At 45.0% G+C, this 57,671-nt stretch carries 46 protein-coding genes, 3 pseudogenes and 2 other annotated features (2 of these 51 only partly in view); of the genes and pseudogenes, 14 read left to right on the top strand and 35 right to left on the bottom strand.

The genetic code is table 11. The features are described from left to right. On the top strand, window positions 1–1,054 hold the 3' portion of the coding sequence (locus MKY66_RS06865) for a hypothetical protein (RefSeq protein WP_076216921.1). Its footprint begins 188 nt before the window's first position; the window shows 1,054 of its 1,242 coding nt (coding positions 189–1,242); its start codon lies beyond the left edge, outside the window; the stop codon is at window positions 1,052–1,054. Window positions 1,055–1,089: 35 nt separating this feature from the next. Here the strand turns inward: MKY66_RS06865 and MKY66_RS06860 are convergent, their stop codons facing one another. The 5 genes from MKY66_RS06860 to MKY66_RS06840 form a co-directional block, all read right to left on the bottom strand. Further along, the gene (locus tag MKY66_RS06860; RefSeq protein WP_083657414.1) at window positions 1,090–1,611 is read right to left on the bottom strand and encodes a GNAT family N-acetyltransferase; all 522 of its coding nucleotides are present in this window, start codon (window positions 1,609–1,611) and stop codon (window positions 1,090–1,092) included. A 234-nt stretch (window positions 1,612–1,845) separates the two neighbouring features. Further along, window positions 1,846–2,133, bottom strand: coding sequence for a hypothetical protein (locus tag MKY66_RS06855; RefSeq protein ID WP_076216922.1), 288 nt, complete (start codon window positions 2,131–2,133; stop codon window positions 1,846–1,848). Between the two features lie 189 nt (window positions 2,134–2,322). Further along, window positions 2,323–2,811, bottom strand: a complete 489-nt coding sequence (locus MKY66_RS06850) for a DinB family protein (protein WP_076216923.1) — start codon at window positions 2,809–2,811, stop codon at window positions 2,323–2,325. 27 nt (window positions 2,812–2,838) lie between these two features. After that, window positions 2,839–3,774 carry a helix-turn-helix domain-containing protein gene (locus tag MKY66_RS06845; protein WP_076216924.1) on the bottom strand — a complete coding sequence of 312 codons (936 nt, stop codon included), beginning with the start codon at window positions 3,772–3,774 and terminating at the stop codon, window positions 2,839–2,841. A gap of 240 nt (window positions 3,775–4,014) precedes the next feature. After that, on the bottom strand, window positions 4,015–4,869 hold the full coding sequence (locus tag MKY66_RS06840) for an AraC family transcriptional regulator (protein ID WP_256704385.1): 855 nt from the start codon (window positions 4,867–4,869) through the stop codon (window positions 4,015–4,017). A gap of 105 nt (window positions 4,870–4,974) precedes the next feature. Here MKY66_RS06840 and MKY66_RS06835 point away from each other — a divergent pair, with 105 nt between their 5' ends. Further along, on the top strand, window positions 4,975–8,094 hold the full coding sequence (locus MKY66_RS06835; RefSeq protein ID WP_076216925.1) for a glycoside hydrolase family 2 TIM barrel-domain containing protein: 3,120 nt from the start codon (window positions 4,975–4,977) through the stop codon (window positions 8,092–8,094). A gap of 95 nt (window positions 8,095–8,189) precedes the next feature. Then, window positions 8,190–8,933, top strand: a complete 744-nt coding sequence (locus MKY66_RS06830) for a hypothetical protein (protein ID WP_076216926.1) — start codon at window positions 8,190–8,192, stop codon at window positions 8,931–8,933. A gap of 133 nt (window positions 8,934–9,066) precedes the next feature. Here MKY66_RS06830 and MKY66_RS06825 read toward each other — a convergent pair. From MKY66_RS06825 to MKY66_RS06810, 4 genes and pseudogenes are all read right to left on the bottom strand, one after another. Next, window positions 9,067–9,927: pseudogene (locus tag MKY66_RS06825) on the bottom strand (IS3 family transposase); the annotation flags it as partial. 14 nt (window positions 9,928–9,941) lie between these two features. After that, entirely contained in the window at window positions 9,942–10,631 is a 690-nt protein-coding gene (locus tag MKY66_RS06820) for a helix-turn-helix domain-containing protein (protein WP_076209648.1), read from the bottom strand. 315 nt (window positions 10,632–10,946) lie between these two features. Then, window positions 10,947–11,294 (bottom strand): hypothetical protein, encoded by a 348-nt coding sequence (locus tag MKY66_RS06815; RefSeq protein WP_076209647.1) that lies wholly within the window; start codon window positions 11,292–11,294, stop codon window positions 10,947–10,949. A 266-nt stretch (window positions 11,295–11,560) separates the two neighbouring features. Continuing rightward, entirely contained in the window at window positions 11,561–12,619 is a 1,059-nt protein-coding gene (locus MKY66_RS06810) for an NAD(P)/FAD-dependent oxidoreductase (RefSeq protein ID WP_076209646.1), read from the bottom strand. A 232-nt stretch (window positions 12,620–12,851) separates the two neighbouring features. Between MKY66_RS06810 and MKY66_RS06805 the strand changes: the two are divergent. Next, window positions 12,852–14,170: pseudogene (locus MKY66_RS06805) on the top strand (IS3 family transposase). Between the two features lie 120 nt (window positions 14,171–14,290). Here the strand turns inward: MKY66_RS06805 and MKY66_RS06800 are convergent. Next, on the bottom strand, window positions 14,291–14,533 hold the full coding sequence (locus MKY66_RS06800) for a hypothetical protein (RefSeq protein ID WP_256704151.1): 243 nt from the start codon (window positions 14,531–14,533) through the stop codon (window positions 14,291–14,293). Between the two features lie 50 nt (window positions 14,534–14,583). Then, window positions 14,584–14,892 (bottom strand): hypothetical protein, encoded by a 309-nt coding sequence (locus MKY66_RS06795; protein WP_076209644.1) that lies wholly within the window; start codon window positions 14,890–14,892, stop codon window positions 14,584–14,586. A 471-nt stretch (window positions 14,893–15,363) separates the two neighbouring features. On the opposite strand from MKY66_RS06795, the gene MKY66_RS06790 reads away from it, so the two are divergent. From MKY66_RS06790 to MKY66_RS06780, 3 genes are read left to right on the top strand one after another with little or no spacing between them, the layout of a single operon-like run. Further along, a complete protein-coding gene (locus tag MKY66_RS06790; RefSeq protein ID WP_076209643.1) occupies window positions 15,364–15,855 on the top strand; it encodes a hypothetical protein in 492 nt (163 codons plus the stop codon). Between the two features lie 47 nt (window positions 15,856–15,902). Then, complete coding sequence (locus tag MKY66_RS06785; protein WP_076209642.1) at window positions 15,903–16,307, top strand: hypothetical protein; 405 nt, start codon at window positions 15,903–15,905, stop codon at window positions 16,305–16,307. Between the two features lie 39 nt (window positions 16,308–16,346). After that, complete coding sequence (locus tag MKY66_RS06780) at window positions 16,347–17,402, top strand: S-layer homology domain-containing protein (RefSeq protein ID WP_143760281.1); 1,056 nt, start codon at window positions 16,347–16,349, stop codon at window positions 17,400–17,402. Between the two features lie 783 nt (window positions 17,403–18,185). On the opposite strand, the gene MKY66_RS06775 is transcribed toward MKY66_RS06780, so the two are convergent. The 4 genes from MKY66_RS06775 to MKY66_RS06760 all read right to left on the bottom strand — a co-directional run bounded on the left by MKY66_RS06775 (window position 18,186) and on the right by MKY66_RS06760 (window position 28,467). Further along, window positions 18,186–22,985: an AAA domain-containing protein gene (locus MKY66_RS06775; protein WP_076209640.1), complete on the bottom strand. Its 4,800-nt coding sequence runs from the start codon at window positions 22,983–22,985 to the stop codon at window positions 18,186–18,188. A 383-nt stretch (window positions 22,986–23,368) separates the two neighbouring features. Continuing rightward, the gene (locus MKY66_RS06770; RefSeq protein ID WP_076209639.1) at window positions 23,369–25,102 is read right to left on the bottom strand and encodes a GTPase; all 1,734 of its coding nucleotides are present in this window, start codon (window positions 25,100–25,102) and stop codon (window positions 23,369–23,371) included. Window positions 25,103–25,163: 61 nt separating this feature from the next. Continuing rightward, window positions 25,164–27,311, bottom strand: coding sequence for a GTPase (locus tag MKY66_RS06765; RefSeq protein ID WP_076209638.1), 2,148 nt, complete (start codon window positions 27,309–27,311; stop codon window positions 25,164–25,166). 472 nt (window positions 27,312–27,783) lie between these two features. Further along, window positions 27,784–28,467, bottom strand: coding sequence for an ImmA/IrrE family metallo-endopeptidase (locus MKY66_RS06760; RefSeq protein WP_076209637.1), 684 nt, complete (start codon window positions 28,465–28,467; stop codon window positions 27,784–27,786). Between the two features lie 297 nt (window positions 28,468–28,764). Here MKY66_RS06760 and MKY66_RS06755 point away from each other — a divergent pair. Next, window positions 28,765–29,711: pseudogene (locus tag MKY66_RS06755) on the top strand (IS30 family transposase). Between the two features lie 198 nt (window positions 29,712–29,909). Here MKY66_RS06755 and groL read toward each other — a convergent pair. From groL to MKY66_RS06720, 7 genes are all read right to left on the bottom strand, one after another. After that, window positions 29,910–31,544, bottom strand: coding sequence for a chaperonin GroEL (gene groL / locus MKY66_RS06750; protein ID WP_036611259.1), 1,635 nt, complete (start codon window positions 31,542–31,544; stop codon window positions 29,910–29,912). 73 nt (window positions 31,545–31,617) lie between these two features. Beyond that, window positions 31,618–31,899: a co-chaperone GroES gene (groES, locus tag MKY66_RS06745; RefSeq protein ID WP_017690077.1), complete on the bottom strand. Its 282-nt coding sequence runs from the start codon at window positions 31,897–31,899 to the stop codon at window positions 31,618–31,620. A 400-nt stretch (window positions 31,900–32,299) separates the two neighbouring features. After that, entirely contained in the window at window positions 32,300–33,082 is a 783-nt protein-coding gene (gene tatC / locus MKY66_RS06740) for a twin-arginine translocase subunit TatC (RefSeq protein WP_076209636.1), read from the bottom strand. Window positions 33,083–33,160: 78 nt separating this feature from the next. Further along, entirely contained in the window at window positions 33,161–33,409 is a 249-nt protein-coding gene (gene tatA, locus MKY66_RS06735) for a twin-arginine translocase TatA/TatE family subunit (protein WP_036668966.1), read from the bottom strand. A gap of 208 nt (window positions 33,410–33,617) precedes the next feature. Beyond that, entirely contained in the window at window positions 33,618–34,103 is a 486-nt protein-coding gene (locus MKY66_RS06730) for a MogA/MoaB family molybdenum cofactor biosynthesis protein (RefSeq protein ID WP_017690080.1), read from the bottom strand. Between the two features lie 37 nt (window positions 34,104–34,140). Next, window positions 34,141–34,632 carry a cyclic pyranopterin monophosphate synthase MoaC gene (moaC, locus tag MKY66_RS06725; RefSeq protein ID WP_306068493.1) on the bottom strand — a complete coding sequence of 164 codons (492 nt, stop codon included), beginning with the start codon at window positions 34,630–34,632 and terminating at the stop codon, window positions 34,141–34,143. A gap of 27 nt (window positions 34,633–34,659) precedes the next feature. Continuing rightward, window positions 34,660–35,298, bottom strand: a complete 639-nt coding sequence (locus MKY66_RS06720; protein WP_076209635.1) for a 5-formyltetrahydrofolate cyclo-ligase — start codon at window positions 35,296–35,298, stop codon at window positions 34,660–34,662. 279 nt (window positions 35,299–35,577) lie between these two features. On the opposite strand from MKY66_RS06720, the gene MKY66_RS06715 reads away from it, so the two are divergent. Next, the gene (locus tag MKY66_RS06715; RefSeq protein ID WP_076209634.1) at window positions 35,578–37,536 is read left to right on the top strand and encodes an ABC-F family ATP-binding cassette domain-containing protein; all 1,959 of its coding nucleotides are present in this window, start codon (window positions 35,578–35,580) and stop codon (window positions 37,534–37,536) included. A 651-nt stretch (window positions 37,537–38,187) separates the two neighbouring features. Here the strand turns inward: MKY66_RS06715 and MKY66_RS06710 are convergent. The 7 genes from MKY66_RS06710 to MKY66_RS06680 form a co-directional block, all read right to left on the bottom strand. Beyond that, complete coding sequence (locus MKY66_RS06710) at window positions 38,188–39,747, bottom strand: 2-isopropylmalate synthase (RefSeq protein ID WP_076209633.1); 1,560 nt, start codon at window positions 39,745–39,747, stop codon at window positions 38,188–38,190. A 335-nt stretch (window positions 39,748–40,082) separates the two neighbouring features. After that, window positions 40,083–40,421: a binding site (T-box leader), on the bottom strand. Between the two features lie 72 nt (window positions 40,422–40,493). After that, window positions 40,494–40,852 (bottom strand) — a binding site (T-box leader). Window positions 40,853–40,943: 91 nt separating this feature from the next. Continuing rightward, window positions 40,944–41,999: a tRNA (adenosine(37)-N6)-threonylcarbamoyltransferase complex transferase subunit TsaD gene (tsaD, locus tag MKY66_RS06705; protein WP_076209632.1), complete on the bottom strand. Its 1,056-nt coding sequence runs from the start codon at window positions 41,997–41,999 to the stop codon at window positions 40,944–40,946. Then, window positions 41,996–42,517, bottom strand: coding sequence for a ribosomal protein S18-alanine N-acetyltransferase (gene rimI, locus MKY66_RS06700; RefSeq protein ID WP_036668955.1), 522 nt, complete (start codon window positions 42,515–42,517; stop codon window positions 41,996–41,998). Before rimI ends, tsaD begins: the two co-directional genes overlap by 4 nt. Window positions 42,518–42,757: 240 nt before the next feature. Next, complete coding sequence (gene tsaB / locus MKY66_RS06695; RefSeq protein WP_076209876.1) at window positions 42,758–43,606, bottom strand: tRNA (adenosine(37)-N6)-threonylcarbamoyltransferase complex dimerization subunit type 1 TsaB; 849 nt, start codon at window positions 43,604–43,606, stop codon at window positions 42,758–42,760. A 2-nt stretch (window positions 43,607–43,608) separates the two neighbouring features. Continuing rightward, window positions 43,609–44,091, bottom strand: coding sequence for a tRNA (adenosine(37)-N6)-threonylcarbamoyltransferase complex ATPase subunit type 1 TsaE (tsaE, locus tag MKY66_RS06690; RefSeq protein WP_076209631.1), 483 nt, complete (start codon window positions 44,089–44,091; stop codon window positions 43,609–43,611). A gap of 266 nt (window positions 44,092–44,357) precedes the next feature. After that, window positions 44,358–44,534 carry an H-type small acid-soluble spore protein gene (locus MKY66_RS06685; protein WP_026081228.1) on the bottom strand — a complete coding sequence of 59 codons (177 nt, stop codon included), beginning with the start codon at window positions 44,532–44,534 and terminating at the stop codon, window positions 44,358–44,360. 4 nt (window positions 44,535–44,538) lie between these two features. Next, the gene (locus MKY66_RS06680) at window positions 44,539–44,835 is read right to left on the bottom strand and encodes a hypothetical protein (protein WP_076209630.1); all 297 of its coding nucleotides are present in this window, start codon (window positions 44,833–44,835) and stop codon (window positions 44,539–44,541) included. A gap of 201 nt (window positions 44,836–45,036) precedes the next feature. Here MKY66_RS06680 and MKY66_RS06675 point away from each other — a divergent pair, with 201 nt between their 5' ends. The 4 genes from MKY66_RS06675 (at window position 45,037) to ligD (ending at window position 49,304) form a co-directional block, all read left to right on the top strand. Further along, the gene (locus MKY66_RS06675) at window positions 45,037–45,951 is read left to right on the top strand and encodes a Ku protein (protein WP_076209629.1); all 915 of its coding nucleotides are present in this window, start codon (window positions 45,037–45,039) and stop codon (window positions 45,949–45,951) included. A gap of 325 nt (window positions 45,952–46,276) precedes the next feature. After that, entirely contained in the window at window positions 46,277–47,146 is an 870-nt protein-coding gene (locus MKY66_RS06670; RefSeq protein WP_076209628.1) for a VOC family protein, read from the top strand. A 245-nt stretch (window positions 47,147–47,391) separates the two neighbouring features. After that, on the top strand, window positions 47,392–48,342 hold the full coding sequence (locus tag MKY66_RS06665) for an RNA ligase family protein (RefSeq protein WP_076209627.1): 951 nt from the start codon (window positions 47,392–47,394) through the stop codon (window positions 48,340–48,342). A 71-nt stretch (window positions 48,343–48,413) separates the two neighbouring features. Further along, the gene (gene ligD, locus MKY66_RS06660) at window positions 48,414–49,304 is read left to right on the top strand and encodes a non-homologous end-joining DNA ligase (protein WP_076209626.1); all 891 of its coding nucleotides are present in this window, start codon (window positions 48,414–48,416) and stop codon (window positions 49,302–49,304) included. A gap of 55 nt (window positions 49,305–49,359) precedes the next feature. On the opposite strand, the gene MKY66_RS06655 is transcribed toward ligD, so the two are convergent. Beyond that, on the bottom strand, window positions 49,360–50,271 hold the full coding sequence (locus MKY66_RS06655) for a YitT family protein (protein ID WP_076209625.1): 912 nt from the start codon (window positions 50,269–50,271) through the stop codon (window positions 49,360–49,362). Window positions 50,272–50,612: 341 nt separating this feature from the next. Beyond that, window positions 50,613–52,052, bottom strand: coding sequence for a cardiolipin synthase (gene cls / locus MKY66_RS06650; RefSeq protein ID WP_076209624.1), 1,440 nt, complete (start codon window positions 52,050–52,052; stop codon window positions 50,613–50,615). Window positions 52,053–52,428: 376 nt separating this feature from the next. Between cls and MKY66_RS06645 the strand changes: the two genes are divergently transcribed. Further along, entirely contained in the window at window positions 52,429–53,787 is a 1,359-nt protein-coding gene (locus tag MKY66_RS06645; RefSeq protein ID WP_076209623.1) for a hemolysin family protein, read from the top strand. Window positions 53,788–53,907: 120 nt separating this feature from the next. On the opposite strand, the gene MKY66_RS06640 is transcribed toward MKY66_RS06645, so the two are convergent. From MKY66_RS06640 to MKY66_RS06625, 4 genes are all read right to left on the bottom strand, one after another. Further along, a complete protein-coding gene (locus tag MKY66_RS06640; protein WP_076209622.1) occupies window positions 53,908–55,497 on the bottom strand; it encodes a stalk domain-containing protein in 1,590 nt (529 codons plus the stop codon). A 54-nt stretch (window positions 55,498–55,551) separates the two neighbouring features. Continuing rightward, the gene (locus MKY66_RS06635) at window positions 55,552–56,334 is read right to left on the bottom strand and encodes a DUF5808 domain-containing protein (protein WP_339807065.1); all 783 of its coding nucleotides are present in this window, start codon (window positions 56,332–56,334) and stop codon (window positions 55,552–55,554) included. Window positions 56,335–56,676: 342 nt separating this feature from the next. Continuing rightward, on the bottom strand, window positions 56,677–57,072 hold the full coding sequence (locus MKY66_RS06630) for a GntR family transcriptional regulator (RefSeq protein WP_076209620.1): 396 nt from the start codon (window positions 57,070–57,072) through the stop codon (window positions 56,677–56,679). Between the two features lie 215 nt (window positions 57,073–57,287). Then, window positions 57,288–57,671, bottom strand: partial view of an AI-2E family transporter gene (locus tag MKY66_RS06625; RefSeq protein ID WP_076209875.1) — the final stretch only. It continues 708 nt past the right edge of the window; 384 of the gene's 1,092 nt are visible here — the last part of the coding sequence; its start codon lies beyond the right edge, outside the window; the stop codon is at window positions 57,288–57,290.

The raw sequence follows: 57,671 nt of genomic DNA, 5'->3' as shown, positions 1-57,671 counted from the left end.
TTTCACCAAAAGTTACTATGCCAACCTGGCTGGCTTCGAATTCATTTTTACTACCAGTGGCCTGGCGGAGAGCTCAACTGAGATTTCGATGTGGGGCAAAAATACAGCAGGACAACTGGTCGCTGCTCATCGCCTGGTATCAGCGGAATTGCTAGGAGCTGGAGGAGGAACTGCGAATTTCGAGTGGGGGCAGACGATCTACTGGGCTGATTCCAGCGCACCTGGTCCAGGTACCGGATCGCCGTTTGATCCATTCAACTCTCTTCAGGCTGCCATTGATGCAGCTACAAGCAGCCCGCTTGCAATGACCTTTGGCATGAGAGCCCGTTTGATTATTCTGATTGCCTGCAATTCTTCGTTCGATGAAGATATTGTCATTCCACCCGCAAGACATGTGCAAATTCTGGGACTTGGCCCCTGGCAACTCGGAAATTCGGATCTGGCGAACTTTGCTTCTTCTACTCCACGTAATGTCACGATTCAGACGAGCCAAGCCGCGGAAGATGTCTATCTGGTCCAAGGACCTGCGTTTGATGCCCGGCCTGTTACCGTAATTGGCACATTCAATGATGGTACCTCGGTCAGCACACACACCAACTACACCGATGGCGCCATCATAAGCGGCAACGTCTCTTTTCAGAACGTCGACATGGTCGACCCGTTTACTACGATTGAATTTCAGTTACTCAATGCAAGAGTCGTTGGAAATATCGTGCAAGACGGTCATATGGGCAATCTGAACACGTACCTGTATCACAGTCGGATCAATACGATGATTCATACCGGTTTGAATATTCAACGGATGGTAGATAGTACTTCGGACAGCACGATTAACGTCAGAGGATACTCACACATCACCAACTCGACAATTAATGGCGACGTGACTGTTACACTCGCGCTTAGCGATGTCCCGCCCACCGGCATATTCAGCAGTCAGTTTGCTACGATCACCTGGACAGGACCTTTAACGCTGGATGCCGCCTCCAACTATTATTTTGTTAACAGCGGATCTACACTTGTCGGAGCCAAAACCGTATTATTCAGCATCGCCTAACACGTAATCCCTGTCCTTCATTGGTCAGGGGTTTCTTATTTTCGCAGCACATACGATGGATGCATCTTTCCTGTCGGTTCATAGCGTTCATCACCTGTATACTCAAATCCCAGCTTGATCAAAATATGACGTGACACTTCATTATCCGGATGATGTCCGGCAAACAGTGCCTTCACATTCATTTTGTCAAAGGCATAACCAATCACCGCCCGCGCAGCTTCCTGAGCATACCCTTTGCCCCAGTGATCCCGGGTTAGATGAAATCCCAATTCATAGATCTCCTCTTCTGGAGAATACGGACGCAGGCCACAGCAACCAACAAACACCTCCGACTCTTTCTCGAATAGGGGCCAATATTGCACACCCGCTTCCTTCTGCCTTTGAATCTCCTGTGTCAATCGCGCTTCTACTTCATCCTCGCTCAGAAATCCCTTGCTGCTAATCCATTTGGCAACCTCATGATCGCCCCACAATGCAAACGCCAGCGCACGATCTCCTTCGTTCCAAGTCGCACATTCCAGTCGTTCCGTTTCAAATAAGATTGTTCTGTTCATCATCGACTAACCTCCTGTATGCCAACACCAGTTCACGTGCAGCTTATACCTTAAATTAATCGAATGAACGCCAAAGTAAACAAACCTGTATAAAGGCGCTGTTAAAGTTTAAAGGTAATACGTATTACAGATGATCGTAAACCAGCCACTTATTTAATTTAAATCTATGTATATCCATAAAAAAAGAAGACCCCTGCCGACAAAATGTCCGACAGAGGCCATTCCAGTCCACACCAATTACAAATCTCCTACGGCGAATTGAATTGTTCCGGAAGCTGCGCCTCCAAGGTTAGCTAACAAGGCAAACACCAGAACTCCACCTGCAGAAATGGTAAGGCTGCTGTTTACAGGAACAACGTAAGTGACTACAGGTTCATTAACACGTGTGATCACGAGAGATACCGGAAAAGGTCCAACGTTGTTCACTGTAGCGCTGGCATTTGTGCCTCCAGCCAGGTTTTCGTAGTAGGACTTGCCTACTCCGGCAGGAAGGTTGTAATTTTGTATCGGTAAAAGGATGGCCATTGAAATCACCTCCTTTTGCTTTGATACGGTATTCTATGCTTGAAATCTATTAAAGCAACGGTGAATTACCAGTGTCATAATGTCCAATTTTGATAGACTCCATAGATTGATAGACGAATGTACGCAAAAAAAGCCCCACCGGACCATCCGGTGGAGCCAACTAAGCTTACTTTAATATTACATGTTTAATTACGCATACAGCATGAAAAAGTTCAGTTCATGGCCCTGCTGCTTGAGATAGTTATACAGCTGCGAACGGTGATGGAATACATGCGTTACCGTTTCAATCTGCCATTGAACCTGCAAGTGACCATGTTCCATATAAAAAGCTTTTGTTGAACGATTCAAAAAGTCATCCTCGCTCAATCCCGTGATATAAGCTTTGTAGGATTCGAAATTGCTCCATAACGTTGCTTCAAGCTTCTCGATATCCTGAATCCCCGACAGACTATTCTCTACCAGCCCAACCTCAGCTTCACCTTTTTCCTGCATAATGGCAAGATCGGATGCGGTAATCTGGATAAAATGATGCACTAGCTCCACCAATGAACGCATATTCTCCTGTGGACGATAAGACCAATCCTCCGAACGGATCAAGCGAATTAACGAAGCCCCCGTCCGTACGCCTGTTTCTAATTCATTTAACAAGTGATCCCGAATCTGCAATGTTCCATTCATATATGATGTCTCCCTTATCTTTTATTCTCACGACTTCAGTATAACCGAAGGTGCTGCAGATCTATTGTACAAATCGGACAACATTCTGCCATGCTCCCTGGCTGCCGTCAACGGAGTCTCTCCATAAAACTTGCGAAATTGCCGAATCAGATGGGCTTGGTCAAAAAATCCATGATTCTGGGCAAGCATTGCCCAGTCTGCCGTGTTCCCCTGATGAATATCACTCAGCACACGATGAAAACGAACCACCTCACTGAATCGCTTGGGGCTGATTCCGACCCATTCCGAGAACTTGCGATGCAACTGCCGTTCACTGATCACTTCACGCATCGCCAGCTCTTGGACACTCATACGTCCCCCATCTATAAAGATGCGGTGCAGCACGTTTTTCATCACATTGTTCTCCGATGTGCTTGCCTGCACGGGCAACGGACTCAAGTACGCATTCATAACCTCTACTCGCTCTGCAAAATGATTCGTTTCGGCCATCCGTTCCTGAAGCCCGTTCAGCTTCTCCGGCCAACATTCCTGAAGTGTAATTCGCTTATCCGTAAACCACTCCAGTGGCATGCCATGGAAGACATGCGCTCCACCCGGGAAGAACCGGACACCAAAGGTGTAGTCTCCAGCAGGGGAACCATCATCGGCTGGCTCAGGTACAGCGAACGGCTGTGTATAATTGCCACAGTAAGCATAGGAGTGCTTTGAACAGACCGGGTCGTATGTGATCAGCATGTCCGTGCAACCATCCGGCAATACCCGGGCAGGCACAGTCATCACCGATGGCTCTCGACCTTCTCTCTTAGCAAAATCCGCATATGTGTTCGGAAGAGATCCTGATTCCCAATAACAGGCCACATAAGCCATCAGGCCGGCAGCAGGTATTTGCTCAACATAATAACTGTTAGGGTACGTCCCATTCATCTGAATAGGCTTAAACAACGGGTGCAAACTGTGATCCACAATTCCATCCTCCGGTCACTAGAGTTGGTTACACATTATGTATTCATCTATCATACCACCAACCGAAGAAATGAAGAAAAAAAGTGCCCTACCGGAGGACAATCCGATAGGGCCAGTCACACATCTATTTAACACGAGAAGGGGTTTACAAGACTTATCTTACCTTCCCAACCTTAATGGAAACTGAAATTGGGATGAATAACAGATCAAAATTCAAAATGAATATTAACATGCAGACTTTCAATTCAGCCCGTGCAGTTTGCGAAAACGCTCTGGACTCATGCCTGTATGCCTTTTGAACATCGCACAGAAATAACTGGCATTCTCGTAACCCACCCGATCAGCTACTTCATATATTCGAAGCTCTCTCTCACTGAACATAAGTTGTTTGCTTCGATTGATCCGTTCCTGGTTCACGTAAAATACAGGTCTGGTATGGAGCGCCTTCTGAAACAGCCTGCACAAATATTGGGGAGATACCACAGCCACATCGGCCAGTTCCTTCAGCGAAAGTGAACGATCCAGATGCTCTGCGATATAACGCAGCACAGGCTTCAGGCGCTCCAGTTCATCATTATAATTGGCGGATGCGATGAGCAGTGGCTTCAGATCCAGCAGCAGGGCATATAATTGTTTGGAGCATTCCACATCGTAATCTGCGTAATCCGTATCACCGCCATTCTCTCCTCTAACCAGAAGTTGCTCCAGGCCACGCAGCAGCGTGGCTGTCCTGAGTCTGCATACGCGTGAACCGGTTATCCCCGCATAAGATAATAACTGGCTGGCCTCTCTCCCCTGAAACGAGACCCACGCCAGCTCCCAGCGGTCACTGATGGGCATATATCGATGCGGAACATCGGGATACAGAAAGAAAACGTCACCCGGCCCGACGATATACTCGTCTTCTTGTATAATCAGTCTCCCCTGACCATGAATAATCTGGTGGATCTGATAATCCGGGAATCCCTCTGGACGCTCGGTTTCATATTGATGTTCCCAGTAACCAACCGTGGTCATATAGATCGGCAGGCGAGCAGCTTCTTCTGTTTTACCAAAAAAAATCCGGGTATCCATCCAGTACACCACTTTCTTCATCGTTAGTTTCATATTGTGATATATATGGGCAATATTCTTTATTCTCTAAGTCATCATTCAATTCTATAATGACAATATTATAACATTTCAGAAGGAGTTGCTGTTATGCGAAAGAAACTGGTACACACCCCTCCGGCAAATGGATACCCGGAATGGAACAATAATCCCGAGACTTTTCAAGTAAACCGTCTACCCGCACATGCTTCTATGGTAGCGTTTCCATCTATAACAGAAGCATTGTCCAATGATTCCAGCGCATCGCCATGGTACGAATCACTGAATGGTCAATGGAAGTTTGCCTTTGCGGAGACACCGGAGCAACGGATTACATCCTTTTATGAGAACAACTATGATGCCAGTGACTGGGACGAGATTGCCGTTCCTTCCAACTGGCAGCTGCAAGGTTACGATTATCCCCACTATACAAATATGACGTATCCGTGGGTCGAGCGTGAACCTGAATTGAAGCCACCATTTGCACCAACAACTTATAATCCCGTGGGTTCGTACATCCGCACGTTTACTGTTCCTGCTGACTGGAAAGACCGGCCTGTCCTGCTGCACTTTGAGGGCGTTGAATCCGCCTTTTATGTATGGGTGAACGGGGAGCTGGTCGGTTATAGCGAAGACACGTTCACGCCCGCAGAATTCGATATCACTTCGTATCTAACGGAAGGTGAGAACAAGCTCGCTGTGGAGGTATATCGCTGGTGTGATGCGAGCTGGCTGGAGAATCAGGATTTCTGGCGGTTAAGCGGCATTTTCCGTGGTGTATACCTGCATTCACCTTCACCGGTTCAGATCGCCGATTTCTTTGTTCGTACTGAACTGGATGACGCGTACCAGGATGCGGAGCTACTGCTGGACCTGAAGTTATTTAATTATAATGCTGCGCAGAATACTGCCGGATTGTCCGTTCAGGCGCAGTTGTATGATGCACAGCAGCAGACTGTACTGAAGCAACCACTTACTACGGCCGTTACTTTTCAGGGTCAGGATGAACTTTCATTTAATTTGTCAGCAGAGGTTATGAAGCCGCTTCTATGGAGCGCTGAGTCCCCTAACCTGTATACACTTGTACTATCCATTCAGGACGAATCAGGCGAAACACTGGAAGCAGTCCGCAGCCGGATCGGATTCCGTAAGTTTGAACTGAAGGACGGCCTGATGCAAATCAATGGCAAACGCATTGTATTTAAAGGCGTCAATCGTCATGAATTTTCCCCGGATAAGGGTCGAGCCATCGGGCGGGAAGACATGATCCGTGACATCGAGTTGATGAAGTCCTATAACGTTAACGCGGTGCGCACATCCCATTATCCGAATCAGTCACTCTGGTACGAACTGTGTGATGAATATGGCCTTTATGTCATTGACGAAACGAATCTGGAAACTCACGGTACCTGGGAATATGGGCAAAAGGAAATGAACGAGAACAATATTCCCGCGAGCAAGCCGGAATGGCGTAGTAATGTAATAGATCGCTGTAACTCGATGTTCCAGCGGGACAAAAACCATCCGTCTGTTATTATCTGGTCTCTGGGTAATGAATCCTTCGGCGGCGATAACTTCATCGCTATGTACGATTATCTGAAACAAGTCGATCCAACCCGTCTCGTTCATTATGAAGGGACTTTCCATTATCGCCCTTCTGATTCGGCAAGTGATATTGAATCGACAATGTATATCAGTCCTGAAAATGTAGAGAATTATGCTCGCATGAAGGGTCCGAAGAAACCTTATATTATCTGCGAATACAGCCATGCCATGGGTAACTCCTGTGGAGGTCTGCATCTGTATTGGGAATTGTTCGATAAATATGATGTGTTGCAGGGTGCATTCATCTGGGACTGGGTCGATCAGTCCATTCGTACCACTACAGCAGACGGTGTAGAATATTTTGCTTATGGCGGCGATTTCGGTGAATCTCCTCATGATGGCAATTTCTGCGGAAACGGACTGATTCTGGCGGATAAGACGGTTACACCGAAGCTGGAAGAAGTGAAGAAATGTTATCAGAACGTTCGTATGGAAACCGTTGATGTCAAAGACGGCCTGCTGCGCATCAAAAACCAGTTCCTGTTCACGGATCTGAGCGAATATTCGCTCGTATGGACAGTAACTCACGATGGCAAGTCTGTAGAGAACGGCACGTTGGATATCGCGGTACCTCCTGGCGAATCGGTTGAAGTCCGAATCCCGTACACTCCATCGTCCGATCTGTTCCAGGAAGCGGTGCTGACTGTATCTCTGGTTACAAAAATCGCAACCAAATGGGCAGGAGTAGGTCATGAGATTGCCTGGGATCAGTTCGTGGTATCTCCGAGATTGCGTCCAATCCAACCGATACGTCAAGGACAAGACAATGCGCCGCAGGTACAGGATCTGCAAGATGAATTGAAAGTGACTACAGGCCAAGTCAGGTTGAGCTTCAATCCAGCCACTGGCGCGTTAACATCCTATCAGATTAACAATCAGGAGCAATTGCTCGCACCTGTCCGGCCGAATTTCTGGAGAGCCATGACAGACAATGATATGGGGAACCGCCTGAACGAGCGTTCTGCTTTCTGGAGAGATGCTCACGCTACCAGCAGATTAATTCGCTTTGAGCACCATGCAGACGAGCAAGGCATTCTCGTAACGAGCGATTATACGTGGGATCAACATCCGGGATGTACGCTGTCCATCACATACCGAATTGATGCGGATGGTGTATTGGAAATCAGTCAAACCCTTATTCCAGGCGTAGGCTTACCTGATCTACCGGAATTCGGTATGCTGCTGCAACTGAATAACCGCTTGGATACAATCTCTTGGTACGGCAGAGGCCCGCATGACAATTATGCAGACCGCCTAACCAGTGCACGTCTCGGTTATTACACAGGTGCGGTTCGAGATCAATTTGTTCCATATCTGAAACCACAAGAGTGTGGTAACAAAACGGATGTACGCTTTGCTGAAGTTACGTCAGCGGATGGTCAGCTTGGCCTTCATGTTGAAGCCACCATACCATTTGAAATCAATGCGTTGCCGTGGACACCGGAGGAATTGGAAGCAAACGACCATGTGTACAAATTACCTCAAAGCACGCAGACTGTCGCTCGCATTAATTACAAACAAATGGGTGTTGGCGGAGATGACAGCTGGGGCGCACGTACCCATGCCGAATTCACCTTGCCAGCCAACCGCGCGTATCACTTCACCTTTACGGTAAGACCTGTATAACATCAAGCAAGCACTGCTGGCAGCATGCCGGCAGTGCTTTTTTTTGTTGGGGCAGTGAGTAGTGGGAGTTTGAACTTTGTCATGGGAACATTATAATGAATGAGGTGCAAGAAAGATTTGTACCAGCTATTACTCTATTACGAGGTGAGAATTTGCAATATCTGTTTACCACTCTCTTCATTCTTGGATTTATCGCTTTCTTGGGATTTGTTGTTGGGATGATCTTATCTATTCGCAAAGGCAATAGGTTGCCGATCAGATATATTTTTCTAACGACGGCCTGTTTTGCGATTGCTTCAATAGGACTGTATGGCATGTTGACTTTATCTTCGAACTCTACTCAGTCTGAAGTTGATCAGACCCCTTCATCCCAGATTAAACTTTCTGGCCTCCACATGACTACCGATGAATTTAAAAACAAGTTTAATGGCGCCGTAGGAAAATACCGACTGAATGGTTTGAGTATTACCCGCTTGAATGTGAAAGACTCTTCCGAGCATGGCACTGGCACTTTCGAGTATGTATTCAATGAGGAGTTACGCTTGGTTGGTGCAGTGAATGCGGATGAGAGCGTACAGGAAATCAGGTTATATGGAACTGGTGATACGAGCGAACCAACGGGTGGAATTTTTTTGACCGCTATCGCCACACTCATTCTCACAACCAATAGTGAGTACACATATAACGATGCACAAGATGTCATCCAGGATATCGGTCTATTAGATCGTGATGTGAATCAGTCTGATTTTGATGGGGCGACAGTTCGAAATGGATTGGAATATCGCTTCAGCATTCAAGATCATGATCACTCGACTTTTGAAATAATTGTTGCGAAATGAGACCCCATTGTGTAAAAAGGGAAAAAGGCCGCTCCATGAATGAAGTGCTCCCTGTCAAGTAGACAGACTAAAAAAACAAAATCATTAGTATTCAATATCCCCTCGGTTATATTGAGGGGATTATTTTTCTTAATTAAACTGCTCGTCGATATTCGTTTGGGGATAAGCCGTTTAGTCGTTCCGTGTATCGAAAATTATTGTAATAATGGATATACGTTCTTACGCTACGAAGGAGACTGTCATACGTATCGTACTTCTCCAGATAAAAGCTTTCTGCTTTAAAGGTACCCCAGAATCGTTCAATGGGTTGGTTGTCCAAACACCGGCTTACACGAGACATACTTTTTGTAAACTTGTATCTCTTTTGAAGTTGTTTGTATTCCAGCGAAGTATATTGAAAGCCGCGATCACTGTGCAAGAGCGGCGTAGCATTCGGGTTTCTTTTATAAGCTTTCTTTACCGTGTTCATGACAAGCTCATTGTTATTGGAGTGGCTGAGCACCCATGAAACAATAGAGTTGTCATAACCGTCAATAATGGCACTCAGATAGGCCTTACGGCCATTTCCGTATTTTAACTCTGTTACATCGGTGCACCACTTTTGGTTGGCGACCTCCGCTTGGAATTTTCGGTTCATGACATTCTCAGCGATATGAAGGGTTGGAGCTTTCACGTAATTGGGCCGCTTTTTGCGAATCACTGCCTTTAATTCAAGGGCTCGCATGATGCGGTAATACCGTTTACGGTTGTACCTTTTTTTAAGCTTACGATTCAACTGAGTACGCATTTGGCGATAACCGAGTATCCCGTTTCGTTTGTCATAGCGAAGTTTGACTTCCTTGGCTAGTGCAAGGTTTTCAAGTTCCCTGTCGGATGGCATCCATTTCAGCCACTTATAATAGGCAGATCGGGCGATTCCTGCTAGCTCACAGAGCTTGGTGACCGCATACCCTTTCTCGGCATGCAGCTCTGTAATCGCTTGATAGATGTCTGCATGTCGAACAAAGGTTAACGTGTATTTCTTCGCCGGATCTCTGCCAACTTTTTTGCGAGTGCATTCTCCATTTCTAAATGCTCATTTCGTGCCTCGAGTTCCTTGATCCGAAGCTTTAGCCGTTCCTGTTCGTCTAGCTCTTCTAGCGGCTTTTTACGACCTCGGAGGTCTTTTAAAGCTTCATGACCACTCGCTTGATATTTACGAACCCATGCGTACACTTGCTGGTAAGAGACACCGTACTTGTCGATGGCTTTCTGGTAATCTAAATCATGGGCGATGGCGAATTGTACAATTTCAATACGTTCCTCGTAAGTCGTTTTCCGTCCTTTATTCATATGAGGGGATCCAATCCTTTTCCGAGTTGGTTTCATTTTCACCCCTTCAGTATACTTGGAAATCCAGCTCTCTAACACAGATTTACTCGAAATATGGTACTTTTTCACCACCGCTCGTACAGAGTATTCGCCAGAGCGTACATCTTGAATGGCAGATAGCTTTAGCTCCTTGGAGTAAGATTTCCATCCCCTCGATTCTCTTAATCCTTCTTCTCCATCTACCTTGTATTTTCTTATCCAATCGGTAACCGTGTTTTTATGGACCCCCAGTTGCTTTGCCTCATGGTTGGGGTTGGATTCATGTTGCAGGCAACGCCTTACAACCTGAATCTTGATTTCATATGAAACCGGGCTTCTTTTGGACATTACAAAAACTCCCATCATGGTAGAAGTAGAGTTTTGTTTTTTTCTACTGTCTACTGTGATGGGAGCATATCAGAAGGAACGGCCTAACGTATGGTATGTACTATAGAAATGATTAAGTAAATTTACTTGTGATCTCTTCTTTTTAGGGTTTAAAGAGCCCTAATATCAAAGTGATCACGATACAAAAAAGCGATACAGGGTACAATATCCATTTACTGATCCTGTCTTTGAACGTGATCATCAAACAAATAATGCATATCCACGCAATTAATAGTTGCCACCAAACCACTGATGAACACCTCCCGAATGCGAAAGTTACTCAAACGTTACAATCTCGCTTTGATTGTTCCAACTCATTTTAAAGGTAATCGAGTCTTGCGTTTTCTCCGCCTCAGTAGCCGTTCCCGACATACTGAATGGTACCCCTTGTTCTTCAAGCGCTTTCCCCTGTTGTTCTATATTATTGCCGGTAAGGTCAAACACAAAATCCTTTATGCGCTTTTCATCACCTATATAAGTAATACTATAGCTCCCTGTTGATCTCTGTAGAGAAACATCCCAGTTATCGCTCTTTCCGTGTAACCTATCATCCGCACCACAAGCTGAGACAATAGATACAAGCACTATAACACAAAGAATCATTGGCAGTTTAAATAATTTCATAATATCCCTCCTTTTAGGAATATACCCAAAAATGTGAGTTATGATATTTGCTAATCATTCCTGATATCTAATCTATATAAGTTGAACTAAAGTTATTTACACAGACACTACGATGACAGAATAACCTTCCAATCGCTGTTATCCCCAGATTTTTTTGATTCCTTTTCCGAAGGGGAAAATCCGGGGATAAAGGCGAACGCTTTGCTTTTTCAGGTTTTTTCTGTCCTCTCCGTTATCGTGTAAATGATTAGTTCAATTTATATAGTTTAATGTGACTTACCTTTGATATGACTAACGATTCTCTGAGCATCGTACTTGACCCATCCCAACAATGCTGAACCTCGTGATGTTTGCCAAGGTAGCCCTACAAAGTACAATCCAGCAACCGGTGATACGCCTCTCTCGTGTATAATTACACCTTGGGCATCAAAAGTAGTATTGATATCGGTCCAACTATCATTTCGCTTAAACCCAGTCGCCCAGATAATATTGTCTATTCGTGTCTCACTACCATCCTCATATAGGATGCGGTCATCTATTGCATTAATGGCACGTGGGCGCAGGTTAACTTTTCCCTGGGTCATCAATTCTTTTAACTCATAGCCATATACGTACTCAGGCTGATTTCTCAACCATTTTCCAACCATACGATCTGCACTTGCACGTAATATTCCGAGCTTTTCAAAATACCAGAATATACTTCGTCTCATAATATGCAAAGGCCTAAAGGTAATATTTCGAGCTATGGATATGTATACGGTTTGTTTATCATCTGATGTCAACTCTACGGCGATTTGGGCACCTGAATTCCCTCCGCCTACAACTACTGTTGTTCCAGGAAGCAATTGAGAGATATTTTTATATTCTGATGAGTGAAGCTGGATCACATGCTCGGATAATGCTTTCGCAAAATGAGGAACATTTTTGGTCTGGAAAGGCCCCGTCGCAACGATAATATTGCGCGCTTCAATCATTCCATCATTAGTTTCAACATAGTACATCTCATCTTGCTTCGAGAGACGGGAGATTAAACAGTTTAACTTTATAGGAAGATGCATTTGCTTGGCGTAACTTTCCAAATAATCTGCAATTTCATCTTTGCTTGGCAAGCTATTTTTATTACCACTAAGAGGCATTCCCGGTAAGCCATCATACATTCGTGGGGTAAAAAGACGCAAGGAATCGTACCGTTTACGCCAAGATTCCCCAACAGTTGAGGCAGCGTCAACGATTAAAAAAGTTAACCCCGACTGTTGAAGATAGTAACCTGCCGCCAAGCCTGCTTGCCCAGCTCCGATAACCAATACATCGTACATATGTATCATCCCCAATATTGTTCTATATTAATATATGATCACTTGTTCATACGTTAATTTTACTTAACTACTGTCTATTTAGCAAGAGTAGAAAACATCACTATTAATTCCTCAAAAAAATTAACATAAAAAAGACTCCCTCTTGGGTAAAATGTACCCTATAAGCTGGACACTTGAAAAAAGTCCAGCTTATAGGGTATTTTGTTTATAATGAAAAAAAAGATGTTGGAGCGGAAATGTGATGACGAAAAGATTACTGACGAAGAAAGAACAAGAACAGCTAGAACGGAATCCAAATGTAATGGCTGTTAGTGAAAAGGCGATTACGTATACCGATGAATTTAAGCGCCATTTCATGAACAAGGTAAAATTCCTCGTGAAATTTTTGAAGAAGCCGGCTTAGATGTCGAATGTATTGGTTTAGACCGGATCCGTTCTGCCGGGAACGTTGGCGTGCTTCGTAGGTGACGCAGGTGTAGAAGGCTTACAAGATACACGCAAAACGAATTCAGGCCGCCCATCAAAACGTGAATTAACATTAGAGGAAAAAATTAAACGATTAGAAGCAAAAAACCGATTACTACAAGCGGAGAATGAGTTACTAAAAAAGCTAGATCTACTCGAAAGGCAGATGAAGAAAAAGAAGTCAAAGTGGCAACAGAACTAAAGTTTGAATTCATTCATCAGACGATTAAAACGTACAAATTAAAGCGGTTGGTGAGCTATTTATGCGACGTCATGGAAGTATCACGTTCAGGTTATTACAATTACTTCAGTGAAAAATCAGTGCAAAAGCGTGTAAATAAAGACGAAGTAGATGAGCATGTAAAGAAAATGATCTACAAAGCGTATCATTTTCGGGGGCGAAACAAAGGAGCACGTCAAATCAAAATGACCTTAGAAAATCAATACAAAGTGACGTACAACTTAAAGCGTATTCGCCGAATTATGAAGAAATTTAAGATCATCTGTCCCATTCGAAAAGCTAATCCAGCCCGTAAAATGGCAAAGGCCAACGTAAGAGCATCGTACATGTCCAAATGAATTACAGCGTAATTTCAAGTCAGGACAAGCTGGAAAGGTGTTATTAACGGACATCACCTATTTAACGTACAACGGTAGTAAATGCGCGTACTTATCTACCATTAAAGACGCAGAGACATATGAAATTTTAGCGTATGAAGTATCTTCCTCGTTAAGCATAGACATTGCATTGAACACGCTCCATCAATTGAAGAAGCACCGGCATTTAACAAAGGATGTCCTAATTCATTCTGATCAAGGCTTTCATTATACGAGCCCACAATTCCAAACCTTAGTAAAGAAAATGAGATTACGTCAATCGATGTCACGCCGAGGAAACTGTTGGGATAATGCCCCCAAGAATCGTTCTTTGGGCATTTTAAGGATGAAACAAATATAAAAGAATGCGAAACATTAGAAGAAGTGAAACGTGAAATTAAAAGTTACATGACGTATTACAATCACTATCGAGGGCAATGGAACTTAAAAAAGCTGCCGCCTGTAAAATACAGACAGCAGATTCAACAAGTTGCCTAGGTTTTTTTCAAAATGTCCTTTACAAAGGGTACACTTTAGGGAGCCATAAATCATTTCAGTGCAAGTTGCTTATAACGTATCATCGATGCTATCTGCTAAATATGATACGTTCGTTGAATTCTACCTGGTGTATCTATCGATGTCATCGATCGCAGATTGATGTTCTCTTCGATGATAATCTTCATGCTGACGAACGTCGTTTTTTAACTTTGCTAAGAATCCCCACCCCATAAAGGCAAGTAAAAGCACGGTAATCAGCGCATAAGCAAAGCTATATAGATTCATATAGAAGTTGATGAAAACTGCAGCGAGCATCAAGCCCAGAATCCATAATACCCACTTCGTACCCTTTCTCAAAATCATTTCCCTCCTCAATTCAGTTGTGTATTTTTATTATTATTTATCGAATAAACCTAATACATCATAGTTAAAATATTCGACATTTCTTTTTTGTGCTGGATCTTTATTACCAGTTCTTTTTCAGCTAAGGCATTCAAAGTTCTTCTTGCTGTTGAAGCTGCAATATCAACATGTTCCGCGGCCTGTACTGCTGTAATATTGGGATATCTGAAAGTCATTAAGTATACCAGTCTCTCTGAATGTCCGTCACATTTTGCCAAACCAGTTCTTGCTATTTGCTCTGCTTGATCTAGTAACACGTTTAACTTCTCAGCCATTTGTTGAGAGTCATCTAAACCAATTATACCATTTGGAATTTTCACCTCTAGTCTCATTTAATAAGTGATAATACTTCGCTCGTTGTTTCTCTAATTCTCACTAACAAAAAATATTGGACTAGATAGCTGTTCTGATTGCATCAAATACAGAGCTATTAGAATTCCCTGTATCATCAGATAAGTGACTTACATCCATTTTTTCACCATTATTCGGGTCAACACCATCTGGAATGTTAAACGACCGATCAATATTAACTTGCAATGTAGGGAAGAACCACCTCCCATATAACGAAAACTTTAAGATTACGCTTGCCATGTACCTCTAGCGACCAGCAAAGATCAGGACTCTCCTCCCCCAAACCATGAAATTTAAAGTTTTCTTTATATTTCCTTGATGAGATCGTTTTCTATGATAAACTCATGATAATTAAAATGATATAATTCTACATATTTTAGGAAGAAGCTATGAAAAGAAATTATTAATCGTTACTATTTTTTAGATGGAGGGTGTTTGAAATGAGAGGCAGAGGCATCAAGACACAAGCATGGCGGTTTAGTTCGAGAAGACAGGTAAGAGGATGGATGTCGTTCGTTCGGATGTTACTCATTGCCGCATTGGTTGTTTCACTTCTTCCGGCGGGAACATCGACAGTATCGGCGAATACGGGGGTAACGTATCTAGACCAGAATGGCGATCTACAAACAAACGAGAATGTAGCGGTCATCCATGATGCATCTGATTTGAATAACTCTACACTTGCAAGCGGCTGGTATTTGTTTAGTGGTGCATGGAGCTTATCTAATAGGATTAACATAACGGGCGATGTTCATATTATCCTTGAGGATGGCAGTGATGTAGAGGCACCTCAAGGAATTGATGTTTCTAATAACAACCTCTTGACGATTTATGCACAATCTACTGGATCTGGGACATTAGAGCCTCTGGGCATGAGGGTAGCGCAGGGATCGGAGGCGGCAAATGGAGTACTGGTGGTACGATTACGATAACTGGTGGCGATATTAAAGCAACTGGTAGTGATGGTGGCGCAGGAATCGTGAGTGGCTCTATTGGTCGTTTGGATTCGCTTAGTGTCAGTGGATCATACGCATATTGGACGAATACCACCAATAGTGCGCCTAGCACGATGACGGGGAGCGGCAGTTTTAACGGTGATGTTACCACATTCAGAGGATTTTCTTACGTCCAATTACGCTCTATTGAATTTATTACAAGCGCACCGATTACAGTCACTGCCCCTGTAACGGGAGCTACGCCGAGTACGACAGCAACGGTTGGTACAGCGAACTTCACGGCGAGAACCGTAACATGGAGTCCAGATGAAGAAGCTTTCGCAGGGAGTACGGCCTACACGGCTACTGTTACTCTAACGGCGAATAGCGGTTATGTTTTCGCAGCTATGCTTACGACACAACGATTAACGGCAAGGCTGCTGCAGTGACTGATAACACGGGCGAAGCGGTTACGCTGTCGTATACATTTGCCGAATTGGCAGCGGGATGCGGAAATCTCTGTCACTGCCCCAGTAACGGGAGCTGCACCGAGTACGACAGCAACGGTTGGCACAGCGAACTTCACGGCAAGCACTGTAACATGGAGTCCAATGGCAGTTACATTCGCAGGGAGTACCGCATACACCGCTACTGTGACGCTAACGGCGAATAGCGGTTATGTTTTTGCAGCTACGCATACGACAGGAATGATTAACGGCAAGGCTGCTACAGTAACAAGCAACACGGGCGAAACGGTTACGCTGTCGTATGTATTTGCCGCAACTGTAACTTCTGGCGGCGGAGGCACATCGAGTCCAATCTTTACAGGTTCACCAGAACCTGAACCGACACCTGAGCCAACTCCTAAGCCAACGCAGCAACCTGTAGTTGAAGTATTTAACAGTAACATTGTGAATCGCGCTAGCCTGGTCGAGAAGCTCGCTGCCCAAGTCTCAGCAGCAAATACTGCTAATACGACAACTGATTTTGCGGATACTCATGGACACTGGGCGAAACAAACGATCAATACCTTCTTGAAGGTGCAGTTGATTAGCGGCTATGAAGACGACACATTTAGACCGAACGGGAATATAACGCACGCCGAATTCGCCACGATGCTAAGTCGCGCATTCAACATCCAAGCTGACAACAGTAACAACGTAACATTTAACGATCTAGACAAGCACTGGGCGAAAGACGTAATTATGAACCTTGCCGCTGCAGGAGTAATCCAAGGCTATGAGGGTGGGACGTTCATACCTGAGAAGACGATTACACGTGAAAAAATGGTCATTCTTTTATCTAGCATCGCTAACCTGAATACGATGACTAAAGATACATCCAAAGGTCATTTCACGGATCTGAGTCGTTCTTACGTAGCGAACGAAATTCAAACGGCAGCGCAAGTGGGCATCGTCAATGGCAAAGGAAAGGATCGATTCGATCCTAAAGGCAATGCCACTCGCGCAGAAGCGCTTGAGATCATTTTGAACACACTGAATCTTGATCCGCAGGTGAAATCACTACTAGATTCACTGAGCTAAACCGAGTGGATATTCAGAAGATAACCTAATATAATAACTAGAAACATAGCGGCATAAGGGAGCATATCATACTCCCTGCGCCGCTTTTTTTATGAATTTAACCTACAGATTACAACGCATCCTTGGCAACAAGCATATAGCCTGAGTTTCAGAAGCCAATACGTTTTGTAGCTTGTTCAATTCGTCCACAGTAAAAACATCATCCGATAACTCAATTTAAATACCTAGGCTATCTCTTCATTGAATATTTAATATAAAGACACCTTAGAAAATCCAAGGGTCTTTAGATCCCGAATTCACTAAGGTGTCTATTTGCATGTGACCAAAACTCTTAAAAGAGGCTTCTCACAAGTTCGGAGAACTCGTGAAAAGCCTCTAATTATATAAACGCTAACCAATCTGTGACAACGGAGCACTCAAGAACCCTGTAAACCCTTATATACTAAGGTATTTATGGGGCTAATTACATCATGCCGCCCATGAGACAAAGGCTTTTTTATGTGTTTTTTGAGTCTATTTGTGACGATTTTATCCGGTTTTCTTGAAAAATTGGTTCGATAAATCCGTGTTAGTAAGATGTGTGGGTAGAGTTTGTGGGCAAAATGTGGGCATTGAATTACTCAGGTGAATGTGTCATGTGCGGGAACATAGGCGGTTGGGTTCCCATCCGCTTCTTAACCTGCCACTAATGAAATCCTTGTTACCATTATACCACTTGGTTCACGATTTAAAACATAACAGTATCTATTATGATTGATACTCATCTTGTTACTTCACCTTCCATTATTCATGTATTTGAACATCCACAGCATTATCTTCGCTTCTAACCTCATATCGTTTTTCAGGCTTCCCATACACATTTATTAACTGATGGCTTGTTGAGAACGAATTATCCTCAAGATAGCTCTTGCTCCCGAAAATCAATTCTTCTATTGCAGGAGACTGCTGTTCAGTCCAGTCCGGCTGCTCTTTGAACAGCCTTTCAACTTTTTTAATCAAAGTGAGATTGCCCACATTTTCTGTGTTATCATCAGGCATAATCACAAACAAGTAATCCCTCGCACGGCTAATGGAGACGTTTATGATGTTAATCTTGTTGAGAAACATCTCCTTTGAAGTCGAGATGAACGGGGGAGGGTTAAACAGTGCAATGATGATGTCACACTCGTCGCCTTGGAAGCCGTGTATCGTGCCGACCTGAATATCAATATTTTTCGGCAAGGTAGTTGCAGCCATCAGTTTATCAATCAAGTCCGACTGCGCCCGATACGGAGCTATTAGCCCAATTCGGAACATCTTATCATCTTTCATAAGTTCGACAATCGATGATAGATACTTTACAAATTCAAAGGCAAATAGAGCCGAATACACCTGATAGTTGCTTTTGCTTTGTAACTGCTTAGGCCTATAAATACTCTCATATTTACTAATAGGGAACTTGATAATGTTTAAAGGTTTAATATCAATAAAATCACCAATAGGCAGTGATCGTTGACTTTCAGTAGTGCGGTTGTGCTTTAATACTCCGTCATATGCGAACCGACTGAACACCTCTCCTATTGCTGGTATGCTCCTGTATTGAGTAGTCAGGAGTTCAACATTGTATGAGTGAGGTACCGTTGTGGGTTCGGTGAACGATTTGAGTTCCACCATAGTGTATATATTTTCATTCTTCCAGAGATCTACACTAGTGATAGGCTCTATTTGGAACGGGTCTCCCGCAATAATAAATTTCACAGGTGTCTTCTTATAAAGCGGGAAAACGATGTTGACCAATGGAATCATAGATGCTTCGTCAATGATAATATAATCCCACTTTAGTTCACTCAAATGAAGCCTAGTGCTTTCGTCTGGCAGAAAGTAATCGTACGGAAAACGGGCGATCGTCGAGACAGTAACATTTCTTGACAACGTACGAATATCGAAGTTCTTGTCACGAAAAACACCGCTCTGCTCAATGATGCTGTCGTTCGTTGCTCCAAAACGAACAAGCCAGTCACAGTAACTATGATCTGCGTCCTTAATTTCCATAATACGCCGTACAAGGACATCTGCCGCTTTATTTGTTGGAGTTAAAACAAGAACTTTCAAATTCTCGACTTCCCTCATAATGGGTAGAATAACCTCTCTCGCCAGATGCGTTGTTTTCCCTGTGCCGGGAGGACCGAAAACGAACTCAATATTTTCGCATAGGTTGCCTTTCATATCATAGTCGTCTTCGAAGCCGAGTTTATTGAATGCTTTTCGCAATTCCTCTAGTAGGAATACAGGGTTCTTTGCGACGATTCTTGCTTCTTTGACGAGTGATAAATCAACCCCTTCTATTTGAGCGTTCGTCCTCAGTTTCACCCGTAAAGTGTATGACTTTACATTCACAACTTCAATTGCAACTTTGACCATAGGATGATTTTCAAAATGCAATTCAAGTGGAATATCCGCAAGGTCTTCCATGGACTGAGGGATATAGCGGTTCGGATGCTTTAAGATTAAGGTTCTAGATGTACCTTCCTCAAGCTTAACTTTAGAGAACGATATGGAAACCTCTCTGCTGCTTGCATTATTTTCGCCACTATTGATCGACTCCAACTCAAGAAGGACTTTGAACCATCCGTATGAATACTTTTCAGCCGCATGCGCCTGCTGCTTTAAATCCTCAAGGCGGGCAATCGCATTAATGTCCCGCTCAGCCTGTTCCTTAACTTTTTCAATTTTCTTACTGATGTTGACAGACGGCTTTGAATAATCGTCTTCATCAATCGGCGCGTCCTCAATATCGTCATCTTGTTGCATAATCCGCCTTCCTTGTGCGGAAGTTGCCCGTTTCAAGATTTCCTTTACGACGCGTTTAACTGTAGGACTGGGATCAGGTGTGGTTTCTTCCGGTTCATCATCGAGCAAGTCCTCATCTTCCTCTTCAGCATCAGAAACCTCAGCGGTTTTTTTGCGCTTGGCATACTCTAATAGAGCCTGCCTTTGCTCCTCGTCTGACAAGCCTAATGTTTCGGCATAAGAGGTGATATCAATCTTATCCTCTTCAGTCTCTTCAACTTCTTCCCTGATTCCTAGAAGCCTGATTAGTTCGACCGCTTCGTCGCTTGATAAATCATATTGCAGGTGAAGAGTTTCAACGGTCAGTTCATTGGCGGATAGGAATTCTCCTTCGCGATTGGCGAGCCATGGTTGAGTCCGAAGTCGATTAGCTTCGGTTGAATCGAATTTTTCAGTACGCTCACTGTAATAGTAGTATTTGTATTTGCCGCACAAAACACTTTCCTGCGACCAATAGTTATCGTTTAAAAGTCCGTACTCAACCAATTTAAGTAACTGAGTCCAAACAAAACAGGATTTCTCAAAGTCTCGTTCATTAGCAGTGATTTCCACTAATTCTTTGCAACCATCAATGTAGTTCTCTTTCCATATTTGATACCCTGTTGAACGTGGCCAATCAGTCTTAATTTCATTCGCTTCTTGCAAGCTTAATTCACAGGAAATAATTCTCGGTGTATCCTTAACGCCAAGATCCGTCAAAAAACTGATCAATTCCTCTTTCTTATCTTCGCCGACAAGTTGCAGATACTCATCAAAACAAACGAATTTCGTTTCCGACTTTGGTTGAAACCATTGCTGCAAAGGTTCAAATGGGAAATAAAGTCCCTCCGCTATTCCGCGATACTGAGTTTCGTCGTATTTGGACTTATACAAAACAAAACTATATTCCTTAATTAAGGATAGAATAGACTTTGCCTCCGCCTGAGAACACACCTGATAATATCGGAAGAACTTTTTGAAATGAGGTCTGGTACCAATGTCACCCCCTTTCTTGTATTCAGGCAGAATAATGTTGTATATCTCGTCCCGTAAAGAAGGCTCACTGATACCAAGTTGCTTTATGAACGCAAGCGTTTCCTCATTATGCAACAAAGAATTATTGATGGTCGCGTAATCACTGTCGCCTTCAGTTGGTAGAAACAATATGGCTTGCTTCTTAACGTCAAAAGCAGCAACTGCTTTTCCGTCCTCATTGAGAAAAATCGGTTTTGTTAGAATCAGCTCTGTTCTGCCCTTCGTCTCTGCAATCCATTTATAGAAAAGATGTAGCCACTCAATCGGTTGTGACTCTATGAACTCAGGTGTGATTCCATCATAAGAAGTTCCAGAATCGACCTTCCAACCTTTGAGTATTTTCCCTTCATCTAACCAGACTTCGGTTATTGAATCAATATAATCAGTGAGTGCTTCATTTTTACGGCGAGTGTCCTGACGTCCGAAAGATGTGAACACCCACTTAGCCGTCTCATTTTTACTTAACAGAGCTAGTTGAAGATTTGAAAATAACTCGGCAATTTGAGGTACAAATGCCCAATATGCATCCCCGGCAGCTACATATCCGTCTAAACTCGGAATGATTGCCGTGCATCTAAACGCTTCTTTAATTGCAGTATAGAAAGGTTTAAACGATATTGTCTTCTTGCTGTTAACATCAACAAAGCCACTCTCATCATATGGCACAATGTCGAGAATATTATCGTCAATCAGTGGCACCTTTATTTTCTGCCCGATTTCCGTGAGATATAGAAGACTGTCTGCTGCCAAGTTTGAAAGCAAAGCAATCATGTCAATATTATGCTGAACACCTGCTCTTATTCCCTCACGGCTGTCGGTAAGCAGAAACGGAGCATGAAGTATAAAATTCAACCCGGTAACTTCCTTTGTTGGAAAGAAGCAAAAAGCGTAATGTGTCTTTGGCATCAGATGTCCTTGTGCATCAACAAAGAAGCCGACAGAGTACGTATGCCCTTTATCATTATCACGGGAGAACAACCATAACTTATCGTCGTAGAGGTCGTCGCGGTTCTCTCCGTCATTTTGGGTGAGGCTTACAAACTCGGCGATAGTATTATCAATGTTATGTATTTCCTCAACGGTCTTCCCATATAAGCCCAAAATGCCGGATATCTCAAATGATATATCCTTAAGGTTAGACAGAAAAAGAAGCGGGTAATCAAGCGAGCGCAGTTTTTCCGAAATATCGGAATAGGCATCTTCAACACTACGCTTTTCGTGGTCAAACGGGAAGACAAACAGGGTTTCACCATTTTTTCTTCCATCGTAATCGGCTTCTAGACAGATCGGTACTATGAACCGTTCGATTTTGAAAAAGATATTAGGGTCATAAATTTGCGGTGTAGCAGTGTATTGAAATACCGCCTTAAACCCTACACCAAACTTTCCAATGGTTGCTTCATCCGTTTTATTGGAACCACCGACAGCGGTTATAGAATTTATGTCACCCAACACCCTGTTCTCAAGGTCTTGGGCTTCTGTGGCAGGGTCTGAGACCGTAAATCGGCGTGTCCCATTATGGACGAATATAAGTTTGTCTTTGAACAACTCGAAGCGAGCTGATGTTGCTTTAGCGTCATCAGCGTTTTGAAGTAGCTCGTAAATAAAGTGCGCTTGATCAGAATATTTCTCAACCACACTGTTCTTTACCCCACGCAATGCGAATCCCTCAAGGGCTTTCGCACTCTCTGATCTACTCACGGATAGAGCATTAAAATAAACTTCCTGTTGCTGTTCCATTAGCATTACCTCACTTATTAAAGTGTAACAGATCTCATCAAAACATCATTGCACTCACAAAAAAATTGCTAAGTATATGGGGACGCGAAACTCAGCGTTCCCATACCTCTTCATCCATCACTCAGAATCCATATAAATCAAGGAACAAACGACTTCAACATGCCCCGTATGCGGGAACATTGGCAAGTTGATTCCCGGTTGTCCAGGTCGACTAAAACCTTGATTTATATGGTTTTTCTCTAATCGTGAGTGGTTCTATTTGGTTGAAGTTAGCTCCAAAATGATGGCTTTCGTCCCCAATCCGTTCCCACTACTACCAAATGTCAGGACACCGCGAATGCTCGGAAGCATACTATTTTATGGCCTTTAAGCACTCGCCCTTACTATTTTACGGTTCTTAATTTTGCCTTTGCCTTCTTCATCAACAGTTCAATGCCAGATGTCAAAGATGCCTTCCGGTTCTCGCTTTCAGCAATTTCCTTGCGAATTGTTTCGATCACTTCAAGCTCCGTATCGTAAAAGCTACTTAATTCCTTAGCAATACCCATTTCATATTCGTTCCTCATTTCTTGAGCAACTATCCGGTATTCTCGCCGAATCTCAGTTCGTGCCCCCCTAAGCTTTATCGCCTGGTCCTCCTCGTCTTTTTCACCTTTGAGAGTCAGGAATACATCAAGCATCACACCTATAATAGACAACACCGGGCCAAGTTTATTAATGAATTTAGTCAATTTTGTAGCGCCCCATGGTTTAAATTTCCCGCCGAACATCTTTACTAAGTTATATACTGTATCCTTGGAGACCTTAGTTGCCATACCACCCAACTTTTCTAGAGCTTGGGGTCCCTTACTCAACCATTTTAAAGAGTTCCCGCCATCAACTTCGCGTTCGTTAATGGTATGCTTATTCTCAACTAATTCAGCCTGAATCTGCCTTCTTACAATAGATCCTAGTTCGGAGTTACTTAGCTGATCAAGTTCTATTTCGAGTCTGCTCATTTCTCCTTCAATAATCTTGGATATAGCATCCAACGACTCCTTGGATTTCAGTTCAATATTTCGCTCCGAGTTTTTTATAGCCTTGTTGATTTCTTCTGACGTATGCTGACCGTCTACAAGTGCTGCGACCGTCTCCCCTTCCATTAGCACCTCATGGTCAAGAGAGCTAAGTTCAGCTTTGTATTGGTTGGTAAGCCTCCCCTCTGAGGAACGCAAAATAAGTTTTTTGCGACGGAGTAACTCCATCATGTTTCGGCTTAAAGGGGTTTCCGTTACAGCTAGGTTGTAAGCCTGGTCCAAGATATCGATTAGACGATTTAAAGGTGTGGCCAGCTTGGCCGTATATCTGTTCTTATCCGATAGTTCCTGTAGCCTATTCCACAATTGAGCAAAATTCGACTTATCAACTAAATACTCTTTCTCCTCTTCATCTTCTTCTGCTTGAGCTGCCAAATACGAATCGGAATCGATGAAGCATGTATAAAAATCATCCGGGTGGGCAGGCTCCATCACTTTAAGTAAAGATTTCGTTAACGTCACGGGACTTCCAGATTCGCGTACCATCTTATTAACGACTAGAATCATTTGACCTTGACGCTGTAGTTCGAACGCTAATTTGCGGAAGAAAACTCCTCCTTGAGGGTTAAACAGTTCGTTAGAAACAACAAACACCAGCAAATCGGATTTTGAAATCTGATCCAGGGTTACTTCATCGTGATCGTTGCGCCCAGCAAAAATTCCGGGTGTATCGATGAGTAGCAATTCGTCCCACAAATACCGCTCTGTTCGATCCGTAAGAATTTGGGCCCCGATCTTGATGTCTTTATTGCCTGCCTCATACACCATGACGGTTTTAGAACCAACTTCCGATTCCACCACTTCCTTACGTTTGAACGAAGCTCCTGTTAAAGCAGCTATTGTGGTCGATTTTCCTGCGTTATATTGGCCAACAAAAGAAATGGTAAGATGGGTTTGGCTCTCGTACTCTTCCATAAACTGTTCTAGTTGCAGTAGAAGAGGTTTATTCTCCGCACTTTCGTCTCCGTTCTTTAGTAGCTCGAAGGCATGATCATAAAACTCTTGAATTTCCTTTGCCAAAGTATGAAATTGAAAAGACATAGTTACCACTCCTTCCGCATATAGTAATTTGTTGTTTGGAAATTAGAATGACTAGGTGCCTCTAGGAAATCTTAAGCCTGATTCCAGTGATCTCGCTAGCCAATCGAATGTTGATTCCCTGTTTGCCTATCAATTTCCCCTTCTCCGTTGAAGGAACGGTAATCGTGGCTTCATTTTGCTTGCCCTCAGTAGCTTTGCTGAGCTTGATCATGTCCGGAGTTATATCAGCGGGATATAGAGCGCGGCACACCCGTTCCTTCGTGTTGGAACCATCACTAAATAGATGAACTTGTTCACCACAAATAGAATCTAAATTTGTTTTGATGCTACCTGCCATCTGCCAACCATTAGGAACCATGATTTTCGTGGCGCGGCCTTGCTCTCTAGAAAGAGCAATAATCTGCAACTCTGTGCAATTTACCCCTTCGAAGCTAAGCAGCTTTGCAAATAGCTTCTTATTCATGTTCGTCTTTCTCAATCTTATTTCCGACGCAAATGCTTTCAACACATCTGCAATTCCAAAGAGTCCACTAATATAAGTAGATACCTGATCTAACATCTCTCTTTTACCCTTACGGATAATTTGTCGATCAAACCACTGCAAATAGGCTTCAACAGCCTTTTTATGGGTATCGTCAATCATCGCTGTTAGCTGCTCTTTTGCATCATGTTTTGCTTTACGCCACTTCTTTTCTTCCCAACCCCCGAACAACCAACTGAATAAACCTGCAGCTACACTAACTCCCATTGCGATCCAGCCTACCGGATTCCAAAAATTTGCAACCCCGACATTAGCAAGAATAAACGCCCCTGCCGATACCCCTCCTGCAATAACGCCACCCCATTTGACAACACGCCCGATTTGCCCTTTTTGAAGGCCTCCCATTTCTGCCGTATCAGTCTCTAATAGCTCCAGGTCGAATTGATATTGCTTCGTGAACTCCGTTAATTTTTCTTGAAGTTCTCTCACAATTCTTTGAAGTTCTCCCACCATCTTGGACTTCAACTCATCCTGCTCTGCCTTCAGCCTAGCAGTAAGCAGCTTATCAACATCAGGAGAAGCCAAATTGGTATCAATAAATCCTGGAATCCATTGTTTGATCCGATCAAAATGTTTTTTGCAAACGGTAATAATCTGATGCTTACTATCCGATGCAAATCCGTCAAAAAAGGACATTAATTCCTTCTTTTTGTTAAGCATGAACTTTGCTTGGGTTCGGATTGAGCGCTGCTCTTCAAGCATCATCTTCTCCAAGGTATCTGCAAAATAGATCGCACTGTCGTAAAACGTGAGAAGTCTCCTTTGCTTCCCTCGCTTTTGAACCTCAGCACTAATCGCATTATGAACTTCATCGAAATTGCTCAGTCTCCACAGATCATTAGCGTGTGCCGCATACTCCGGCAGAGTGCTCTTGAACCCAGCATCCGCATGAATATTCACGATTTTGACCTGAGGAATATTCATGTGTTGCTTCACGTACGCTCGGATGTGCTTTTGGTGCTCATCAAGACGTTCTTTATCGAAAATTTTATGGGGCATACGAAGGAATCGCTTTAGTTCCACTTCATTGTTAATATTGTATTTTACATTAAGCAAAATCATAAATGGCTTGTTAATCTCCTGTAGCCTCGCCATATGGTCAAACTCTCCAGGTTGAATGGAATCATCCGATGCCAGAAACAAGATAAAATCAGATTGATCAATGATGTCATGTGCTTTGGCTGTATCATCATCACCCTTGAAGGCTTCGAAGCCCGGAACATCAAGAAGGCGAAGCCCGTTCCAATTATACTCTTGTACATCCCGGGTCGTTCTTTGTGCTCCCTTGCCTATCGTCACTCCATCGCCACAAGTCAAAGCTTCACGAATGGTACTTTTACCTGCTTTTGTTCGCCCGAACAAAGCTACGGTGAAATCATTTAGATGCTTCTTTTTGACCTCAATAGAGTGACTGAGGTCTTGCATACTTTCCGAAGTTTGCTTTTCTAATTTATGTACAATTCCATTCAATACAGGAAAAAAACTAAAGTTTTCCGCATCCTTATCTCGAAATAATTCATCAGTTTGAACTCGAACATTCCGAGTGAGTTCCTTGACCTGATACTTGACCCCATTGGCAAACAATAGACTTTCTTTATTTGCTTCTTTTGCAGTTTCTCTGCAAGTCTGCAGGGCCTCTTTAAATCGACCATTATGTGCGTGTTCCAAGAAAATCCCCTCCCTCTTTGTCAATCCGCCCAACTGAGATCAAGCTAATAACTAACTATAAAGACTGAACCTCAGGTCCCATTTTCCAATGTAAAATATGAAATACATTGGAATACGTCTGTTGAATTCGACAAACATTATGGTTTTCCCTCTCAGTTTAGTTAATGTTTCTAAGCATGATTTTTAACAGTTCTTTGTTCAAACAGAATAAGCCGAGGAAATACAGGAGTGAACCCCCAAATCTCGCTCGACTTAGATAAACTTTTAAGCTATGGGCAGACTTTCAAGTTTTAGGCAAACTTTATTTGTAGACCTTACCCTAAAGCGTGACGATGAAAGTACTATTACAGGTAAGGACCGGAAGATGATGATGAAGTCCGTAACTGCGATAGCAGCTAAATTAGTCCACCTGTACGTTACATACACAATATGTCGGTTTAAGTTTATCTACCTTACGATGCGCGATTAATATTCAGTTACAATATGAGAAGTCTTGAATATTAAATCCGAGTGCTACTAGAAAATTCTCTATTCTATTTCTTTGTTCCGACTCAGGAAGGTTCTCGGCTACATCAAATAAATGAATTCTAGCAGTATCTAAAATAAAACTTAATCTGGGATTAGTCCTTACAACTGAATTCACCTGATCTTGCCGATCAGCGAGACACTTCTCGATATCTAATAAATATACTCCAAACATCGCGAGATAATAATTATAATCAATGTAATCAATCTCTTTCTTTAAAAGAGCCTCTTCCAAATTAATTAGATACTCCTCTGACTCTTCCAGCAACGTTATTCTTCGGGAAATGTGAGCTGTACTAGCGATCTCATATCGGGTCATTAACAAATCGATAATAGATCGATGTGAGATGGTATTGTTAATTTCTAGCGGGAGATTATGTTGGTCTTCATAATTATCTAAAGAAACTTGACCAGAGTGCCTGTAAAATATATGTCCTAATTCATGCGCAATCGCTTCTATTTTTTCTTCCTCGTTAAGTCTCTCCATGACGAAGATTCGCCCATCAGGACCAACGTTCGCGGGTGAATTATCACTTAATCTATAAGTCTGCTCATCACTTGAAGGTACTTCTACAATTACATATGTTATGTTCATTTGTTCTAAATCATTTTTCAAACGTTCTAAACTCATTATCGTAACTCCTTCACGGAAGCGCCCAAAGCTCCTTCAGTGTTTTCAAGGTTAGTTCCTCAAAACCAGAAGGGATTACCTTTTAATTACAGATAAAAAGACACTAGGAAATCATTTGCCTCTCAACGTCTTTAAAATACCATGTAGAGGTAATATACCTTAAGGTCACTACAAATTATAGTGAATATTGACGGATTGTAATATGAAGTGCGACACCTACTGGAAATAAATAAGAAATGGCCCATGGCCGGATTCGTGGAAGGTTCCTACACCACATTCACACAAGGAGAATCCACCATGAGCTACACACATCTTAGCATAATTGAGCGCAGCAAGCTAGAAATCCTCCATCGGCAAGGTCAAAGTTCAAGAGCCATCGCAAAAGAATTAGGAAGGCATCCTTCGACGATTTGTCGTGAATTGGATCGTGCTACTTCAACGCAACCCTATCGCTCAGAGCGCTTATGAGGAGCGTCGTAAAGCTTCGATCTCACCCGGTAAATGGTCCCAAGGCATCGCTATTTCCTTGGAGGAAAAACTACAGGCAACGTGGTCTCCGGAACAAATCACGGAACGTTTCCGCATTGATGGTGTGCCGTCGATCTCCTTTAAAACTATCTATCGCTGGCTCTACGCTGGGCGTCTGGTTCGAGGCACGTTGCAGGTCCTTCCGGCACAAAGGGAAGCGTAGGAAGCCCACAGAAACTCGCGGTAAATTCGCTATCGGCAGATCGATTTCGGATCGTCCCAAAGAGGTTCGTTCCCGTGAAACATTTGGGCACTGGGAACTGGATACCGTTGTTTCGGGTCGTGGGAAAAGTAAAGAATGCGTAGCTACGCTCATTGAACGCAAAACCCGTCTGTATACCGCGATTCTCATGCCTGATCGCACAGCTTTGTCCATGGAAATTGCACTTGGTGTAGACATCTCACAGTATCCTACAGGTACTTTTCTCACAGCCACGGCTGATCGTGGAAAAGAGTTTGCATGCTATGCCAATCTGGAAACAAGCCATGACCTGCACGTTTATTTTGCTGATCCATATTCGTCTTGGCAACGCGGTTCCAATGAAAATGCGAATGGCTTGCTTCGGGAATTCTTCCCGAAAGGCACCGACCTCGCTCAAGTGGAGGATGAAGATCTCGCCGGTTCACTACATTTAATTAACCACAGACCACGAAAATGCTTGGGTTGGAGAACCGCTCACGAACCTTTCACAGAGGAACTGTCGCACTTGATTTGACAATCTGTCATTCCAAAAAAATTTTCGAGATGGTTACTTTCCAAATCAGCGTCTCCTCTCTTTCTTAAAAACAAAAGACACCTTAGAGCGATTTCCATCACTCTAAGGTGTCTTCGTTTTACACAATGTGGGCAAAATGTGGGCAAACCAGGTTTCTCCGAAGAGAAACCCTTGCCCCATAAGGCTTCGCAGCCTTTATTACATCATGCCGCCCATTCCACCCATACCGCCCATATCAGGCATTCCGCCACCAGCACCTGCTGGTTCTGGTTTGTCAGCGATAACCGCCTCAGTAGTCAAGAACATTGCTGCTACGGAAGCAGCGTTTTGCAATGCATAACGAGTTACTTTCGCAGGGTCAACGATACCAGCTTCGATCATGTTAACCCACTCGCCAGTTGCAGCGTTGAAGCCGATGCCTGTTTGTTCTTTTTTCAGACGTTCCACGATTACGGAACCTTCTTCGCCAGCGTTAGCTGCGATTGTGCGGATTGGTGCTTCCAGAGCACGCAGAACGATGTTTACGCCTGTTTGCTCGTCACCGGACAGAGCTACAGCCGCAACCGCGCTATATACGTTCATGAGCGCTGTACCACCACCGGATACGATACCTTCTTCAACCGCAGCGCGAGTTGCGTTCAGGGCATCTTCGATGCGAAGTTTGCGTTCTTTCAATTCTGTTTCAGTAGCCGCACCAACTTTGATTACTGCTACACCGCCGGACAATTTAGCCAGACGCTCTTGCAGTTTCTCTTTGTCGAACTCGGAAGTTGTTTCTTCCAGTTGTGTACGGATTTGGCTAACACGTGCATCGATATCGGATTTGTTACCAGCACCGTCAACGATGATTGTGTTTTCTTTGGTTACGCGGATTTGACGAGCTGTACCCAGTTGTTCCACAACAGCGGATTTCAGGTCCAGACCCAGTTCTTCCGTGATCAATTGGCCACCAGTGAGGGCAGCGATGTCTTGCAGCATTGCTTTACGACGGTCACCGAATCCTGGAGCTTTAACAGCTACAGCATTGAATGTACCACGCAATTTGTTCACAACCAGCATAGCCAGTGCTTCGCCTTCGATATCTTCAGCGATCAATACCAGCGGTTTGCCTTGTTGAACGATTTTCTCAAGCAATGGCAAGATGTCTTGCGTGCTGGAGATTTTTTTGTCTGTGATCAAGATGTACGGATTGTCCAAAACAGCTTCCATTTTGTCCGTATCAGTGATCATGTAAGGAGAGATGTATCCACGGTCGAATTGCATACCTTCAACCACTTCAAGCTCTGTAGCGAATCCTTTGGATTCTTCTACAGTGATAACGCCATCTTTACCTACTTTTTCCATAGCTTCAGCGATCAGTTCGCCTACTTCTTCGTCAGCTGCAGAGATTGCTGCAACTTGTGCGATGGATTGTTTGGAATCGATTGGTTTGGAGATGGATTGCAATTCAGCAACCGCAGCTTTAACCGCTTTGTCGATCCCTTTACGGATACCGATTGGGCTAGCGCCTGCAGTTACGTTTTTCAGACCTTCTGTGATCAGCGCTTGCGCCAATACAGTTGCTGTTGTAGTACCGTCACCGGCAACATCGTTGGTTTTTGTTGCTACTTCTTTAACCAGTTGTGCACCCATGTTCTCGAATGCATCTTCCAGTTCGATTTCTTTAGCAATGGTTACACCATCGTTAGTGATGAGCGGGCTTCCGAATTTTTTCTCCAGAACCACGTTGCGGCCTTTAGGACCGAGTGTTACTTTTACTGCATTAGCCAATGCGTCCACACCACGAAGCATGGAGCGACGAGCGTCTTCACTGAATTTAATGTCTTTAGCCATGTTAAGAAAACCTCCCTAGTTTTTGTTGGAAAATGGTCGTGCTATATGGTTCGGTTATCCGATTAAATTTGAATTAGTCGAGAATCGCGTGAATATCGCTCTCTTTCATAATCAAATATTCTTTACCTTCGAATTTGATTTCTGTACCGGCATATTTGGAGAAAATAACGCGATCTCCTTCTTTCACTTCCAGAGCTACACGTACGCCGTCTTTCAATACTCCAGCACCAACTGCAATGATTCTACCCTCTTGCGGTTTTTCTTTGGCGGAGTCCGGGAGTACGATCCCGAAAGAAGTTGTTTGTTCTTGCTCCAGTGGTTCTACCAATACGCGTTCACCTAAAGGTCTGATCATGAAAAATAGCCTCCTTTTGAAATTATATAACGTTACATTGTAGGTTGTAGCCATATGTATTAGCACTCGACAGTGTTCAGTGCTAACAACCAACTTTATGATACTCAACTTGAAGCATGATTTCAAGTCCTTTTGACGAATTCCTGCGAGAATTTACGTTGAATTTACACAAACATAGCCAAATTACACCCGCTGTGCCTGGTTCTATGTTGCAATTCACTAATCTTATTCTACGAAATTGTTTAGCCCTTCTGCAACGTTAGCAGACAGTCCTTTTCCCATTGTATCCATTGTTGTACATAATATGCCTGCTTGTCCTGTCGTGTTGGTCGGCAGTCTACAGAAATAGCCCGGATAAGAACATACCGTCTTTTCCGGGCACATTACAGCTTATCCTCATTCAGCCCACATGTTTCTTATCCTCGGCACGAACGTAACGGGATTCGATCTCTTCATCGGCTGCAAGCTGCTTGCGATATACGATTGCGGATAATAACACACTGATCTCATATAACAGGAGCAAGGGAATCATCACCAGCAGATCGGAAATAAAGTCTGGAGGTGTAATAACCACTGCAATGAAGATCAGAACAAAATAAGCAACTCTGCGCATTTTGCGAAGGCGAATTGGATTCAGAATCCGCAGTCCTGTCAGAAACATAATAAGTAAAGGAAGTTCGAATAACAGGGACACAGGCAGCACAATGCCAAACAGGAAGCTGAAGTACTGTTTCATCCCGTAGGTCTCCACAAGCCCCATCTTCTCCGTTATCGCTGTTGTGAAGGCAAGTGCCATCGGAAAAATAACATAATACGAGAAAGCCATACCTGTCAGAAATAAAAGAAACACATAGGGTACATACTTCAGCGTTGCTTTTCGTTCGCGCGGCTTTAGCCCTGGACTAACAAACTTCCAGATCTGATACACCGTAAACGGCAACGTAATAATAAGTGAAAACAACCCTGCAATCTTCATGTAGATGCCTATCCCATCCCAGAACGAGAAGGCATGTAAAACAAAACCTTTTGCCGACTCTGCCTTGGTCAGATATTGGTATACCGGGTCCGCCACAAAAAATCCTGCAATCAGGCCCAGCACAAATATACTTAATACGTAGATCAGCCGCTTCCGCAGCTCACTCAGATGTTCCGTAATCGACATTTCTTCCATTTGCTGCGCCATGCCTGCCCCCCATTATTGCCAGCTTAAAATACAAAACCCTTCCGGCAGGAAGGGATTTCTCTTTCATTGCCGTCAAGATTATTCCGGCAGGCGTTTATCAGCAGGCTTGTCTGCAGGTGTGCTCTCAGCCGCCAGCGGTTTCGCCTTCTCCTGCTCTTTGCGATTGGACGAGTCATCCTCAGAGATAATCTCGCGAGCGCCCTCTTTGAATTCACGGAAGGTACGCCCAACTGCACGTCCCAGTTCCGGAAGTTTGTTGGGTCCAAACAACAACAATGCAATCACGGCCAGCAAAATAAAACCCGTTGGTCCAATGGAACTAAACATTGATATTCCTCCTCGTCTCAAGCTTCGAAGATGCGCATACTCGGCCAGATGTTCATAGATGTCTCTGCTGCGTTCTTAATTTAAGCCCATCATACCATAGATGTAACCACTTACATAACCCGCAAAATTCACAAATAAGAGATGTCACTAGAACAATCTAACAACGGTCATGGCTAATCGGATATCTTGCCCCAGAGTCCATGCTCGATTATTGCTTGAACTGACCCGTAACCATCAGCAACGCTTCCGGAAGCTGATCCATAATGGCAGCCAGATGTTCGTGCACACCCTTTGGTGTACCTGGCAGATTAACAATCAGCGTGCGCCCACGAATGCCACATACCCCACGGAACAGCATTGCAGAACGGTTTTTGCTCATTACACTGTACCGCATGGCCTCTGCCATCCCGGGAACTTCCCGCTCAATTACGCGCCGGGTCGCTTCCGGAGTAATATCACGAATGGCCAGCTCCGTGCCACCGGTAGTCAGCACCAGATCGGCGTGAAAATAATCCGTCATCTCAATCAAAGCCGCAATAATCTCATCGGGTTCATCCGGAACGATACGGTACTCCACGATTTGACCACCCAGCTCTTCTTCCACCAGCTCCCGAATGACTTGTGCACTCGTATCCTCACGTTCCCCGCGGGCTCCTTTGTCACTGGCTGTCAGGATTGCTGTTCTCCACACCATAAAGATCACCCTTCTCCTCTATGAAAATAAATATTGCCTATCGGCTGTAATCACCGTTTTTGCCACCACTCTTGGAATTCAGCATGGTTGGACCGATAATCATATCTTTTTGCATGGCCTTGCACATGTCATAGACCGTCAGTGCCGCAGCCGAAGCTGCCGTGAGCGCCTCCATCTCAACACCCGTTTTGCCTTCGGTTTTGACAGTAACTTCGATGTGTAATTCATCCACTCCGTTATCATGAAAACGAATATCCACACCCGTCAGTGCCAGCGGATGGCACATCGGAATCCAGTCCGATGTTTTCTTGGCGCCTTGAATCCCGGCAATCTGGGCCACAGCCAGAACATCACCTTTACCGATTCGGCCCTCCCGAATCGCTTCCAGTGTATCTGGATTCATCGTCACTTTGGTTACGGCCACAGCCGTACGTACGGTAATTTCCTTACCTGAAATATCAACCATCCGGGCCCGCCCCTGTTCATTAAAATGGGTCAGTTTGCCACCCGAAGCCTGGCCGTTGTTCACTTCTGAACTCAATCACATCACAACCCTTTATTCGATATGTAATATACCTTCGGTTGTTATCAACAGATCAATCCGCAGATCGAGCAGGTCCATCGGGATCTCCTCCTGTAGCTGACCCGGCAATACCATCGCAGCCATCAACGGTTTCTTGCCCGTCATCACACATGTTGCTGCAAGCGTCTCGGCAAAACGATCATAATAACCGCCACCATAACCAATACGCCCGCCATGGAGATCATAACCAAGCCCCGGTACCAATATGAGATCGATATCCGGCCAATCATCAGGCGTCAGGACTTCACAGGAATCCTTGGGTTCCGGTATCCCCCATATGCCTGGCTCCAGATCTTGTTCTCCAGTCACTCGCCGTAGCTCCATTCGAGGTGGATTCGCCAACACTTTTGGTGCAAACATCACATCTCCATGATTCCAGCCCTCTTGAAACAGAAAAGCTGTGGACGCTTCGCTTCCATAGGACAAATAACTGAATATGACGAGTGGTCTGTTCACAACCTTGCTCTTGGCCTGTCTAAGGCGCTCCAGCTCCCGCTTCACTCCAGCGTTAATCTTAGTCATCGCCTGCTGATGCATGCTTGCATCCATCAAATCACGGCTCTGTCTCAGTCTGGATCGAAGCTGACTTTTCAGTTCCGCATGATCCTGCATATCCTTGAATAACCTCCTGTTGATAGGGAAGGTAGAAAAAAGCTCTCATTAAAAACAATTTATATGTTATGACCAGTTGTCATCTTGTTGAAATGGTTAAAATGATTCATTTTCTGCAAAATCCTCATGTAATAACATGCCTTCTTTCAGTTTATCATTGATTGATCAAAAAGACTACATACCCCATGCGTTCCCAATCGGTGCAATTGCTCTGTATTTCATGTAAACTGGGATATAGTTGTCATATCAAGAACTGGACCTATGGAGGAACTTAATTTTATGCTGCTGCAAGTATCCGGAATTATCAAACGTTTTGGTGTCGATCCAATCCTGGACGGCGTGAACTTACAAATATTAGAACGCGAGCGCATCGGCCTCGTTGGTGTAAACGGTGCAGGAAAATCCACTTTGCTCAAAATTGTAGCCGGTGAAATGTCCTATGACGGAGGACAGATTTTCAAATCCAAAGAAACGACGCTCGGTTACCTGGCTCAGAACAGCGGGCTCCAATCCGACCGTAACATCTGGGAAGAAATGATGAATGTCTTCGCTCACCTGACACAGGCTGAAGCTGATTTGCGTCAGATGGAACGCGATATTGCCGACCCTGCCCAGATGGAAGACGAGAAAAAGTATGCGGACCTGCTGGAACGTTATGCGAAACGATCCGACTGGTTCAAGGACCATGGCGGTTATGAGATGGAAACCCGCATTCGCAGCGTACTGCACGGGATGGGATTCGGCGAATTTTCGCCAGACACCCCCATTGCTACGCTGAGCGGCGGGCAGAAGACACGCCTTGCGCTTGCTCGTATTTTGCTTCAGGCACCCGATCTGCTCATGCTAGACGAGCCTACCAACTATCTCGATATCGCCACCCTTACTTGGTTGGAAGATTATCTGAGAGGTTATTCAGGCGCACTGCTCGTGGTATCCCATGACCGGTACTTCCTTGATCGACTCGTAACAACCATCGTTGAGATCGAACGTCACCGCTCCAAAAAATATACGGGCAATTACAGCCGTTATATGGAACTCAAAGCTGCCGAATATGAAACTCAGATGAAGCAATATGAGAAACAGCAAGGCGAAATCTCCAAGATGGAAGATTTTGTTCAGAAAAACATCGTACGTGCGTCGACGACCAAACGCGCTCAAAGTCGGCGCAAAGCCCTCGACAAAATGGATCGGCTTGATAAACCAATGGGAGATTTGAAAAAAGCCCATTTTTCCTTCGAAACCGCCGTTATGTCAGGCAAGGAAGTGCTTCGAGTGGATCAGCTGTCTGTCGCTTATGACGAGGCTTCTCCATTGTTCCGCAACGTATCCTTCGATCTGCGACGCGGGGAAACGGTTGCTCTGATTGGACCAAACGGTATTGGTAAATCCACCATGCTGAAGTGTCTTACGGGAAGTTTACGTCCGGTAAGCGGGGAGATCCAATGGGGAACAAAAGTGCAGATTGGCTATTATGATCAGGAACAGACTGGACTCAATCCGTCCAACACGGTTCTGGAAGAACTGTGGAGTGCCTATCCCGGGATGGAAGAAGCACGCATTCGGACCGTACTGGGGAACTTTTTGTTCAGCGGTGACGATGTGCTCAAGAAAATCTCCTCCCTCAGCGGCGGTGAGAAAGCACGTGTGTCTCTTTCCAAGCTGATGTTGAAGGAAGCCAACATGCTCATTCTGGATGAGCCTACGAACCATCTCGACCTGTTTGCCAAAGAAGTGCTGGAAGCGGCATTAATGGATTATGAAGGCACCCTGCTGTTCATCTCCCATGACCGGTACTTCCTCAACAAAATGGCTGAACGCATTGTTGAGCTTCATCCAGGCGGCACAGAACAATATCTCGGTAATTACGATGATTATGTGGAGAAAAAACAGGAGCTTGAGGACATCGCACGTGAAGCTGCTGAGGCACGTCAGGCTTCGTCCAAGAACTCGTCCAAATCCGATCTGAACACAGCCACAACCGAAAAATCCGGAGCGGCTTCATTCGAAGCGGAAAAACAGGCGAAGCGTGAAGAGCGCAACCGACAACGCAAGCAGGAAGCTCTGGAACAACAGATTGCGGAGTTGGAAACAAAGATTACCGAACTTGAGGCACAGATGGCTCTGCCTGAAATCTATCAGGATTATATGAAGCTGCAAGAACTCCAGCAACAATCGGAGGAACACAAAGCAGAACTCACCAAAGCCTACGAGGACTGGGAAGAACTAGCTATGGAATAGTACGAATAGTACAGACTCAGACCATAGCTTGAGAGCGTCATACAATTATAGTAGTACCACCGGCTGATTCCTTATTGGGATCAGCTTTTTGTTTGTTGAGGATGCGTATTGAAGCTATGCACCTTATGTTCTTTATGTTCCTTGAGTTTGAACTCTAACATACGGAGGTGGGGGGAGCTGTTTTGGCTTTTGTCAAATTTACTCGAATGAAGAGAAATATTTTCATCCCCTTTCCCCTCACACTTATCCACAAGAAAGCAATATAGCAAGCACACTAATAAGCTTAATTATACAGCGGTAGAATAGCCTTTTACACACAAAAACCATATTTATCCACCAAGTTATCCACTTTATCCACAACTTTGTGGATAGCAGGGTATCATTCTATCCCCTAAACCCTTTCCGTTTCGAAAACTATACTGGTTTGGCTTTGCGGTAGTTACCCACAAATTACACTGGATATGTGGATAACTATAATAACACCTTGACAAATGCATCCTTCCACTACTCAATGTTCCTCCATAATAAGACAAAAGCAGACCTTTGTCGTTTAAGGCCTGCCCGTCATTTATTTACTATATGCCATGCATATTTACATCGAATTGCAATTGCTACTATTGCCGCTTTAGATGCGATCTGGAAAAAGATGTTTTACGCATGTGCTTCTTGTTCATGATGTTCGGAAGACTCAGCCTTCAGCCCAGCAGCATTACAAGCGGCCACATAAGCAAGACCGGCAGCCATGACGATATCATTATGTGTTGCCGTTCCCCGGAACTCACGTCCTGCACGCTCCACGGTAACTACAGCTTCCGCACTTGCACCCTCTCCACCACTCAAGGCATGCATCTCCATATCTACAAATGCAATATCATCGGAAATACTCTGACCAATCGCACGGATGGTTGCATCCACGGGTCCACCGCCAACAGCGGAGTAAGATTGTTCTCCAGCGCTTGTGCGAATGCGAACGGCGGCCATTCGATCCGTCATGCTACCCGCCGTCACCTGCAATTCAACCAGTTCATAGTCCTGTGCAGGAATATTCATGGTCTGGCTAACCATCTGTAATAACTGGTCGTCACTGACCACTTTTTGCTGGTCTGCGGTTTCTTTGAACACCTCATACAATTGCTCCATCTGCTGTTCATCCGGCTCAAAACCGTATTTGCGAACCCGATCCTTCAGGGCGTGACGACCGGAGTGTTTGCCCAAAATAATCATGCTGCGCGGAATACCCAGCGCTTCAGGGTCCATAATTTCATAGGTGTTCCGATTCTTCAGCAGACCATCCTGATGGATGCCAGATTCATGCTGGAATGCATTACGTCCCACCACTGGTTTGTTGTACGCAATCGGGAAATGCATTGCACGGCTAATCTGACGCGAAGTCTCATACAGCTGATTCAGCTTAATGTTCGTCGTTGCACCAATTGCGTCTCCCCGAGTCTCCAGCGCCATAATCAGCTCTTCCAGTGCACAGTTCCCCGTCCGTTCTCCGATACCATTGATGGTCACTTCAATCTGGCTAGCCCCATTGGCAATCGCAGCCAAGCTATTGGCTACGGCCAGGCCCAGATCATTATGACAGTGGGCACTATAGCGAACCTGATCGCCACCTCTTGCACCCTCACGCACCCGGCGGAACATCTCGCCATACTCATGTGGCAGGGCATAACCGACCGTATCCGGCAGATTGATAATGCTGGCCCCTGCTTCAATGGCAACTTCAACCATTTCAATCAAATCGTCCATCTTGGTACGGGCAGCGTCCATGGCTGTGAACTCTACGATGTCCGTGAACTGGCGGGCATAAGATACCATCTCACGAGCGGTAGCCACCACTTCACTGCGCGGACGGCGTAGTTGATGCTCAATATGAATATCCGAAGAAGAAATAAACAGGTGAATTCGGCGACGTGCTGCATCCGCTGTTGCTTGAACTGCTGAATCGATATCACCTTTGACCGCACGCGCGAATCCACAGATTTCCACGTTCTGCAATTGTCTCGAAATCGCCTGAACCGCCGCGAACTCACCTGGACTGGAGATCGGGAATCCAGGCTCAATGACGTCGATACCCAGAGAAGCCAGTTGGTGTGCGAGTTCAATTTTTTGCTCGGGTTGCAGACTTGCCCCTGGTGCCTGTTCTCCATCACGCAGCGTTGTATCAAAAATCTCAATCATGCGTTTGTTATTAGTTGTTGTCATATCCATCAACCTCCATCAAATTTTTATAAACATTCTCGTTGCGATCCACGAGCCACAGAACACCCGCTAATCGCCGTCACTGTTGTTATATATTTTGTTTGTAAACACGTATGTTGTTTGTAGCTTAGTCCTTGGTGATCACTAATACCTGTTGAATGTTTCGTGCCTATACTTGTTGTTCAATGTTCATTACTCGTTCGTTGTATATCATGCTTACCTTCATGACAGAGTGTACGTCGACTTACACCCTGATCCTCTGACTTTTCAATCTCCATATGGTTCTTCCCATGCCCACCCTGCTGCCGGCAGCAAACACAAATAACCCGCCATCTCATATAAGAGACGGCGGGTTATTATCCCCTCCGCGGTACCACTCTCGCTTGATGGGCCAGGCTTGCGCCGGACTCCATCCACCTCGTCGTCTCCGAGATCCGCTGGATGTGCGTGCAAGCACGACATCACTGGAATTCGGAGAAACACCCTATAACGGGGGTTAACCGTTGCTGTGTAACACATGTTGTTGTCTATCAGGACAACTGGACGATCGATATCGTCCCCACGCTTCCACAACTCTGTTCCCGGGCGAGATTCGAATGATTCCAGCCACTGCGTCGCACCACCCCGCAGCTCTCTGAGCGCTTTATCATTCTACTGCTCCCGTTCATCACATGTATAATATGACCTGACCTAACTTCATTCATCCTTATTTTGAAAATCAAAAAAAGCCTGCCACCTCATGCAATAATGCAAGAGACGACAGGCTGTTCACCTTCGCGGTACCACTCTTGTTGACTTCCTTCCTGTTCATTCAAGACAACCCCTGAATGCTTTCGCATATCCGGATCACTTGAAGCAGCCTGAAAGCCCCCTCAGTTATCGTCAGTTGATCCTTGTAATAACGGTCCTACCAACAACGGCCCATTCACGGAGGCAACCCGTAACCATGTACTTTGGGCCATGATCGGCCTTCGGATTCTCCCGGGGAGTCACCGTGTTCCATCGTTCCGCTTCCAGGTGAGTTTCAGGTTTCCTTCGACTGCGTTGCACCATACCGCAGCTCTCTATAACCGGGAATGACCTTACTATTCCTGTTCATCGCGTTTATCAGTTCAGGAATCTGAATTCCTGTTTAAATTTGTAACTAAATATACATTCTTTACATCCCTGCTGTCAACTCTTAATCTCAAACTGCTTGCCTATACGGACTGAACGGACCATTGCTCCAGAGAAAGTCCCGGATCTGCCTTCGCATCAAATTCAGCAATTTCTCCCCGCTGCCATTTCAGATATGCAGCTGCTCCTATCATGGCCGCGTTATCCGTACAATATTCCATTGGCGGGATTAACAGTTCAAGCCCTTCCTTCGTGCATCGCTCCTGTAAAGCCGAGCGCAATCCCCGGTTTGCTGCAACACCACCGCATAATAACAGTTGACGTGAACCATACTCACGAACTGCTCTAACAGCTTTCTCTACCAGTACTTCAACAACAGCTTCCTGGAAACCACGCGCAACCGCAGACGGCTCCACGGTTTCTCCGCGCATTTTAGCCTGGTTGAGCACATTCAGTACAGCAGACTTCAGACCACTGAGACTGAAATCGTACGAACCTGCTTCCAGCCATACCCGTGGTAATGGCACTACATCCTCCGCTTCAGACGCCATCCGGTCCACATGCGGGCCTCCCGGATAAGGACAACCCAGTGCACGTGCTACTTTGTCATACGCTTCGCCTACGGCATCATCACGTGTACGACCAATCAGTTTGAACTTACCCTCGGATTCCATATGCACGAGTTCTGTATGTCCACCAGATACGACCAGTGCCATAGCCGGATATTGCAGTTCATGAGTAAGTCGGTTGGCATAGATATGCCCCGCAATATGATGTGTACCAATGAGCGGTTTGCCCAGTGCCATCGCCATCGTTTTGGCTGCAACGATACCCACCAGCAGTGCTCCGACCAGCCCAGGTCCCTGTGTTACGGCAATTGCACTTAGATCACGTGGACGAATGCCGGACTGTTCGATCGCTTGTTCCAGCATCAACGTAATGACTTCAACATGTTTCCGTGAAGCCACTTCAGGTACAACGCCACCAAATGCCTTATGCGTCTCAATCTGACTTGAGATCAGATTGGACAACACTTCCCGTCCATCTTTGACTACTGCTACCGATGTTTCATCACAGCTTGTCTCCACCGCCAAAATGTAGGATGGTGCAGAATTTATTTTTTCATTAAGTTCGTTCATGAATCCAGTACGCTTCCTTCCTCTTCGCCGCTCCGGCCTGCAGACGGCAAGTTCGCCCACATAATCATCGCATCTTCCCCATTATCGGAGTAATACCCTTTACGAAGACCCGCCGATTCAAACCCTTTTTTCTGATATAAACGCTGAGCAATGCTGTTCGAGACTCTGACCTCCAGCGTCATTCGTTCCATCCCGAGATAAGCCGCTGTGCTCATTAATTCATCCAGTAACTTTTCACCAAGCTTGCGTCCACGATACGCGCCTCTGACTGCAATATTGGTAATATGGGCTTCATCCATGATCGTCCACATACCTGCATAGCCAATGGCCTTGCCTTCCAATTCCATCACCATATATTTAGCAAAATGATTGTGTGTCAATTCATTTTGAAATGCTTCTTCCGTCCAGGGCAGGGTAAAGGCCTCATGTTCAATCTCCATCACATCGGGAATATCCGCGAGTGTCATGAACCTGAACTGAAGCGTTGCTTCCTGCTTATTATTCGCCACATTGTCCATCTGCTTGCCCTCCCCCTTTAGTGCGTGTTCAAAAAGACCGGTTTTCAGTACCGAGAAGATGGGATGAAGCTAGAAATGGAGTAGCGGAGCGTAGGGTAAACTACGTGAGCAACTACAATGTTTCCAAAGGAAACATACTTCGTAAGCCTCCCGCTTATTTCGGCTGAATTCCATATTCGATGCTGATGATGCCACCAGGTATCCTTCGTAATCAAAAGCAGACTTTTTGAACAACCTCTTTTAGCCTTTGCGCAGCAGATTGGCTTCCGCTTCAGACAGCTGGGTGTAGTTCGGTACCAGCGCATGCACGTCATCACGCTGACCTGCAAGCAGCGCGGCGGCGCCAAGGCGCCCAACCCAGCGGCCTTCCAGCTCATAAGGTACGAGCTGGAGCGCCGTCCCTTCGGGGCAGCGAAGCTCCGCCGCTGCCGCAGCATGAGGGCCCGTCTCGCCGACGATCCAGACGGCTACGGGCCGCTCTTCCGGCGCCGTCTCCGCCATGCGGGCGGCGAGGGCTTCCAGCCATCCGTCCATCTTGCGGATGGCATCAGGCGCCAGACGCCGGGGCGCATCGCTCCCGGCGGAGGCAAACAGCGCGGTGCACGCTTGACCGCGCCGTGCATCCACAAGCGGAACGATCCAGTGGACAGGGGCAGCACCTGTGCTGCTCTGGTCCGCGGATGGCGTTCCGCCAGCCCCTGCTGCGGCATCCTCTGCCGCAGCTTCTGCCTTGGCGGCAAGTCCGCTGTGCCAGCCGCCCCAGGCGATGGCCTGAAGGCTGGACACCCCGGCTACGGGGATGTCCCATGCCCAGGCCAGTGTCTTCGCCGCGGTCACCGCAATGCGGATGCCCGTGTACGAGCCTGGGCCAACGCCAACGGCAATGCCGTCCAGTTGCCCAGGCTGTGTGTTGCTGGCGGCCAGCAGCTGCTCCATCACCGGTACAACGTGTACCGAATGGTTACGCTCAGCCCGTTCATTGCGTTCTTCCAGAAGCGCATGATCTTCCATCATCGCAGCTGCCATCACTGCGGTGGATGTATCCAACGCCAAAAACCGCTGACGCGGCTCTTTTTGTAAATCTTCCATCATCATTTGACTCCATTCTGTCTGAACTGTCGGCATATGGCTGCATAAGTCTCGCCGTACCCATCCAGTGTAATCGTTCGATCCTCCAGGCCGGTTGTTTCAATCTGCACATGCAAGTGCTCTTGCGGCAGCAATTCGGGAATGATACTCGACCATTCCACCAGACTGACTCCGGTTCCATAGAAGTATTCATCAAGTCCAAGCTCATCCGCTTCTTCCAGCGATATGCGATATACATCCATGTGATATAAAGGCAGACGCCCTTCATACTCCTTGATTAGTGTGAATGTGGGACTGCTTACCACATCACGTACACCCAAATGCCAGGCAAATTTCTGTGAAAATGCCGTTTTCCCCGCGCCCAGATCACCATCCAAAGCAACCACCATGCCGGCGTTTGCCTGTCTGGCTAGTGCGGAAGCGAGTGCTTCTGTATCTGCAATGCCATGGGATTGATACACCCACTGCTCGTGCGTCTGATTCAATATTCGCCCCACCTTTGGCGGTCCAGCCGCCTGAGTTCACTTTGAACCTTATTATATCGGTCCCTTTCTTCCCCCGCAACATCCAAGGAGGCAAGCTGAAATATAACATGCATTATTAGACGTGTCACAAAACTCGCTTCCTTCGAAGTTTCAGACACCCACTAGGAAAAACCAAAAACCGGCACCTCTCGGTACCGGCCGTGTTATGCATAAGTTTCAGCTTTTATTCATTCTCGAATCCCTCAATAACTATATGCTACTTGTATCTACTCCTCCAATCGATCCACACGAACCGTCTGGGTATTTCCCGGCCTGCTGCCAACCTGAACGGTTGCCATACCATTGGCTTCATCCACATTCTCGATCCAGACTGGATCTCCCTCCAATGTAACGGCAATGGTATCCTTGGAATCATAGATTGCTTTGGCGCGCTTTGCATCCATCATCTTATTCATACTCCCCTTCTGGATCATCATGTGACTCTCGAACCATGCTATCTGTTGTACTTTCACCAATATACCCGTTATCTTCCGTAACCTGCCCCCCGCCTAACCCTTCATTCACCATCCGGTCAATGTCGAGCATGAACGACTCCCGATCAAGGGGCAATTCTTCCGAAGTGACCGCTTCCCAGTTTACAGCTGTAGCAGGTGTATAGAATTCTTCAGCACTTTCGGCTTTGGCAAGTGGATACGGAGAAAATGCATGCTTGTGTGCTTCTTCCTCATCACGTCTGTTCTTCAATATTGCACCTCCCGGCATATGTGCTGCGAGAATAACCACCTATCCCATGCTCGTCTTCCTGTCGGAATCCAAACATGTTTCTGTTATCATCCCCGAGTCTCGCCGAACCATACGAATTCGTTCATCTACAAGACGATTATCCCTTGCACCAGATGCCCATACTATTGAATAAAAAGGTACCTCAATGAAAGGAGCCGATCTATGCATACCGTCTGGAAAGGTGCAATCAGTTTTGGCCTTGTGCACGTCCCTGTCAAAATGTTCTCGGCTACCGAAGACAAAGACATCTCCATGCGCTATATCCATAAAGTCTGCGGCAGCCCGCTCGCTTATGTTCGTCAATGCCCCTCCTGTGAAGTGGACGTAAAGTGGGAAGAGATCACCAAAGGCTATGAATATGAAAAAGGAAAGTTTGTACTCTTCGAGAAAGATGAATTGGAAGCGTTAAATGATTCCACCAGCAAAACCATTACCATACTGGATTTTGTGGACTTGACTGAGATTGATCCGATTTATTTTCAGAAAACATATTACCTATCGCCCGATCAGGCTGGGGGAAATGCCTACCAGTTGTTGATGAACGCGATGCGAGATACCGGCAAAATTGGGATCGCCAAAATCTCCATTCGCTCGAAAAGCAGTCTGGCTGCCATACGTGTGCTGGAAGATTGCCTCTCCATGGAGACGATTTTCTATCCGGACGAGATTCGTCCTGTCTCCCAGGTGCCCAACTTGCCTGAAGTGCAGAACGTGAATGAAAAGGAACTCACGATGGCAAAGTTGCTGATTGATCAATTGTCCACGCCTTTTGAACCCGGTAAATACACCGATGACTATCGCAGCAAACTGCTGGATCTTATTCAGCACAAAGTGGCAGGCGAAGAAATCAAGATTGCTCCAGCCAAACCTGAAGCCAATGTGATGGATTTGATGGCTGCCTTGCAGGCAAGTATCGAGGCCGTGAAGCCTATTCCGGCTGACCCTGGGACAACAACGGCCAAGCCTAAGAAACGTGCACCGCGAAAAACGCCTGCTCAAGCGGTTGCCGGAGGAGAATCCGATACACCTGCTGCACCAGCCAAAAGAAAAAAGACGACACCCAAACCAAAAGTTTGAATGTCGCTAAGGCAAGACCGATTCCGTTATATGACTCATGTAACGAGGTCTACTCCGATCCGGCTTCACAGTCGGATTTTTTTGTTTTACAGAACGATTGAAGCAGTACTAGTCAATAAAACTCCAGTTATAATTCCAAAATGCGATTGACGAAAGCTGATTTATATTTTATATTAACTTATGAAAAGTAACTTATTTATGAATATACAGTCACCCTCTAATTCTGCTTCAACAGTATGCAATTAAATAATCCGTTTTCAACGCATACAAACAACCAAACACTAAGCCCTATTATCTATGATCACATAATCAGGAGGAAACCATCATGAATACAACGTATCAAATCCCTGCCACAACCCATCTGGGTGAAGTGAGTCTCCGAATTATGAACCTGGAGCGTTCAATTAAGTTCTATACCAATGTGGTTGGATTGAAATTACTGGAGCGTAGCGGCAAAGTCGCTACGTTGACAGCCGACGGAAAACAGTCCCTGCTGCGATTGGAAGAGCTCACGGATGGAATTACCCTGCCGGAACGCTCACACGCTGGCTTGTATCATTTCGCCATCCTGCTGCCTGACCGCAAGTCCCTGGGTCTTGCTCTTCGTAATCTGGCTGCATCCGGTATCGATATCGGCCAAGGCGATCACTTGGTCAGCGAAGCTTTCTATATCTCCGATCCCGATCAGAACGGAATTGAAATCTATGCGGACCGTGCACGTGATACTTGGAAACGGGATAGCGACAATAACTACGTAATGGCAAGTGATCCTGTTGATGTGGAAAGCCTTTTTGCCATATCGGAGAATGAACCTTGGCAGGGTCTGCCTGCTGGCACTGTTATTGGTCATGTACATTTCCACGTCCGCAGCCTGGAAGAAGCCCGCAACTATTACACCGGCATACTCGGTTTTGATATCGTGGGTAACTTCGCGAACATGTCAGCACTATTTGTATCCGCAGGCGGCTATCATCATCATCTGGGACTTAATATCTGGGCAGGTGTGAATGCACCTGTCAATCCAGATAACGCTACAGGAATTGACTACTTCACCATTGTGTACGCCTCAAAGGAACAATTGGATCAGGCACTTGAACAATTGCGTCATTCCGGTGCAGTCGTTACACAAGTGGAGGGTACCTGGTTTACGGTAGACCCACAGAACATCCGTGTACGTCTAACCGCTGCCAATTGATTTTGTTAGGACACACACGATCATTATGGATAATTTCATAACACAAGCCCGAGTACCTGATTTCTCCACATCACAGAGAGATCGGATACCCGGGCTTTTTCATTCGCTTTTTATAAGACCGTCCATATTAGTGCATCCTAACGACTACTCCGACAAGTTAAATTCAAAAAATATGGAGATCGAAAAGACGCATGATGTTTAGGGCGTTCGTTTCTCTAATGCTCCGGACAAGAAAGGAGTACCCCATGTTCAAACCGTTGATTCCATTCGAACCCATCTCCAGAGATACCTTACCCACAGGACCGCAATGGATTGCCCAGGTCAAGTGGGATGGAGTCCGCATGCTTGCCTATGAGGACGGGCATGAGCTGCGCCTGGTGAATCGCAGATTACATGATCGAACCGCACAGTATCCCGAGCTGGTAACACCACGCAATTTATGTTCAGGCTCCTCTTATATTTTGGATGGAGAAGTTATTGCGCTGGACCCAGACACCGGAAAACCTTCGTTTTATCATGTTCTTCGGCGGGATCGGATGAGCAGACCCGAAGGTATCGCCCAAGCCATACATCAGATTCCGGTCACATATATGGTATTTGATATCCTGTTCTATGAGGGGAAATGGGTGACGGATCAGCCTTTAGCAGATCGACAGCGCCTGTTGCACGAGGTCCTTAACACCGCTCCCCATGTTCAGGAGGTCACCAATACGCTGGATGCCGCTTCCCTGCTTACGGTCATGAGACAACATCAGATGGAAGGCATTGTCTGCAAGGATCTCACCAGCAGTTATGGCATACAGGGCAAGGACCAGCGCTGGCAGAAAGTCAAAATCATGCATGATGTATATGCCATGATCGGGGGAGTCACGTACCGCAGCGGTATTGTGAATGCCGTCGCGGTCGGTGTATATGATGGGCCTAATTTTGTCTATATTGGTCATGTCGGGACTGGCAAATTGAACTCCAATACGTGGCGGGAACTCACACATCAAGTCGAGCCTTTGATCAGACAGGACAGACCGTTCCATAATGTACCCGAGCGCAGTGCAGAGACCACCTGGGTGGAACCACGAATAGGAGTCAAAGTGCAATATATGGAGCTGACTCACCATCACACTCTACGCCATCCCAGTATTCAAACCTTCGCGGATGTAACCCGCGAGGATTGCCTGGCGAACCAGCTTCTTCCATGATGAAGAGTTCGCTGCACTCGTGTTTTGGCCCATGTTTCAATAATTCATTACACGTATAGGAGGTGTTCCATATGGCCCCCAAGATCCAGGGAACCATCATAATAGAAGGCACAGAACTGACGGTAACGAACCCGGACAAGCTGTTATGGCCGGATGCGGGTGTCACCAAAGCCATCTATCTGCAAAAGCTGGCCGCTCTGGCTCCTTATCTGCTCACGTATACGAGCAATCGACTTCTCACCACGATAAGATATCCCCACGGCGCTGGAGGGACATTTTTCTATCAAAAGAATGCCCCTGAGCCTATACCAGATTATGTGCGGACTGAAGTTCACGACGGCATCCGCTATGTGGTCATGAATGGACTTCCCGAATTGTTATGGCTTGGCAATCTGGCCGCACTTGAATTTCATCCTTCTCTGCATACTGTGGGAAGCCATCTGCCCAGTGAATGGATGATTGATCTGGACCCCTCTCAGGAACATGAACCGCGGATCATGCAAGCTGCACTCATCGTTGGCGAAACCCTGACTTCCCTTGGTCTGAGGTCTATTCCCAAAACTTCGGGCGCAACAGGAGTTCAAATCATCGTTCCCATTGTGCAAGGAGTAACCTTTGATGAATTGAGAGAGATCGGTTATTTTGTGGGTAAATATGTCACTCAGAAGCACCCGGATCTGTTCACACTGGAACGACTCAAAAAGGACCGTGGAGACCGCATTTATTTTGACTATCTCCAGCATTATGGAGGCAAGACCCTTGCCGCTCCCTATACACCACGTGCCAAATCCGGGGCCACTGTCTCTACACCCCTTACCTGGGACGAGGTTAGAAGAAACGTCTCCATCCAGGATTACCATCTGATGAACATTATTGAACGCTTGAACAAAACCGGTGATTTAATCGCAGCTGTTGAACCCCAACCGGTGGAGCTCATTCTCAAACATTTGAAGAAAAAATAGCCGACTCCCTCATCACAAGGGTGTCGGCTATTATCATTCATGCGTATATCAATCGCTAATGGATACCTTTTTTCTTGAAACGTCCGCCCTTCACATCATGAATGTTACCGATAGCCACAAAGGCTTGCGGGTCCCAATCTTCAACGATGGTCTTCAGCTTTGCTTCTTCCAAACGGGTGATCACGACAAAGATGATCTTTTTCTCGTCCCCGCTGAATCCGCCCTCTCCATCCAGGAAAGTTACACCACGACCAAGACGGTCTGTCAGGGCTGAACCGATATCACGATATTTATCACTAATGATCCATACCGATTTGGACTGGTCAAGTCCCTCATTCACAATATCAATCATCTTCATCGCAATATAATATGCAATCATGGAATACAGGGCGTTCGGCCAGCCGAATACAAATCCTGCACCTGCGAAAATAAACACGTTAATGAACAATACGATCTGTCCTACAGACAACGGTGATTTCTCACTAAGCAGGATGGCGACAATCTCCGTACCATCCAGTGAACCACCTGAACGAATCACGAGTCCAACCCCCACACCCAGGATCAATCCGCCGAATACGGCTCCGAGCAATGGCTCTCCTGGTGTTAATGCAGGCACGCGGTGCAACAACGCAGTCCCGATGGACATCACCACGATCCCAAGCAGCGTGGATAACGCAAATGTTTTACCAATCTGCTTGTATCCCAGAATCAGGAATGGCAAGTTGAGCAAGGTCAGGAATACTCCGAGTGGCAGATGCGTTAGCTCTGACACCATAATCGAAATACCTGTAATCCCACCATCAATTACGCCATTGGGCACAAGGAATATTTCAAGTGATACAGCCATTAGTGCAGCACCAATAAGAATCATCACAATACGTTGCAGCAGCTTTAATGTAAACACCGAGCTTTTGACCCCGCGGTCAGCTGGCTTGGCTGTTAGTTCTTTCACCGTTACATTGGACATGGTATCCCCCCCGTTAAATCAGTGTGTGAATCCATTTTATAAATCATTTAAATACTCAGGGTGAATCTACATCTAGAAAACAGCGTTCTACATGTACCCTGGCTATACAAGCACAAGCATCTAAAGGCGATATAAAATGGATTCAAAATGGTCTTCATCCCGGTTTGCACTTTCAGAAGAGAGCAAAAGGGAGCCTGTTTTCCCGCAGACTCCCCTCCTCACCAAGACATAATTTATATATCTATTATATCATAAAAGATCAAATTTGCGCAAAATACTTAGCAAAAAGAAGATAAATTCACAAAAAGTGAACTTATCTTCAGAAATCTGCCCTAAATCGGCTAAAGAAGCGGAGAAAGCATCCGAGAAAGCATTTCTGCGCCTTTTTGCCGTCGTGAACGCCTCTGAAATACCTCCCCATTGATCTGACTGCATTCCCCGAGATCACGTTCAAAGTCAGTGATCAAACGACGAATCGGAGAGGACTCGAACAGGACAGCCGTTAACTCAAAATTGCAAAAAAAACTGCGCATATCCATATTGGCCGTGCCTACCGTTGCAAGCAACTCATCCACAATCATCACTTTGGCATGTACAAAACCTTTGCGATATTGGTAAAACTCAACACCTGCTCGCAGAAGTTCCTCTACATAAGAAAGGGATGCCAAATGAACAAGCTTTGAATCGGATTGATACGGAATGATAATTTTCACATCAACGCCACTGACAGCGGCTGTTTTGAGTGCCTCATACAGGGCAGGATCAGGAATAAAATAAGGTGTGGTAATGTAAATCCGGTCACAGGCTACCGAAATGGCTCCAAAACACATTTCCTGAATGGCATCCCAGTCCTGATCCGGCCCACTGGCCAGAATCTGAATTCGTTCTTCCCCGCTACAGATATGAGGTGGAAACAATTCCGCAAGCTGGGGTTCGGTAATTCGCTCACCGGAAGCCAATTTCCAGTCGTTAAGGAACGTACTTTGCAGGAAATATACGGCATCTCCCTCAATCTGCACATGTGTATCCCGCCAGAAACCCACCTCCGGATATCGTCCAAGGTAATCATCGCCTACATTAATGCCACCCACGAAGCCAACCTGTCCATCCACAACAACAATTTTACGGTGATTCCGGTAGTTGACTCTTCGGTCAATTGTGGCAATCAGTGGCGGGAGAAAATAATGAAACTCCACACCTGCATCCTGCAGTTTGCGGATAAAACTCCAGCTCATCTTGTGGCTGCCGAGACCGTCACAAATAAACCGAACCTTCACACCCTCCTGTGCCTTGCGAATCATGACATCCTGAAACTTCGTACTGATCACATCATCACGGAAAATGTAAAATTCCACATGCAGATGGTGCTTTGCTTTTTCCATTTCGCTCAGCATTGCCGCAAATGCCTCTTCACCATTTGTGAGCACCGTACTGTTGTTACAACCTGTAATCGGGCTCTCCGACAGATGGGATAACAGGTTAAACAATCGATGCTGGTGGCTGAAACGATCGCCAGGCATATGTTCAACATCTCCAATGATGTGGGCTTGTTCCCAAATCGTTTCCTTCATTTCACGGAAGATCCGCGATCCACCCTTGCGAAGTTTTTTTCGTTTGTTATAATCCTGAGCTACGAAATAGTACACTACAAAACCGATCAAAGGCACGCAGAACAAAATAAACAGCCAAGCCACAGCTTTAGCCGGATTACGAAATTCCAGCAATAGAATTGTGGCTGCCTGGAAAATAAATACGAGTAATATAATGACCAGCCAGAACATTTGGCTTCCTCCTCAAGTGACAAGCTTCATGACCTTGCCCTTCTCTCACCTACACAGCTTTGACGATTATGTAATCAGCTAATCATAGATACCCATTGTACCCCCTATTCGTAACGTTTACTTAGATAAAACTTTACATAATCAGACGGAATACTTGATTCTGGAAATTCAAATTTCTACTTTGTTCATTGTATATTTTGACTGTGTTACCTTCTACATATCAGTTTAATCATGGAGCAGATTCGCATTGTGACGCCAATCTGCTCATTCCACCTTCCAGACTCTTCCTCATTTCTTTGTCTGGAGGTGGTCTTCTTACGTAAAATTAGATATAATAATCGTTAAAAACTTATTACCTAAAGGAGAAGAGCAGTGAATGGAAAGTGAGAGGTATGCGTTAAATTTAGTAATGGTTGCTTTTTTGATAGGACTTTCGGCGTTTTTTGTTGCAGTGGAATTCGCTCTAGTGCGGGTTCGGCCGAGCCGGATCGACCAAATGATTGCAGAAGGAAACAAGCGTGCGCTGGCTGTTAAACAAGCCGTTGCCAATCTGGACGGATATTTGTCTGCCTGCCAGCTTGGAATCACGATCACATCTCTGGGACTGGGCTGGCTGGGTGAACCGACGGTAGAGAAGATTCTCCACCCTGTGTTTGAAAGCTTGCAAATTCCTGAGGCGGTTTCTTCATTCTTATCGTTTGTTATCGCGTTTGCTTCCATCACGTATCTGCATGTTGTGGTTGGTGAACTCGCTCCAAAAACGATTGCAATCCGGAAAGCCGAGACTGTTGCACTGCTGACGTCTACACCTATCATCTGGTTTAACCGAATTATGTATCCTTTTATCTGGCTGTTAAACGGCTCAGCGAACCAACTGGTGAAACTGTTCGGAATCAAACCTGCTTCCGAGCATGAAGATGCACACTCCGAAGAAGAGTTGCAGATCATTATTAATGAAAGCTTCGAAAGTGGTAAAATTAACCAAGCCGAGTTCGGTTATGTAAGCCGGATCTTTGCCTTTGATGAGATGTTAGCCAAAGAAATCATGGTACCCCGGACCGATATGGTCTGCCTTTATGTGAATAGAACGAATGAGGAAAACCTGGAGATCATTCGTGAGGAACAATATACCCGTTTTCCGGTAGTTAATGAGAGTAAAGACGATATCATCGGTATCATTAATACGAAACAATTCTTCCTGGAACTTTACGGAAACGATGAACCTGTCGATCTATCCTCCCTGATCCAGCCCGTATCGGCTGTTCACGAAACAACTCCTGTGAAGGACTTGCTCAAGAAAATGCAGAAGGATGGCGTACATATCGCCGTGCTGGTCGATGAATATGGCGGAACTTCCGGAATTGTAACCATCGAGGATGTACTTGAGCAGATTGTTGGTGAGATTCGCGACGAGTTCGACGCAGACGAAGTGGAAGATATTCAAGTCATCAATGAGAACTATGTCATTATGGATGGCAAGGTTTCCTTATCGAAGGTGAATGACATGTTTATGTCCAGCCTGGATGCAGATGAGTGGGACACCATTGGTGGATGGCTCTACAGCCATCGTCCCGAGATGAACGAACAGGAAGAATATGAGTTCGAGAATCTAATCTTTGTTTTGCTGGAAAAAGACAAGAATCGGTTCTACAAAGTGGCCGTTGTTCCCAAGGAACCATTGACCATGTCTGATTATACCGATGAAGACGAGAAAGAGTCCAATTGGTCTAAATAAAGCAAATTTATAAATAAGAAAAGGAGCACTTGCCTATATCGGTAAGTGCTCTTCTTATATATCTCGCCCCATCCGTCACTTCTCCAATTTATCATTCAACCAAGAATGGAACTCCCGTTTTTAGTTAGATTTTAATACCCACTTCGCAATATCATCGATAATGGCTTTGGAGACATTAGATGGCTCAGCGTACTCTTGACCGATTGAAAGCCCATCATAGCTGGATAAAAGATGATTTACCTTTGGATAGCTATTGTACGTTACATTGGAATGACCTTCAAGAGACGATTTCCAGGTTTGGAATTGATTCATAGACACTTGCACATCGTTTTCGCCTTGTATAACAAACATAGGTGTATTTTGTGTTTTAGCCAGTTCCGCAGGCACATAATCTCTCTGCTCAAACCACCAATAAGCAGGTTGAAGTGGAAACGCCTCAGGAAGATGATCTACAGAATATTTTGGATCTTTAACCATCGCAGCCACATTTTTATAAAAATCAGCTTGCCCTTGAATGACATCCGTGTCTAAACCAAGCTGCTTCATCCGCTCTACCAATTCGTCCTGCTGCTCGGTAAGCACATCCACAAAGCTACTACTTGGTGCAGCAAGTAAAATACTTCCTGCAATATCATGTTGCTTATCCTCAGCAATGATTAACGGCATTGCAAATCCGCCTTGACTATGTCCAGCTACAAAAATCGCTGTAGAATCAATATGTGCATTCTTTTTAAGCAATCCCACTGCATCGTTTACCTGATCTACGCTCTCTTGTTTTAATGTGAATTTAGGCTGTGAAGCCACCTTATAGGTATGCTCATACGTGACCTTATCGTATCTTAATACAGCAACTCCTTGTGAAGCTAAACCCACCGCAAGATCGCGAAATGGCTTTGCACCACCAATGGCAACATCTTGATTGCTAGGCCCAGATCCGTGTACCAGAATGACAACCGGGAAAGGTCCCTCTCCCTTGGGCAAAGTTAATGTCCCTGGCAAAGCTAAATCACCCTGACCAACCGTAATGTCTTGTTCTGTATAGGCAGATGGGTCGTCGTAGCTTGGTTTTTGATACACATCTGGCGTAGCGGCGGCAATATGCAAATCATCCACAAGTCCGTTATGATTCATTCTGACCGTAATATTTAAACGAGTCAGCTCTGTTTTGAACGTATAGGTAACATTGCGATGCACTGTATTATTTTCTACATGCTTAGCTATGGCTTCACTTGTAATTTTGCCATTTTGTCCTTCTAAAGCTCCCCACAGCTGACTCAACAACGTGGGTGACAACACTCCACTCACAGAGGTATGAACATACTTGGCAGCCTCCTTGCCATCGCCCTCACTAATAAGGGAAATGAATATATCCTCAGGTGCTGCCTTCAGCGTCTCGGTAAGAAATGTCCCATCCATATAGGTAACTCCTTTCGTTAACTGAACAGGATTGTTTAAGGATATGGCTTGCCCATCCACCATCGCCTGTTTCTCTCCTACCTTAACTACAATTGTAAGCTCACTTTTTCGTATTGTGATTTCTCCTGTCTTTTGTTGCCAAGATACCTCTGCCCCATTCTTTTCTGCAATCTCACGAATAGGAACAAGATTTTCACTACCAGCGGATTTTTCAGCAGCTTCTGAGATGGATGTTAACGGAAGGATGAGACCTACGAAAGTAAGAGAAAGTAATAGCTTTTTCCAATTGTTCATTGTAATAACTCCTCCTAATCATTTTATCTATCATATGCATAGATCTATGAGCATTTATTGGCTCAGAACTATACTTATAACAACAGTGGCAATGATGAATAACAACAGGACCCAAGATAGTGGACGAGCGAAGTTAATCGTCCAGCCTATTCCATAACGCTTTTCTATGGTTAAAGAAGGATCATTGGCATTGAAGTAAATAAACCCAAGCTTCCAATAATCATCGTCATTCACAGGCTGCTCCTTGGATCGTTCGTGATCCTCTTGTTGATTACGAATTTTCCCACCGCCTTGTCTGCCTGTGAGAGACAGCCATATAACACCTAACACGATCACCACAGGAGTGATGAAGCTAATAGCTGTTAACAAGACCAGATTAGGGACGAACATATTGATCTGAATGAAGGCAAATAAAATGGTAAGAAGTAAGCCTGTTACAATCGTAAATAGGGACCATTTACGGCGGAATTGAATATTCTCAGCAGCAAATTGGCCAGGATTAGACGTAGTAAGCTGTTGTTTGCTTGATTTAATACTCCAGTTCACCAACATCAGAAGTGCAATGATTCCTAGCTGTACAAGATTAATAGCCAGTACCGAGAGGTAGGTTTTAGGTACACTGGAAGTGACATGGCCCTGAAGATCATACTTTATGGGAATGACGTTAGGGAGTGCCTTATAATTCAGGATCGAAATGATCGCAATAGCTACAATAATAGCCATATGAACGAGAAACCAATAGTTGGAATAGGTGAGTTTATTTTGGCGGAAGGTGGTATCGATTTTAACTCTTTGAGGTGCTTCTACAGTTGTAAGTGTTCCTTTTATCTTTTTCATCTTGAAATGGAATAAGATGTGTAGTGCTGCCCAGTACACAATAAATATCATTGTACTAACACCGGTAATCATTGCGGTAGAATCTTCATTAGCAGATCGGAGAAAATACAGACAGACAAGTATAATCATCCCGTTTCCGATCAGACTTACTGTCGCAAACGTACTTCTTAGCTTACGTAAGATTGGTGTGTAGTAATTATATTGACTTACCGTAACCCCAAAGCTAATTGTTTCCCTTGTCAGATATGGTGCAAAGGATAGAAGTAAGGCTAATGGGGCAAAGATTAAAATGATAGGTAATATACTAAATAGTTGCATACATAACACACTCCCTTGATTCCATTATTCTTTGTTGTGACCCATCTTCACATCATCATACATTTGGTCTAACACCGCAGATAGTTCCTCTTTGGTCATTCCGCGACAGATCGCTTCGGCAATAATCGGTCTTAATTCTCTTTGTTGCTTTTTCAAAAAATCATCCGTTAAACCAGGCATTCCATCAGGGTTCACTACAACTCCCTTTTGTCTATGAACCAGAATGTATCCATCTTGCTTGAGTAGTGTATAAGCCTTATTGACGGTGTGAAGGTTAACACCGATATCTGCGGCCAAATTCCGAACCGAAGGTAACGCCTCACCTGGCTGTAACTCACCACTAGCAATACCTTCAATAATTTGATAAACAAGTTGCGAATAGATGGGAAGTTCGGATTGCATATCCAGTTGAATAATCAAGGGTTCACCTTCTTTTTGTTATCTGTTATATATCAAGTATAACAGTTGTAACATGAGTGAGCAATATGTATGAAAAAAAGCCGCATACCAATGGCGAGGGCAAACTTACCTGACCCTTCACCATTGATATGCGGCTTATCCTGATGAGCTTATCGATGTGATTCAATAACAAACATTAGTAGTGGCACATGACAGCGTTGTATTTCAAACTCCATTTAAGTTTCAGTCTTATCTTCAACAATCCGATAATGGATTTTGCGAACTATAATTTTCAGAATCATATATAGGGGAATCACGATGATCATACCCAAGATATTTCCCAGGTCAGCACCCACGAGCAAAAGGATAACGGTAGTCAGTGGATGAATATCGAGCTGTTTGCCATAGACGTAAGGTGAGATCAGGTTATCCTGAATTTGCTGTGCGATTACAATGATGACCAGTGACCAGATCGCCATCGAAGGTGATTCGATAAACGCAACAATGACAACCGGAATAGCTGCCAGCAAAGCACCCACATAAGGGATGAAGTTCAGAATAATGGATACAACCGTCAGCAGCAATGCGTAAGGCAAACCTAAAATGAGAAAACCGATGTA

The sequence above is a fragment of the Paenibacillus sp. FSL R5-0766 genome, assembly GCF_037971845.1.
In the GTDB taxonomy this organism is placed as follows: Bacteria; Bacillota; Bacilli; order Paenibacillales; family Paenibacillaceae; genus Paenibacillus.
The sequence above is the reverse complement of the archived record's forward strand: the minus strand, read 5'-3'. Positions and strand labels throughout refer to the sequence as shown.

Coding starts and splice junctions, on each gene's coding strand:
- MKY66_RS06860 (WP_083657414.1), bottom strand. CDS start 1,611: ATGATGAACAGAACAATCTTATTTGAAACGGAACGACTGGAATGTGCG.
- MKY66_RS06855 (WP_076216922.1), bottom strand. CDS start 2,133: ATGGCCATCCTTTTACCGATACAAAATTACAACCTTCCTGCCGGAGTA.
- MKY66_RS06850 (WP_076216923.1), bottom strand. CDS start 2,811: ATGAATGGAACATTGCAGATTCGGGATCACTTGTTAAATGAATTAGAA.
- MKY66_RS06840 (WP_256704385.1), bottom strand. CDS start 4,869: ATGAAGAAAGTGGTGTACTGGATGGATACCCGGATTTTTTTTGGTAAA.
- MKY66_RS06835 (WP_076216925.1), top strand. CDS start 4,975: ATGCGAAAGAAACTGGTACACACCCCTCCGGCAAATGGATACCCGGAA.
- MKY66_RS06830 (WP_076216926.1), top strand. CDS start 8,190: ATGAATGAGGTGCAAGAAAGATTTGTACCAGCTATTACTCTATTACGA.
- MKY66_RS06820 (WP_076209648.1), bottom strand. CDS start 10,631: ATGTCCAAAAGAAGCCCGGTTTCATATGAAATCAAGATTCAGGTTGTA.
- MKY66_RS06815 (WP_076209647.1), bottom strand. CDS start 11,294: ATGAAATTATTTAAACTGCCAATGATTCTTTGTGTTATAGTGCTTGTA.
- MKY66_RS06810 (WP_076209646.1), bottom strand. CDS start 12,619: ATGATACATATGTACGATGTATTGGTTATCGGAGCTGGGCAAGCAGGC.
- MKY66_RS06800 (WP_256704151.1), bottom strand. CDS start 14,533: ATGATTTTGAGAAAGGGTACGAAGTGGGTATTATGGATTCTGGGCTTG.
- MKY66_RS06790 (WP_076209643.1), top strand. CDS start 15,364: ATGAGAGGCAGAGGCATCAAGACACAAGCATGGCGGTTTAGTTCGAGA.
- MKY66_RS06775 (WP_076209640.1), bottom strand. CDS start 22,985: ATGGAACAGCAACAGGAAGTTTATTTTAATGCTCTATCCGTGAGTAGA.
- MKY66_RS06770 (WP_076209639.1), bottom strand. CDS start 25,102: ATGTCTTTTCAATTTCATACTTTGGCAAAGGAAATTCAAGAGTTTTAT.
- MKY66_RS06760 (WP_076209637.1), bottom strand. CDS start 28,467: ATGAGTTTAGAACGTTTGAAAAATGATTTAGAACAAATGAACATAACA.
- groL (WP_036611259.1), bottom strand. CDS start 31,544: ATGGCTAAAGACATTAAATTCAGTGAAGACGCTCGTCGCTCCATGCTT.
- groES (WP_017690077.1), bottom strand. CDS start 31,899: ATGATCAGACCTTTAGGTGAACGCGTATTGGTAGAACCACTGGAGCAA.
- tatC (WP_076209636.1), bottom strand. CDS start 33,082: ATGGCGCAGCAAATGGAAGAAATGTCGATTACGGAACATCTGAGTGAG.
- tatA (WP_036668966.1), bottom strand. CDS start 33,409: ATGTTTAGTTCCATTGGACCAACGGGTTTTATTTTGCTGGCCGTGATT.
- MKY66_RS06730 (WP_017690080.1), bottom strand. CDS start 34,103: ATGGTGTGGAGAACAGCAATCCTGACAGCCAGTGACAAAGGAGCCCGC.
- MKY66_RS06720 (WP_076209635.1), bottom strand. CDS start 35,298: ATGCAGGATCATGCGGAACTGAAAAGTCAGCTTCGATCCAGACTGAGA.
- MKY66_RS06715 (WP_076209634.1), top strand. CDS start 35,578: ATGCTGCTGCAAGTATCCGGAATTATCAAACGTTTTGGTGTCGATCCA.
- MKY66_RS06710 (WP_076209633.1), bottom strand. CDS start 39,747: ATGACAACAACTAATAACAAACGCATGATTGAGATTTTTGATACAACG.
- tsaD (WP_076209632.1), bottom strand. CDS start 41,999: ATGAACGAACTTAATGAAAAAATAAATTCTGCACCATCCTACATTTTG.
- rimI (WP_036668955.1), bottom strand. CDS start 42,517: ATGGACAATGTGGCGAATAATAAGCAGGAAGCAACGCTTCAGTTCAGG.
- tsaB (WP_076209876.1), bottom strand. CDS start 43,606: ATGGAAGATTTACAAAAAGAGCCGCGTCAGCGGTTTTTGGCGTTGGAT.
- MKY66_RS06685 (WP_026081228.1), bottom strand. CDS start 44,534: ATGGATGCAAAGCGCGCCAAAGCAATCTATGATTCCAAGGATACCATT.
- MKY66_RS06675 (WP_076209629.1), top strand. CDS start 45,037: ATGCATACCGTCTGGAAAGGTGCAATCAGTTTTGGCCTTGTGCACGTC.
- MKY66_RS06670 (WP_076209628.1), top strand. CDS start 46,277: ATGAATACAACGTATCAAATCCCTGCCACAACCCATCTGGGTGAAGTG.
- MKY66_RS06665 (WP_076209627.1), top strand. CDS start 47,392: ATGTTCAAACCGTTGATTCCATTCGAACCCATCTCCAGAGATACCTTA.
- ligD (WP_076209626.1), top strand. CDS start 48,414: ATGGCCCCCAAGATCCAGGGAACCATCATAATAGAAGGCACAGAACTG.
- MKY66_RS06655 (WP_076209625.1), bottom strand. CDS start 50,271: ATGTCCAATGTAACGGTGAAAGAACTAACAGCCAAGCCAGCTGACCGC.
- cls (WP_076209624.1), bottom strand. CDS start 52,052: ATGTTCTGGCTGGTCATTATATTACTCGTATTTATTTTCCAGGCAGCC.
- MKY66_RS06645 (WP_076209623.1), top strand. CDS start 52,429: ATGGAAAGTGAGAGGTATGCGTTAAATTTAGTAATGGTTGCTTTTTTG.
- MKY66_RS06640 (WP_076209622.1), bottom strand. CDS start 55,497: ATGAACAATTGGAAAAAGCTATTACTTTCTCTTACTTTCGTAGGTCTC.
- MKY66_RS06635 (WP_339807065.1), bottom strand. CDS start 56,334: ATGAAAAAGATAAAAGGAACACTTACAACTGTAGAAGCACCTCAAAGA.